This window comes from Snodgrassella sp. (assembly GCF_024103505.1).
GTDB classification, from domain to species: Bacteria; Pseudomonadota; Gammaproteobacteria; order Burkholderiales; family Neisseriaceae; genus Snodgrassella; species Snodgrassella communis.
In genome coordinates, this window is the sequence record NZ_JAGGIJ010000003.1 from 1 (window position 1) to 57,671 (window position 57,671).

The 57,671-nt window shown below is 42.8% G+C and carries 50 protein-coding genes and 2 tRNA genes; 18 read left to right on the forward strand and 34 right to left on the reverse strand.

Annotated features, from left to right (window positions below):
• From J6578_RS04195 to J6578_RS04210, 4 genes are all read left to right on the forward strand, one after another.
• Positions 1 to 585, forward strand: a 585-nt coding sequence (locus J6578_RS04195) for a cytidine deaminase-like fold-containing protein (RefSeq protein ID WP_502957987.1), incomplete at its 5' end; no start/stop codon positions are given.
• A complete protein-coding gene (locus tag J6578_RS04200) occupies positions 582 to 1,001 on the forward strand; it encodes a DUF6911 family protein (protein ID WP_287953969.1) in 420 nt (139 codons plus the stop codon). The genes J6578_RS04195 and J6578_RS04200, both read left to right, overlap by 4 nt.
• A gap of 124 nt (positions 1,002 to 1,125) precedes the next feature.
• Positions 1,126 to 1,977 (forward strand): VENN motif pre-toxin domain-containing protein, encoded by an 852-nt coding sequence (locus J6578_RS04205; protein ID WP_287954044.1) that lies wholly within the window; start codon positions 1,126 to 1,128, stop codon positions 1,975 to 1,977.
• Between the two features lie 39 nt (positions 1,978 to 2,016).
• Positions 2,017 to 2,598: a hypothetical protein gene (locus J6578_RS04210; protein WP_287953970.1), complete on the forward strand. Its 582-nt coding sequence runs from the start codon at positions 2,017 to 2,019 to the stop codon at positions 2,596 to 2,598.
• Between the two features lie 948 nt (positions 2,599 to 3,546).
• On the opposite strand, the gene J6578_RS04215 is transcribed toward J6578_RS04210, so the two are convergent.
• The 7 genes from J6578_RS04215 to J6578_RS04245 all read right to left on the reverse strand — a co-directional run bounded on the left by J6578_RS04215 (position 3,547) and on the right by J6578_RS04245 (position 11,309).
• Positions 3,547 to 4,908 (reverse strand): sodium-dependent transporter, encoded by a 1,362-nt coding sequence (locus J6578_RS04215; RefSeq protein WP_287953971.1) that lies wholly within the window; start codon positions 4,906 to 4,908, stop codon positions 3,547 to 3,549.
• A gap of 227 nt (positions 4,909 to 5,135) precedes the next feature.
• On the reverse strand, positions 5,136 to 5,939 hold the full coding sequence (locus J6578_RS04220; RefSeq protein ID WP_287953972.1) for a carbon-nitrogen hydrolase family protein: 804 nt from the start codon (positions 5,937 to 5,939) through the stop codon (positions 5,136 to 5,138).
• Between the two features lie 714 nt (positions 5,940 to 6,653).
• On the reverse strand, positions 6,654 to 7,514 hold the full coding sequence (locus tag J6578_RS04225; protein WP_287953973.1) for an FRG domain-containing protein: 861 nt from the start codon (positions 7,512 to 7,514) through the stop codon (positions 6,654 to 6,656).
• Positions 7,515 to 7,523: 9 nt separating this feature from the next.
• A complete protein-coding gene (locus tag J6578_RS04230) occupies positions 7,524 to 8,402 on the reverse strand; it encodes a helix-turn-helix transcriptional regulator (RefSeq protein WP_093090984.1) in 879 nt (292 codons plus the stop codon).
• Between the two features lie 529 nt (positions 8,403 to 8,931).
• Positions 8,932 to 9,432 carry a Fur family transcriptional regulator gene (locus J6578_RS04235; RefSeq protein ID WP_051608119.1) on the reverse strand — a complete coding sequence of 167 codons (501 nt, stop codon included), beginning with the start codon at positions 9,430 to 9,432 and terminating at the stop codon, positions 8,932 to 8,934.
• Positions 9,433 to 9,443: 11 nt separating this feature from the next.
• A complete protein-coding gene (locus J6578_RS04240) occupies positions 9,444 to 10,196 on the reverse strand; it encodes an SDR family oxidoreductase (RefSeq protein ID WP_239324901.1) in 753 nt (250 codons plus the stop codon).
• A 162-nt stretch (positions 10,197 to 10,358) separates the two neighbouring features.
• Positions 10,359 to 11,309 carry a serine hydrolase gene (locus tag J6578_RS04245; protein ID WP_093090990.1) on the reverse strand — a complete coding sequence of 317 codons (951 nt, stop codon included), beginning with the start codon at positions 11,307 to 11,309 and terminating at the stop codon, positions 10,359 to 10,361.
• 415 nt (positions 11,310 to 11,724) lie between these two features.
• Between J6578_RS04245 and clpX the strand changes: the two genes are divergently transcribed.
• On the forward strand, positions 11,725 to 13,008 hold the full coding sequence (clpX, locus tag J6578_RS04250; RefSeq protein WP_093090992.1) for an ATP-dependent Clp protease ATP-binding subunit ClpX: 1,284 nt from the start codon (positions 11,725 to 11,727) through the stop codon (positions 13,006 to 13,008).
• Positions 13,009 to 13,209: 201 nt separating this feature from the next.
• Here the strand turns inward: clpX and J6578_RS04255 are convergent, their stop codons facing one another.
• Positions 13,210 to 13,887 carry a S24 family peptidase gene (locus tag J6578_RS04255; protein WP_037406331.1) on the reverse strand — a complete coding sequence of 226 codons (678 nt, stop codon included), beginning with the start codon at positions 13,885 to 13,887 and terminating at the stop codon, positions 13,210 to 13,212.
• 182 nt (positions 13,888 to 14,069) lie between these two features.
• Between J6578_RS04255 and J6578_RS04260 the strand changes: the two genes are divergently transcribed.
• The gene (locus tag J6578_RS04260) at positions 14,070 to 14,345 is read left to right on the forward strand and encodes a hypothetical protein (protein WP_287953974.1); all 276 of its coding nucleotides are present in this window, start codon (positions 14,070 to 14,072) and stop codon (positions 14,343 to 14,345) included.
• Between the two features lie 199 nt (positions 14,346 to 14,544).
• Here J6578_RS04260 and mpl read toward each other — a convergent pair whose 3' ends face one another.
• From mpl to pnp, 3 genes are all read right to left on the reverse strand, one after another.
• The gene (mpl, locus tag J6578_RS04265; protein ID WP_239427881.1) at positions 14,545 to 15,948 is read right to left on the reverse strand and encodes a UDP-N-acetylmuramate:L-alanyl-gamma-D-glutamyl-meso-diaminopimelate ligase; all 1,404 of its coding nucleotides are present in this window, start codon (positions 15,946 to 15,948) and stop codon (positions 14,545 to 14,547) included.
• A gap of 238 nt (positions 15,949 to 16,186) precedes the next feature.
• Positions 16,187 to 16,603, reverse strand: coding sequence for a PH domain-containing protein (locus J6578_RS04270; protein ID WP_093091001.1), 417 nt, complete (start codon positions 16,601 to 16,603; stop codon positions 16,187 to 16,189).
• Positions 16,604 to 17,330: 727 nt separating this feature from the next.
• Positions 17,331 to 19,454 carry a polyribonucleotide nucleotidyltransferase gene (pnp, locus tag J6578_RS04275; protein WP_093091003.1) on the reverse strand — a complete coding sequence of 708 codons (2,124 nt, stop codon included), beginning with the start codon at positions 19,452 to 19,454 and terminating at the stop codon, positions 17,331 to 17,333.
• 448 nt (positions 19,455 to 19,902) lie between these two features.
• On the opposite strand from pnp, the gene J6578_RS04280 reads away from it, so the two are divergent.
• Positions 19,903 to 20,478, forward strand: a complete 576-nt coding sequence (locus J6578_RS04280) for an acyl-CoA thioesterase (RefSeq protein WP_093091005.1) — start codon at positions 19,903 to 19,905, stop codon at positions 20,476 to 20,478.
• Between the two features lie 545 nt (positions 20,479 to 21,023).
• On the opposite strand, the gene J6578_RS04285 is transcribed toward J6578_RS04280, so the two are convergent.
• The 3 genes from J6578_RS04285 to truB form a co-directional block, all read right to left on the reverse strand.
• Entirely contained in the window at positions 21,024 to 21,350 is a 327-nt protein-coding gene (locus J6578_RS04285) for a hypothetical protein (RefSeq protein WP_141683399.1), read from the reverse strand.
• 677 nt (positions 21,351 to 22,027) lie between these two features.
• On the reverse strand, positions 22,028 to 22,294 hold the full coding sequence (gene rpsO / locus J6578_RS04290) for a 30S ribosomal protein S15 (RefSeq protein ID WP_037406313.1): 267 nt from the start codon (positions 22,292 to 22,294) through the stop codon (positions 22,028 to 22,030).
• Positions 22,295 to 22,383: 89 nt separating this feature from the next.
• Positions 22,384 to 23,307 (reverse strand): tRNA pseudouridine(55) synthase TruB, encoded by a 924-nt coding sequence (gene truB, locus J6578_RS04295; protein WP_093091009.1) that lies wholly within the window; start codon positions 23,305 to 23,307, stop codon positions 22,384 to 22,386.
• Between the two features lie 662 nt (positions 23,308 to 23,969).
• Here truB and adhP point away from each other — a divergent pair.
• Complete coding sequence (gene adhP, locus J6578_RS04300; protein ID WP_037406309.1) at positions 23,970 to 24,983, forward strand: alcohol dehydrogenase AdhP; 1,014 nt, start codon at positions 23,970 to 23,972, stop codon at positions 24,981 to 24,983.
• Between the two features lie 66 nt (positions 24,984 to 25,049).
• On the opposite strand, the gene nagZ is transcribed toward adhP, so the two are convergent.
• The 11 genes from nagZ to J6578_RS04355 form a co-directional block, all read right to left on the reverse strand.
• Positions 25,050 to 26,147 (reverse strand): beta-N-acetylhexosaminidase, encoded by a 1,098-nt coding sequence (gene nagZ / locus J6578_RS04305; protein WP_239392825.1) that lies wholly within the window; start codon positions 26,145 to 26,147, stop codon positions 25,050 to 25,052.
• A gap of 185 nt (positions 26,148 to 26,332) precedes the next feature.
• Positions 26,333 to 27,805, reverse strand: a complete 1,473-nt coding sequence (locus J6578_RS04310) for a DegQ family serine endoprotease (protein WP_502957988.1) — start codon at positions 27,803 to 27,805, stop codon at positions 26,333 to 26,335.
• 86 nt (positions 27,806 to 27,891) lie between these two features.
• Entirely contained in the window at positions 27,892 to 28,533 is a 642-nt protein-coding gene (gene nth, locus J6578_RS04315) for an endonuclease III (RefSeq protein ID WP_093091011.1), read from the reverse strand.
• Positions 28,534 to 28,545: 12 nt separating this feature from the next.
• A complete protein-coding gene (locus J6578_RS04320; protein WP_100149946.1) occupies positions 28,546 to 29,178 on the reverse strand; it encodes a thermonuclease family protein in 633 nt (210 codons plus the stop codon).
• A gap of 197 nt (positions 29,179 to 29,375) precedes the next feature.
• Complete coding sequence (rpiA, locus tag J6578_RS04325; RefSeq protein ID WP_239362828.1) at positions 29,376 to 30,044, reverse strand: ribose-5-phosphate isomerase RpiA; 669 nt, start codon at positions 30,042 to 30,044, stop codon at positions 29,376 to 29,378.
• Between the two features lie 83 nt (positions 30,045 to 30,127).
• Positions 30,128 to 30,610: a 2-C-methyl-D-erythritol 2,4-cyclodiphosphate synthase gene (gene ispF / locus J6578_RS04330; RefSeq protein WP_239362838.1), complete on the reverse strand. Its 483-nt coding sequence runs from the start codon at positions 30,608 to 30,610 to the stop codon at positions 30,128 to 30,130.
• A complete protein-coding gene (ispD, locus tag J6578_RS04335; protein WP_093091019.1) occupies positions 30,607 to 31,314 on the reverse strand; it encodes a 2-C-methyl-D-erythritol 4-phosphate cytidylyltransferase in 708 nt (235 codons plus the stop codon). Before ispD ends, ispF begins: the two co-directional genes overlap by 4 nt.
• A complete protein-coding gene (gene dnaQ / locus J6578_RS04340; RefSeq protein ID WP_287954045.1) occupies positions 31,311 to 32,057 on the reverse strand; it encodes a DNA polymerase III subunit epsilon in 747 nt (248 codons plus the stop codon). Before dnaQ ends, ispD begins: the two co-directional genes overlap by 4 nt.
• 521 nt (positions 32,058 to 32,578) lie before the next feature.
• Positions 32,579 to 33,967 (reverse strand): TolC family protein, encoded by a 1,389-nt coding sequence (locus J6578_RS04345; RefSeq protein WP_037406293.1) that lies wholly within the window; start codon positions 33,965 to 33,967, stop codon positions 32,579 to 32,581.
• Positions 33,968 to 34,064: 97 nt separating this feature from the next.
• The gene (locus J6578_RS04350; protein ID WP_093091025.1) at positions 34,065 to 36,002 is read right to left on the reverse strand and encodes a MacB family efflux pump subunit; all 1,938 of its coding nucleotides are present in this window, start codon (positions 36,000 to 36,002) and stop codon (positions 34,065 to 34,067) included.
• 3 nt (positions 36,003 to 36,005) lie between these two features.
• Positions 36,006 to 37,202 carry an efflux RND transporter periplasmic adaptor subunit gene (locus tag J6578_RS04355; protein ID WP_369796817.1) on the reverse strand — a complete coding sequence of 399 codons (1,197 nt, stop codon included), beginning with the start codon at positions 37,200 to 37,202 and terminating at the stop codon, positions 36,006 to 36,008.
• Positions 37,203 to 37,587: 385 nt separating this feature from the next.
• Here J6578_RS04355 and coaD point away from each other — a divergent pair, with 385 nt between their 5' ends.
• Together coaD and J6578_RS04365 are read left to right on the forward strand one after the other, a co-directional pair.
• Positions 37,588 to 38,103, forward strand: a complete 516-nt coding sequence (gene coaD, locus J6578_RS04360) for a pantetheine-phosphate adenylyltransferase (protein WP_037406287.1) — start codon at positions 37,588 to 37,590, stop codon at positions 38,101 to 38,103.
• A 1,294-nt stretch (positions 38,104 to 39,397) separates the two neighbouring features.
• Positions 39,398 to 40,768, forward strand: a complete 1,371-nt coding sequence (locus tag J6578_RS04365) for an NAD-dependent succinate-semialdehyde dehydrogenase (RefSeq protein ID WP_287953976.1) — start codon at positions 39,398 to 39,400, stop codon at positions 40,766 to 40,768.
• Between the two features lie 111 nt (positions 40,769 to 40,879).
• Here the strand turns inward: J6578_RS04365 and J6578_RS04370 are convergent, their stop codons facing one another.
• The 9 genes from J6578_RS04370 to gluQRS form a co-directional block, all read right to left on the reverse strand.
• Complete coding sequence (locus J6578_RS04370) at positions 40,880 to 41,290, reverse strand: hypothetical protein (RefSeq protein WP_287953977.1); 411 nt, start codon at positions 41,288 to 41,290, stop codon at positions 40,880 to 40,882.
• A gap of 110 nt (positions 41,291 to 41,400) precedes the next feature.
• Positions 41,401 to 41,850: a DUF423 domain-containing protein gene (locus J6578_RS04375; protein WP_239362887.1), complete on the reverse strand. Its 450-nt coding sequence runs from the start codon at positions 41,848 to 41,850 to the stop codon at positions 41,401 to 41,403.
• Between the two features lie 181 nt (positions 41,851 to 42,031).
• Entirely contained in the window at positions 42,032 to 42,313 is a 282-nt protein-coding gene (locus J6578_RS04380; protein ID WP_093091034.1) for a hypothetical protein, read from the reverse strand.
• A gap of 265 nt (positions 42,314 to 42,578) precedes the next feature.
• Positions 42,579 to 42,695, reverse strand: coding sequence for a cytochrome bd-I oxidase subunit CydX (cydX, locus tag J6578_RS04385; RefSeq protein ID WP_093091324.1), 117 nt, complete (start codon positions 42,693 to 42,695; stop codon positions 42,579 to 42,581).
• 62 nt (positions 42,696 to 42,757) lie between these two features.
• Positions 42,758 to 43,906, reverse strand: coding sequence for a cytochrome d ubiquinol oxidase subunit II (gene cydB, locus J6578_RS04390; RefSeq protein WP_100101785.1), 1,149 nt, complete (start codon positions 43,904 to 43,906; stop codon positions 42,758 to 42,760).
• 9 nt (positions 43,907 to 43,915) lie between these two features.
• On the reverse strand, positions 43,916 to 45,460 hold the full coding sequence (locus tag J6578_RS04395) for a cytochrome ubiquinol oxidase subunit I (protein ID WP_287950182.1): 1,545 nt from the start codon (positions 45,458 to 45,460) through the stop codon (positions 43,916 to 43,918).
• Between the two features lie 383 nt (positions 45,461 to 45,843).
• Positions 45,844 to 47,505, reverse strand: a complete 1,662-nt coding sequence (locus J6578_RS04400; RefSeq protein WP_287953978.1) for an amino acid ABC transporter ATP-binding/permease protein — start codon at positions 47,503 to 47,505, stop codon at positions 45,844 to 45,846.
• Complete coding sequence (gene cydD / locus J6578_RS04405) at positions 47,502 to 49,202, reverse strand: thiol reductant ABC exporter subunit CydD (protein ID WP_176715038.1); 1,701 nt, start codon at positions 49,200 to 49,202, stop codon at positions 47,502 to 47,504. Before cydD ends, J6578_RS04400 begins: the two co-directional genes overlap by 4 nt.
• A gap of 48 nt (positions 49,203 to 49,250) precedes the next feature.
• Entirely contained in the window at positions 49,251 to 50,147 is an 897-nt protein-coding gene (gene gluQRS, locus J6578_RS04410; protein WP_239363563.1) for a tRNA glutamyl-Q(34) synthetase GluQRS, read from the reverse strand.
• A 245-nt stretch (positions 50,148 to 50,392) separates the two neighbouring features.
• On the opposite strand from gluQRS, the gene tsaB reads away from it, so the two are divergent.
• From tsaB to J6578_RS04450, 8 genes are all read left to right on the forward strand, one after another.
• Positions 50,393 to 51,076 carry a tRNA (adenosine(37)-N6)-threonylcarbamoyltransferase complex dimerization subunit type 1 TsaB gene (tsaB, locus tag J6578_RS04415; protein WP_100149927.1) on the forward strand — a complete coding sequence of 228 codons (684 nt, stop codon included), beginning with the start codon at positions 50,393 to 50,395 and terminating at the stop codon, positions 51,074 to 51,076.
• A complete protein-coding gene (rimI, locus tag J6578_RS04420; protein WP_037490622.1) occupies positions 51,073 to 51,504 on the forward strand; it encodes a ribosomal protein S18-alanine N-acetyltransferase in 432 nt (143 codons plus the stop codon). Before tsaB ends, rimI begins: the two co-directional genes overlap by 4 nt.
• Positions 51,498 to 52,346 (forward strand): uracil-DNA glycosylase, encoded by an 849-nt coding sequence (locus J6578_RS04425; protein WP_287953979.1) that lies wholly within the window; start codon positions 51,498 to 51,500, stop codon positions 52,344 to 52,346. Before rimI ends, J6578_RS04425 begins: the two co-directional genes overlap by 7 nt.
• Before the next feature lie 102 nt (positions 52,347 to 52,448).
• Positions 52,449 to 54,422: a monovalent cation:proton antiporter family protein gene (locus J6578_RS04430; RefSeq protein WP_180296230.1), complete on the forward strand. Its 1,974-nt coding sequence runs from the start codon at positions 52,449 to 52,451 to the stop codon at positions 54,420 to 54,422.
• Between the two features lie 65 nt (positions 54,423 to 54,487).
• Positions 54,488 to 54,563: transfer RNA gene (locus J6578_RS04435), tRNA-Val, on the forward strand.
• Positions 54,564 to 54,595: 32 nt separating this feature from the next.
• Positions 54,596 to 54,672, forward strand: a tRNA-Asp gene (locus tag J6578_RS04440).
• 1,075 nt (positions 54,673 to 55,747) lie between these two features.
• The gene (locus J6578_RS04445; protein ID WP_239427890.1) at positions 55,748 to 56,692 is read left to right on the forward strand and encodes an ABC transporter ATP-binding protein; all 945 of its coding nucleotides are present in this window, start codon (positions 55,748 to 55,750) and stop codon (positions 56,690 to 56,692) included.
• Positions 56,689 to 57,489 (forward strand): ABC transporter permease, encoded by an 801-nt coding sequence (locus J6578_RS04450; RefSeq protein WP_287953980.1) that lies wholly within the window; start codon positions 56,689 to 56,691, stop codon positions 57,487 to 57,489. Before J6578_RS04445 ends, J6578_RS04450 begins: the two co-directional genes overlap by 4 nt.
• Positions 57,490 to 57,671 lie beyond the last annotated feature (182 nt).

The window sequence follows — 57,671 nt, forward strand, 5'->3', positions numbered from 1 at the left end:
GCAAATGGACAGGTAATAAAAAATAATGGGCACCAGAGTACAGCCAGCGAATCGCGTGGAGCGCAACAAAGCGGTGGAAAAGGTAAGGTAGATGGTGCGCATAAGACTGAACAGGTAGCCGGAAAAGGCACGACGAATACAACAAAACCGACAGTAACAGCTGAACTGGAGGTTAATGGTCATAAGTTTGTAGATACCAATCAAACAGCTAGACCTATAGATAAAGCAAATGCAAATGAATCAACTTTAATTTCTGATAAAATAAAATCAAAAGAGCAAAAATTGATGGATAAAGGGAAAACAGATAATCTGCCATTGCCAAATAGTAATATGTCTAATGCTCATGCCGAAATAGGTGCAATTCATCAAGCGCATAAAGCAGGAGTTGCTAAAGGAGCAGATTTAAACATCACTGTAAAAGGAAAAGATGTATGTAATTATTGTCGCTCTGATATTGTTTCAGCGGCAAAGGCTGCCAATGCAAAATCAGTAACGATTCACGCGGTTGATGAAGTAACAAAGTTACCTAAAACTTACTATTGGGAGTCAGGTATGAAAAAACTAAGAGAGGTTAAAAAGAAATGATTAATTTTGAAATAGGCGGATACTATTTTAAAAATGGTGAAAGAGTTCAACTTATTCCAATAGAGATGCCAACAATAACTGATCTAAATAATTATTTAGATATATTAAAAATTAATAATGGAAAATTAATATTAAGAAATGATTTAGAAGATGAATTTATGCCTTATGAAATGGTTCTTTATTCAGATAATCATGAAACTTTGATCCATATTTATATGATTTTATTTGCTACAGATATGGAAGATGGTGATATCGAAGTTAGAACGTTTAATGATGAATCAGGATCTAAAGAATTTATTCCCATGTTAGGTGAACCGTTTGCTATTGCATCTACCACCAAAAATTTTTCTTTGGTAATCCAAGCATTTAAAGAGTTTTTAGAAACAGGAGATGTTAGCCGAGATTTATTGAGTTAATTTAATTCTCCCCACTTAAATAGTGGGGTTTTTATTTTGCTATTTGTAATTTTGTTATGATAGAGTTACAAAACAACTGCCCAAAGATCAGTATCCCGAAGCGATAGACCCGAAAACCGGCGAGATAGACCCGAACCGCTTACCGGAAAGCGTCAAAGCAAATATCAGAGACCTATCGTCAGCAGTAGCCACCGTATCAGGTGGGCTAACGGGTGGTTCACTGGTTAATGCACAGATTGCGGGGGTGGTTGGGCAGAATGCGGTGGAGAATAACAGATTAATTGTAACCGGCAATGCTGGTAGTAAAAAACGTTATTTAGACTTACTTAATAAAACACAATCACAATATGTTTACAAACTTGACCACAAAGACAGAATTATAATAGAAGGTTATCATTATGACGACTCTCAAAATCCGCCTATATTGGTTGCAGATAGTTCAGTTGGAAGTATTTTGAATCCAAATGGGATTCAAAATAAAACCATAATTGATGCAATAAATAAAAATGAAGATATATATTTAAGATTGATTTCTGATCCAAATATAATTATGAAAGATACAGTTCTCATAGATGACTTTTTAACTGGAAATATTGATACTACTAAGGATTTGTTTCAAAATTCTGATCCTAATGCATTGATGTTAGGGGTGATTCATTATATTAAAGAAAGGGAACAAACTAATAACTATGAAGCTGTTAAGTCGACGCTTAATAAATATAACGAACATTTAGTATTTAATCCAGGGCATCAAGCCGGAATAGGAGCTGAACTAAGCTATTTACAAGAATTATATCCAAACCAAAATATTATTTATGCACAAAATCCAAAACCTATCATGACAAATTGGAATGGAAGAAATGTTATAGCTAAGATATATGATTATAATGGAGTAAAATATAAAATTTACTTTGATTATAAAATAAACTCTATGGGAGTAACAATTCCAACAAGACCAATAGGGATAACATTTTAGATTGTGTAAATTATTGCATATTTGATAAGGTATTAGATTATGAAGAGATTAATATTGAATTTAGAAAAAAAAATATTAGTTATGATAACTTGCTTCTTTATAAGCATGGTTCAAGCAACTGAAATAGAAAATGTAGAATCAATAAATAGATCGAATATCTGCAAAGGAAATAAAAAAATCACAAAAATTTTTACAAGTCAAAATTTGAAATATTTAAATGGAAACTATTATGGAGTTTTTCTTAAAAATAAATATGATTATTCTATTAAATTAAATTTTGATAATAACTTTTTAAATTATGTTGAAATACAAGATAATGCATTACATGTTGGTATTAGAAATAATAGTAGAAAAATAATTCTACATATATCATGTCAAGATATTTACAACGATATATCTTTTTGTCACAGCAACAAAATATTATTTGATAACGCTAATCAATTAAAAAACCTTAAGAAGATTTGCTCTTCTAATGTAATATCTAAAAATATTCCTAAGACATCATACTTACCTGACATAGTAGTTGAATATTTATATATTAATGGTATAAATATTCAATTTTTAAAAGATTTATTTGAATATCAAAAAATTATTACAAATGGAATTGTAGATACTTTTTAATCTTTTAATTTTTAGAATAAGTATTTAAAAATTAGAAATTTTAGAAAAGTAAGTAGACGAACAAGCCCAATCATGGGGTATCGGCGGCGGCAAGAGCCGAGCCCTGAACGCCGTCACCAGTGCCGTCACCGGCATCCTTGGTGGCCAGACCAACCTGCAAGCCGCCACCAACGCCCTCGCTCCTTATGCCGCAGAACTAATCGGCAAACAATTCGGTCATGGCGACAACAAAAATTAGGCCGCCCAACTGGTAGCCCATGCCCTACTGGGTGCCATCAGTGCCAGCATAAACGGTGGTCTGGAGTAAGTTCAAATACTGTAATCAATACAATTGCATTAAAACGAGGAAAGCCGTTATCAATTAATGAAATAAAGGCAATTACAACCAGATACAACATTAAAGCCGGAAGTCTTATAACCGCAAATGGACAGGTACTAAAAAATAATGGGCGTTCGAGTACAACCAGTGAATCGCTTGAGGCAAAGCAGAGTGGTGGAAAAGGAGCAAATGAAACCAAAACAAGGTCTAACCAATGTAAATTCACATGATGATCCAGCATTAAAAAATGGTTATTAGTGAAAACCGGAACATGATTTTAATTTAAGAGGTACTGGTTAAACTTTTCAGAATGCTTTAAATGAAGCATTTAAACGAACTGAATATGATAAATCTAAGTTTGGGGTATTTACAATCTAAGCTTTATTTTTATTTAAAAATTTTTGATTGATATTTTAACAACATTATTCATTTGGCTACCAAAATGGTTTGATGTAACTGATATGAACCAGCAATTGAGTATTAATTATCAGCGCAGATCATTTTCGCAATATGACAAAAGACCTATTTTTAAAACTAATCAAGCCATTTAACCCGCAGGTTGGCGGAGGAAACGCCAACCTGCGGGTTAAATGGCATAAAGCTTGATTTTAATATTGATTATTGCAAGCTTACATAAAGCCGTATATCAAGATAGCTATTACTGCCACAGGAATAACAATCCGGCATAGGAATTTCCAGCCCGCAAATATTACCGGACTCAAATTCAGCTCCTGCCGAATGGTTTCCTGCTTCATCATCCAGCCAGCAAAAATAATGGTACCCAAACCAGTTAACGGCAGCATAAGCTTACTGGTGACATAATCCAGAAAATCAAAAATATTTTTTCCAAATATGGTGACATCCTGCCATGCATTAAAGGACAACAGACAGGCAATACCCAAAGCCCAGATAATTACACTGCTAACCAATGTAGCTGATTTACGGCCTAAGTGAGTTTTTTCTTCCAGCAGTTCTACAGTTGGTTCCAGTAACGAAATAGAGGAAGTTAGTGCAGCAAAAGTAAGGAAGATAAAGAACAGTACACCGATAATGGTACCACCGGCCATATTACCAAAAGCAATCGGCAAGGTAACGAAAATCAGGCCGGGCCCTTCTGCTGGTTGCAGACCATTGGCAAATACCAGTGGGAAAATGGCCATACCGGATAACATAGCTACGATTACATCCAGAATTACCACCGTACGGGCAGTGGAAATCAGATTAACATCTTTGCCCAGATACGAGCCATAGGCCATCATAATCCCCATACCCAGAGACAAACTGAAAAACGCATGTCCCAATGCCGCCAATACAGCCTTACCCGTGATGGCAGACCAGTTGGGAGTAAACAGGAAAGCAAATGCTTTGCCAAATGAAGGGCCGCTGACAACGCCGGCATAAATCACCAGTCCAATCAGCAAAATACCCAGTCCCGGCATCATGATTTTACATGAACGCTCCAGACCGGCACCTACTCCCATCGCTACAATCAAGCCAGTAGCCAACATAAACACAGTATGCCATGTAAGCAAATGATTTACACTGCCAAGAAATTGCTGAAACACCTCACTGGTGCCATCACCATGCAGCCCTGTGAAAGTACCATTGCCGGCAAGGAAAATGTAATCAGTGGCCCAGCCACCAATCACGCTGTAAAAAGACAGTATCAGGAATGAGCCAAGTACACCGATAATACCTACCCAGCGCCATGATTTGGATCGTCCTTCAGCAACAGCCACATCTTCCATAGTGTGAATCGGATTTTTCTGTCCGCGACGGCCAATCAGCCACTCGGCTACCAGAATCGGTAAACCAATCACAAACATACAAATCAGATAGGTAAGCACAAAAGCAGAACCACCCATCTGGCCGGCCATATAGGGGAATTTCCAGATATTGCCCAAACCTACTGCTGAACCTGCTGCGGCGAGCATAAATCCCATCCGCGAGCTCCATTGTGAATGCGATTTTTTCTTTGTTCCGCCACTCATAACTGCCCCTTACATCCTGATTCAAAATTCAATAGAAAACTCAACATTTAACTCTATAATGTAAAATTAATTGGTAATCATGCCATGAATCGCATTTTTGGACAAGAAATGATTGCTTATGTGCTGTTTTCTGGCTAATAACGGCACAAATTAGACATTATGTCCAAATTATTGAATTAATGTATTCAATTAATTCAATATCTGTTAAGGCAGATAATCATTCATGATTACAGTAAGCGATGTTGTAGCGCCGGTAATTTGGTGCGTACTGATTGCAGGAAATCTGCATCCAGCTCAGCACAAATAACGCCCTCTCCCTCTGGAAGTGAAGCGATTATTTCACCCCACGGATTAATAATCAGGCTGTGGCCATAGGTACGGCGGCCATTCTGGTGCTGTCCGCCTTGTGCTGAAGCCAGTACATAACACTGATTTTCAATTGCTCTGGCCGTTAACAGGGTATGCCAGTGCGCTTTACCGGTAGTATAGGTAAAGGCTGCCGGTAAAACCAGCACATCAAATGGGAGCTGGGCACGGAAGAATTCAGGAAAACGTAAGTCGTAACAAATACCTTGCGCCACAGCGATATGATCAACCTTTAACTCCGGCACATCCATGCCGCGCAATATGGTATCGGCTTCGGCATAATATTCATTGGCACCGCTGTAACCAAACAAATGCATTTTGTGATAGAAACCAAGCAGCTCACCGGCACGCCCATACACCAGCATGGTATTAAGCACCTTGGTTTTATCGGTACTTTGTAAGGGTATGGTGCCACCAAACAGGACAATATCCAATTCAGCCGCCAGTGTTTTTAAGACAGATTGCAGTACCCCATCGCCGAATGTCTCTGCTACAGCTACTTTATCGGTATCGTTTTTACCCATAATTGGCCAGTATTCAGGTAATACCACCCATTGCGCCCCTGCTGCGGCAGCCTGCCGCACTAAGCGCTGCATAGACTGGATATTTTCGGCAACATCTGTACCTGAAACCATTTGTACAATGCCAACATTGATATTGTTCATGTATTGCTCCTTAAATACTCAAAAAACTTATGCCATAACTGTAGCCGTAAGATTATTTATAGCCTTAACTGGATTGATACGCAAATAAATCAATATTTATTGTGATAATGCAGGTAGTTGCTGTGATGGTAAAGCAATTGTTGTAGAAATGTTATTTTAATTTCTACTAACATATTAATATTAATTAATAAATTCATACCTATATAAATATATTTTGACTTTAATGTAAGGCTATTACTAGAATAATCATGAAATTGAACAGAGGTTAATACTTAACTGCTTTAACAGCATAACAGGAGGAATAGGCAGTAATACAAACCAAACCACTACTTTTAAATAATATGACCTGAATAGCTGATGATTCAGCTATATAAATAATTACAGCAGAAGTCCAAATCATTTATCACAATAATTATTTGTATGTATTAATGAATTTATCTAATTGACAAAGAAACTGTTATAGTTTCAGTTAACATAAAACAACAGACTTAGTAATATCGGTATTAAGCTAGATTAAGCAACCTCTATCATCACTAAATTTATTTCATTCCGATAGATAAAAGAAGTTTGATAATTAGTTTTCAGATGAGTGTTTCAATGCATTTAACATTCAACGTTTCCTGAGCAAAAAAGACTATTCGTATGATAATGCAGTGATGGAGGCTGCATTAAAAAATATTAGTAGTTTAGTAGTCTAGTAGTTTAAATTAAAATTTATCTAACTTTAATTTTATAAGAAATATATCTAGCAGAACTTTCGATATCAGGAAAAACTGTACTTTCATTAATATTGAGTAAATCAAGTTCATCTAATATTTTTTTTCGATTATTAATTTTTATTCTTTTAATCTGAATATAGTCATTTCCAATTTCATCTAAAGTAGCATTTAAACCAAATAAAAGAAATACACCTGATTGAGAAGATATTCTGACATTATTTTTAATCCCTTTAATACAAATAATATCTTCCAAGTCTTTTTTATTGATTTTCGGTTCAAAAAATGGCTTTTCTTCTCTAATAAAATGAAGAAGTTTTTTTATGCTAGGTTGTTGGTTAAAGCGCTCACGTTCTTTGTTAAAATTAATTGCATCTTTCTCATGATGAGATAATCTAGCTAAATTTGCAATACAGCTTGCAGTATCTGAATCATAATATTTTACATATTCATCATCTATAAAAAATATAATTACTTCTCCAACACTCTCGTCCATATGCGTACTGGATCTGCAAGCAAAATAAAGAGCAATAAGAGGATTAGTTGTTAGATCAAGTAAACGAGTTGGCATTGAATAATGTTGCATTCGTACCAATTTATCTAAAGTATACTTATCATTGATAAATTCTTTATATTCAGACATGTAAAGCTCTCGATATAGAATATGTTCTTGCATACTGTATATTGACTGACCTTCACTATTTTTTCTAAATAATGAAGGCACTAAACGATACCGTTCACTTGAGTGTCCACGATAAAATATATGTCGCTTGTGGTCATTTTTTATGGCGACTATTTGTTGAATAAATTCGACCACTTCCCCAATATAAATATCATTTTCTTCATGTTTGCTATACATATTATTTACCTATTCATTATCACTTAATTCATGAGATCCTGTTTTATACAAATAAAGAGGCATATCAATTAATCCAATACTTTCTATAGGAATAAAATGTATTTCACCATTAAGGTCTTCAAAATGAATGAATCTACTCATTTCAAATTCAATATCCATGATACTATTTAACAATGCAGAAGCATCTCCTATACTTATAGTTTCAGTTGTATTGTCATGAAAATAAATATAGACATCATTAATAAGCTCAAGAACATTATCATCTGTAATTCTATTTTTTTTGATTAATTCATCAATAATAATTTGTAACTTTTCCGAGGTATTCTCACAAAAGTGCTCATAATTAAAGAAATATTCTTCTATAAGATTATAATACTCTTCTGCTCCTAATCCTTGATATCCATCCCAAGGCAGCTCCCAATCTTTTGGCATATCTGAATAATCACCAAGGAGTGAAATTTTTTTTATTTTACTTTTATTGATAAAAAGTAATCGGTTATTTAAAGTTTTCACAGCAAGTATTTTGCTTTGTGTATCTGGTTGGTCATCATGTAAGACACGTTCAACTCTATTAGCTGTTGCAGAAGTAACTGGATACCACTTAATAACATTCGAGTTGTATAAAAGAATGCCTATATGCCCCCAAAAAGAATCAATCCTTTTGTCAGTATTCCACGGCTGCCAAGATGTTATAGTAACTACGTCATTATTTAAAAGATCATAAACACTTGTACCAAAAATTACAGCAATATCTCTTAATATTTTCAATTCTGGTTGAGATTTATTCAACTCCCAGTCACTTATATCTTTTGATTTGACACCTAACCTAGCAGCTAAATCTTTTTGCTTATAATTATATAATTTTCTTAAATTTTTTAATTTTTCCATAATAGTACTAATGTTTTTTTAAATTATTTCAGTTATATGAGTTAATAATTCACGAAAGAAGAGAAAATAATCCGTTTAAACTACTGACATAAGTTAATCTGTAACTAACCCATACCTAGTACACAACCTCTGTAGAAAATTACACAACGTGTTTTTAATATTGTGTATCCGATAAGCTTACGGTTTCAGCTTTCTGTTTCTTTAGGAATTGGATATCGGATATTTACATATCACGGTATTTATTCCGCCACTTAATAAAGCTGAATCGTTTATCCATATCATCGAAAACGCTTCTTAACTGGAGTCAGCGTCTGTTTTCTTAAGAATAAATAGGCTTAGATGCTCAGTTATTTTTTACATTTAAATCCTCTTTCAGTTAATAAAAGAATTTTCTATGTAGCAATTACCGTAATGGTTAACTCAGTAAAATAGCTTATTGGTACCAAATATCAGTTGCAGAAAATTTCTGGATATTGTGCTTAATTGAAAAGCTGATATCCAGAATCATTCTTTAAACTAATCAAATACTTTACGACAGGCGTTGCTGGCATTGCTGGCAGATGCCGGTAAGTACGATATGTTCATCATTGAGCATAAAGCCGTTATCGGCCGCGCGCCGGCGCAATGCTGCCCATTCGGAGCTCAGGCTTTGTTCATCTACAGCGCCACACTGGTTGCACACCAGTACAAAATCGCTGTGATGTATATTGTCTTGCTGACAATGGCTGTCACATTCATGCTGAACATGACGGCAAAGAATATAGCCGTTAACAGCCGGTATTTTATGTAATACGCCCTGCTCCGCCCAGAAATCCAGTGCCCGATAGGCAGTGGGCGGGGCAACGGTGTTGCTGCTGTGCTGTTGCATATGTGCCAGAACCTGATAGGCTTTAATTACGCCGTCCATGTTTAATACAATATCCAATACCTGAGCACGTAGCTGGGTAACGGTAACGCCCTGTTCTGCGCACTGTGCCATGATACGTGCTTTATCTTCGGCTTTGGATTGCCATGCTGTATTGCTACTCATGCCTGCCAGCCTTATGCCAGATCACGGGTGACACTCAGGCCGGCAAAGGTTTGTGATACTGGCATGATTTCGATGTTGTTGACATTCATATGAGCAGGAGTTTGATAGAGCCATAACACGGTGTTGGCGATATCTGCCGGTTGCAGATAGCTGATATTTTCATATACGGCTGCGGCTTGCTTGTCGTCCCCGCGAAAACGCACATTGGAAAATTCGGTATCTCCGCACAGGCCGGGAGCAATATTGGTGACGCGAATACGGGTGCCGGCCAGATCGGTACGTAAATTCAGGCTGAACTGGCGTACAAAGGCTTTGGTGGCGCCGTATACATTGCCACCTTTATACGGCCATGCGCCGGCAGTGGAGCCAAGATTGATGATATAGCCGGCATTTTTAGCTATCATGCGCGGGAGTATCTGCCGTGTTACATAGGTTAAGCCAAGGATATTGGTGTGTATCATGGTTTCCCAGTCGGCATAGTTTGCCTCCTGAGCTGGCTCCATGCCCAGTGCCAGCCCGGCATTATTCACCAGTAAGTCAATATCAGCCCAAGTGCCTTGCAGGGAAGCCAATGCGCTATCGACGCTGCTTTTGTCGGCCACATCCATTTGTAACGGTAAAAAGGCTGTGCCCAGCTCAGCCTGTAAATGGTGCAGCTTATCCAGCCGCCGTGCTGCGCCGATCACTTTATAGCCGGCATGAACCAGTACCCGACACATTTCTGCACCAAAACCGGCAGAAGCGCCTGTAATCAATATTGCCATATCAGCATCCTTCCCTATTGTTTGTTCCAGACTATGGTAGTCTTTCAACAGCTAATGTTAGCACGTTCCGGTATTTTTGCTAGCAAAGTAAATTGCTGGTTTAACCGGCTTGATAATAAAAACCCCGTTAATGCTAACGGGGTGTTTCATTACAGGTTAGTTTTACAAAGACTGCTGCATCGCCCATGAGCGCAGTGCACGGGCATCACTAACCCGGGTGGTGGAACTGGGGGAATTCAGTAGAACAATGGTAACCGGCTGATTCTGTACGCTGGTCAGCAAAACCATGGAGCGGCCTGCTTCACGGATATAACCGGTTTTTTGCAAGGCAATTGGCCATGCGCCTTCGCGTACCAGTGCATTGGAATTGCGATACTGCTCTATACGGCCATTACTGGTATATACCGAACCAGAATTATCGGTGGAATACTGTCTGATAAGCGGATACTGGCTGGCACCGCGTACCAGTAAGGCCAGATCACGTGCTGTAGCCTGATTACGCGGATCCAGTCCGGTTGGCTCATAAAAGCGCGCATTGGTCATCCCCAACTCAGCCACCTTGCGATTCATGGCGTCTACAAATGCCGGCATACCACCCGGATAAGTACGCGCCAATGCGTGGATTGCGCGGTTTTCACTACTCATTAAACCGATATGCAACAGTTCACGCCGGGTCATCACGGTGCCTACTGACAGGCGGCTGGTTGAGTTTTTGAGCCGGTCAATCTCTGCATCGGTGATGGTAATGTGCTCATTCATATTCTGGTTGGCATCCAGCACTACCATTGCTGAAACCAGCTTGGAAATGGATGCAATAGAGCGTACCTGATTGATGTTTTTCTGGTACAGGATTTCGCCAGTCTCATTATTCATAATCAGTGCCGATTGTGAGCTTAATAAGGGACCGGCAATCTGGGCACGTGTTTCCAGATTGGCATCAGGGTGATTGGTGATAAATGAACTGAGGGTATCACTCTGGTCACCCACTTGCTTTTGTTCGATAAATTTACCGAGGACATCGAGGTCTCCGGCAAAAGCAGGCACTGCAAAAAACAGACTGCTACTTAACAGGCTTACCCACTGCCAGCGACGCAGACAAGATAAACGTGACATGGTAACTTCCTTTTTGACTCTGATTCGGGGTAATTTAATTCTCAATTAAGATGCTCATGCTGAACGTGAGGGCGGAACAGATACGTCTCTGTTGGCTATGATTAATAGAAATTTCAGCGTCCAAATAATCAATACAAAATCTGTTTCTGTGGCTAATTATAAGACAATTTTAATCATTGCCGGAACTTTCATCAGTTGCTAGCGCAAATAAAAGCTGTTTATAAACGATATTTTAACCAGTTTTTCATTGCTAAACCGGTTGCTGCAATAGTTAAAACCACATTAGCATTCAGTTTGATATCAGGCTAATAACACTATATACTCATTTTTTGGCTGAGTTTGGGTACGGTGTGGTTAAGGCTGTAGCCAGTCAGGCTTTCAATATAAGCTCTATTTTCTTGATGAAATCCTGTTTATGAGTAAAGAAATTCGTTATTGTTCGTTTTGCGGAAAAACTGAAAACGAAGTTAAAAATTTAATTGAAGGTGAAAACGCATTAATCTGTAATGAGTGCGTAGATACATGCAATGAAATGCTACATAATCCGGGTGGTTCTTCTACAGAAAAAGGCACGCCGGCTGCAACTGCTTCCGCAGGTTCAGATGTCAGCTCCGGTCAGGATAAATTGCCTACGCCGGCAGAAATTGTTGCCAATCTTGATCAATATGTGATTGGGCAGGAAACGGCAAAAAAATCGCTGGCGGTAGCGGTATACAATCATTACAAACGTTTACGTATGGGCAAGGAAGAGGGTCAGGTAGAACTGTCCAAATCAAATATTTTGCTGATTGGACCTACTGGTTCCGGCAAAACACTGTTAGCTCAGACTTTGGCACGCAAACTGGATGTGCCGTTTGTAATGGCCGATGCGACTACTCTTACTGAAGCTGGTTATGTAGGTGAGGATGTTGAACAGATTATCACTAAATTGCTGGGCAAATGCGATTTTGATGTACAGAAAGCACAAAGAGGTATTGTGTATATTGATGAAATCGATAAAATTTCCCGTAAAAGTGATAATCCTTCAATTACGCGCGATGTTTCGGGTGAAGGTGTGCAACAGGCTTTGCTTAAGCTGGTAGAAGGTACGGTTGCTTCTGTTCCGCCTCAGGGTGGCCGTAAACACCCTAATCAGGAATTTATTAATGTAGACACTACTAATATTCTGTTTATCTGTGGCGGTGCTTTTGCCGGTTTGGAAAAAGTTATCCGCCAGCGTACTGAAAAAGGCGGTATTGGTTTTGGTGCGGCAGTGCACAGTAAAGACGAAAACACTAATGTTAGTGAGCTGTTTCAAACGGTGGAGCCGGAAGATCTGATTAAATTCGGTTTGATTCCTGAGCTGATTGGCCGTCTACCAGTTATTGCCACGCTGACAGAACTGGATGAAGACGCGCTTATTAATATTCTTACTGAGCCCAAAAATGCATTAATCAAACAGTTTCAGGCTTTGTTTGCGATGGAGGGTGTGGAGCTACAGGTTCAGCCTTCAGCCTTGCGAGCTATTGCCAAGCTGGCTATGGCACGCAAAACCGGAGCCCGTGGTTTGCGCTCAATTGTAGAAAAAGCTTTGCTGAACACCATGTATGCCCTGCCCGATTTAGCTGATGTGAAAAAAGTTGTGGTCAATCAGGATGTGATTGATAAAGGTGCAGAACCGGAGTGGTTACTTGCTGATGGCAGTGTTTATAAGAATTGAAGCGATAAGCTGAAATATTAATGTATATATAAAAACCGCCTTAAATTTTTTAAATTCAGGCGGTTTTTTTATTTGTTCAGGTATATCAGATTACCAGCAGGCGCATAAATGGCTAAATAGCCAATCTATAAATTTATTATGCTCAATTGTGTATTGCTTTATCTGGCAGTGTACTCAGGCTAAAATAAATTATTAACGGTGTTAGAGGTATCGGCCAAACCACAAGACTTTGCCAATAATCTGCACATCATCGCTTTCGCTATCCAGCCGGATTTCAAAACTCGGGTAAGCATCGTTGGCAGAAATGACATTGACTACATTACCCGGCATTAGCTGTAAACGCTTTACCAGCAGATTATCGTTGATACGTAGTACATATAATCCATCACGCCGTATGTAATTCATTTTCTGCACCAGAATGGTATCCCCATCATTGAGCACACCTTCCATGGAGTCACCTTTAACCGAAATAACGGATAGACCACTGACTTCCTGACTAATTATTGAGTTAATCCAGTCTTTGCGAAACGCCATGGTAAACATAGGTGTCTCATTGGTAACCAGACTGCCATGTCCGGCCGCAGCTTCAATCGCGTACCGTGGTACGTATACAAAATCATCTGCATTAACTGGATTACCCAGTGTATCGCGTGCCGCCTGAGCAGACTGTTCAGGAAAAGGTTCCCCTTCTCCGGTTAACAGCCAGTCGATGCTGCATCCTTTTAATTCTTTGATGCGCTTCAGGGTTTCTGCTTTGGGTAAACCGCCTTCATGCCAGATACGGCTGAATCCGGCCATAGTCATGTCAATGTCTGTGGCAATTTTGGATTGACGCTCACCCGGCCATAGTGAAGCCAGACGGTCCTTGAATGTTTGCATACACAAACTCCAGCAATTTATTAGAAATTTCGTCAGTAAATTTGTTTTATTATACTTCATTTTTAAAAAAATGAATAGTAATTATATTTTTAAGAAATCTACCTCTTGAATATTTATTTTTTTCTAATTATTATAGTAAAAATTAACTAATTTATTAGATTTTTCTAAATTCGGGGTAGATTATGAAATTATTGAAGATATCTGGATTGATGGTTTTACTATTGCTGCTGGGAAATTTTCATTCTGCTCCTGCCCGAGCCACAGTGGCTGCAACCTCAATCGCACAGGCTGTAGACTGTCATCATCTGGCGCAATTAACTTATACGGAGATGAATCCAGCTCAGATACAGATAGCCAAGAGCTGTGACCAGCGTGAAGCTGCACAGGGCTGGCTTAAAATATATGGAAAAATGAACCATACTGAGCTGGTAAAGGCAATGGTATATGAAACTTCCTGAACTGAGCCACTCTTGTGCTGTGGCAGTAATATTTGCACTAATTTGGTTGTTCTTTTGTACGCATAGGCATACAGGTCTAGTTTCAAACTGAGTTTGTAATATCAGTTGATTAGTCAAGATAGCAGATAAATCTGGCTTTTGTGGAGCCTGAATCGGCATCTGGATATTATTTCTGTGCTACAATTCAGGCTTATTGCAATTAATCCGCTGCTTGGTGTGCTAACTGTGTAAGTATTTGTTGATGAATACCTCCAAAGCCGCCATTACTCATTACGAGTATATGATCACTTTGCTGTGCTTCTTCTGCAATGGCATTAATCAGTGACTGCATATCCTGAAAAACTTCTACTTTATCCTGTAGCGGACTTAGCGCGGCGGCTACATCCCATTCTACACCGCCTGCATAACAATATACTTTATCGGCTTCTGCCAGACTGGCTGGCAGTGCTGCTTTCATGGTACCCAGTTTCATGGTGTTGGAACGTGGTTCGAGTACGGCCAAAATACGTGCATTAGCTACTTTCTGACGTAAGCCGGCTATGGTTGTGGCAATGGCGGTGGGATGATGGGCAAAATCATCATAAACAGTTATATTATTGACGATGCCCTTGATTTCCATACGCCGTTTCACGTTTTCAAAGCGTGCCAGTGCAGCACATGACTGCTGTACGGAAATGCCAACATGGCGGGCAGCTGCAATTACGGCCAGCGCATTCATGCGGTTGTGCTGCCCAAGCAATTTCCATTCAATATGGCCTACTTTTTGTTGCTGATACAGCACATCGAAGCCACCGGTTGCAGAGATTTCGCCTATCTGCCAATCTTTGCCGGAGCCAAAGCCCTCTACCTCACTCCAGCATCCTTGTTGTAAAACTTCAGCCAGAGCTGCTGACTCTTCATTGACAACAATTAGACCATCGCTCGGGATGGTGCGAATCAGATGATGAAACTGGGTCTGAATTGCAGCTAGGTTGGGAAAAATATCTGCGTGGTCATATTCAAGATTATTCAAAATTGCCGTACGGGGGCGATAGTGTACAAATTTACTGCGTTTATCAAAAAAGGCTGTATCGTATTCATCGGCCTCAATAACGAAAAACGGGCTGCGTTCTGGTGTAGTTGTGGATTGTGTTGCCGGAGGTATTTGTGGCAGTCGTGCTGATACAGCAAAATTCTGTGGCACGCCGCCAATCAGAAATCCGGGTGCCAGACCGGCATCTTCCAGCACCCATGCCAGCATGCTTGCTGTAGTGGTTTTACCATGAGTACCGGCTACAGCCAGCACCCAATGGTGTTGCAGTATATTTTCTGCCAGCCATTGCGGCCCGGAAGTATACGGCAGATTGCGATTGAGAATGGCCTCAACAATAGGCATTCCGCGACGGGCAACATTACCAATTACATAGATATCAGCAGGATAGTTATCCAGCTGTGTTGCCTCAAATCCTTCCACCACATCAATGCCCAAATCAGCCAGCTGTGTACTCATCGGCGGATACATTTTGGCATCACAACCTGTGACGCGGTAGCCGGCCTGTTTGGCTATAGCGGCAATGCCTCCCATAAATGTTCCGCCTATACCAATGATGTGGATATGCTGCATTTTTTTGTCTCTACGCGGTAAAAACCTGCATTATAGACTGTCCTTATGGTTACTACATGTATGTTTTTTATTTTCTGTGATTGCACTCTGGTTGGAATGGATATCACTATGGACAGTAGCTCTTGAATATAGCTCAGTTGATTACTTTCACTATTCGATGATGATGCATTGAATAATTAAAATTGATCTATACTATGAATAATCAGGTGCATAAATTTGCTTACTTCAGATATAGTTATTATGAATATCTGATGATGTAGCGCTCCAAGATATTTTTCAGATTACCTTTGTGCCATTTTGCTGCAACAATAAAATTGGGTACTTTAATTTGATATTTCTTTTGCTCAAAGGTAAATGTTATTTCTCCTCTGAAGATGCCTTTCTTGAAACTTAAATCGGAAACTTTTGTCATTGGGATAACGGTTATAGACTGCGTCAAATTGGCAGTTAGCGACAACCCAATCAAAATTATTTTTTCTGCATTGAAGTAGATAAGCAGATGTTTAATACCTAAGGTTGCTAAGCCTGAAAATAGTGCATATTGCCATGCTTTGGCATTAATCATGCCATAGATTATTGATGAGCTGTCAAAAGCTGGTAATTGATGCTGCTCAAAATAAGCTTTGATTTGTTCCAGTTTTAAGCCACTACTCATAGAGAAATTTCCTCTATTACAAAGATTATACTTAGAATGAATATTCTATTCATGTAAATATGATTTGTATAGCTGATAAACGCTGAATCAAAAAAATATATTTATCATATTGGTTGATATGATTCAGTACTGTATTACGGTTTTGAGTAATGTGTTATTTATGCTGTATACATCTGGCTTTGTAGTTTGATGATCATCTGTGAACCATGTTTAAATAAAACAGGTTTGGTATAAATTTTAATAGGATGAAAAGCTGCTCGTTGTAGGTGTTGTGTATCAATAAGTATTGGAGATTGAGTTTATCCACAAAAAAAGATGATTTATGCCGCATTTGCCTAGTCTTTTGCCAGTTGGGTTATGAACAGGTGTGATGTATTGGGATAAATACACATTATTCCTGTCATTACTGGGATGTTATTGCATATAAACTGTGGATAAGTAATTTAGACCATTGTTACTTATAAATTAAATTTAATTGATTAAATTTTAGGCAGCAGTATGAAATAAGATTAGATTTCTTGTTTCCTGTCTGTTAATGACTTGTACATGGGAGGATAATCGGGACATAGCATACCTGTAATTAAGATTTGAATTTTCTGATCATACAACCGCCCGATCAATTTTCAGGTGTGTAATTCTGACTTTATTGCAGGAAAATAACTAATAGCAGCCCAAAAGAAAAAGCTGCCTTACATGCAAGGCAGCCTGAAAGATTGAATACTGATAATCAGTTTTCAGCTGGTTTGAATTCCTGTGGTGCTTTTTCCAGCAGTGCTTTGATAGATAAACGCACGCGGCCGCGATCGTCGATTTCCAGTGCTTTTACTTTTACTTGCTGGCCTATCTGTAGATAATCGCTGACATTTTTTACCCGCTCATGTGAAATCTGGCTAATGTGTACTAGGCCATCTTTACCCGGCATTACGGATACGATTGCACCAACATTATTATCAAGAATCTTGATTACGGTACCTTCGTACACTTTACCTACTTCTACTTCTGCGGTGATGGCTTCAATACGGCGTTTGGCTGCTTCTCCCGCTTCACTGGTGCTGGCAGCTATGGTGATGGTGCCATCTTCGGCAATGTTGATTTCGGTGCCGGTTTCAGCCGTTAATGCACGAATGGTTTCGCCGCCTTTTCCAATGACATCGCGGATTTTGTCCTGATGGATTTTCATGGTAAATAAACGAGGTGCATGGGCAGATAATTCCTGCGGGCCTTCTACGGCTTGCTGCATCTGGCTGAGAATTTTCAGACGGGCTTCTTTGGCCTGAGCCAAGGCAATCTGCATGATTTCTTTGGTAATACCCTGAATTTTAATATCCATTTGTAAGGCAGTTACACCGGCAGTGGTACCGGCTACTTTGAAGTCCATATCACCAAGGTGGTCTTCATCACCTAGAATATCAGTCAGTACAGCAAATTTATTGCCGTCCAGTATCAAGCCCATAGCGATACCGGCAACATGGCTTTTCAGGGGTACGCCGGCATTGAGCAGACTCAGACAACCGGCACACACGCTGGCCATGGAAGAAGAACCGTTGGATTCGGTAATTTCTGATACCACTCGCATGGTATAGCTGAAATCTTCAACATCAGGCAAAACGGCCAGTAATGCGCGTTTTGCCAATCGGCCATGACCGATTTCGCGTCGTTTTGGCGCACCCATACGGCCTACTTCACCTGTGGAATAAGGTGGGAAGTTGTAGTGCAGCATAAAGCGATCGGTATATTCACCACTCAGGGCATCAATAATCTGCTCGTCGCGCTGGGTTCCTAAGGTAGCAGTAGCCAGTGACTGTGTTTCACCACGGGTAAACAGAGCGGAACCGTGGGTACGTGGCAATACGCCAGTTTGGATATTAATCGGGCGTACGGTACGGGTATCGCGGCCATCAATGCGTGGCTGGCCTTCGAGAATCTGGCCACGAACTACTTCTTTTTCCAGATCTTTGAAAATACCGCGAATCTGGTTAGCCAGTAAGGTATCGGTTTCTTCGGTAATCAGTGCTGCTTCTACGGCTGCCCAAGCTTCATCAAGCTTGGCTGTGCGTGCCTGTTTCTGTTTGATTTTAAATGCAGCATCAATGGTTGCTCCGGCCAGTTCGCGCACTTTGGCCTCCAGTGTTTCATCGGCTGCCGGCGGCTGCCAGTCCCATACTTCTGGATTTACTTCATCAGCAAATTCATTAATGGCGCGGATAGCTGCCTGCATCTGTTCATGTCCGAATACCACGGCACCAAGCATGGTTTCTTCTGACAGAACATCTGCTTCAGATTCCACCATCAGTACAGCTTTTTCTGTACCGGCCACTACCAGATCCAGTTGTGAACGGGTTAGCTGTGCTTTAGTGGGATTTAGGACATATTCACCATTTATATAACCCACGCGTGCAGCACCAATCGGGCCGGCAAAAGGTACGCCTGTTAGCAATAGTGCGGCTGAGGCACCTAGCATGGCCGGAATGTCTGAGTCGATTTCCGGATCAACTGATACGACCATGGCCACAATCTGGATATCGTTAAAGAAGCCCTCTGGAAATAAAGGACGAATCGGGCGGTCAATCAGGCGGCTGGTTAGGATTTCTTTTTCGCTTTGTTTGCCTTCTCGCTTGAAAAAGCCACCCGGAATTTTACCGGCTGCGTAGGTACGTTCGAGATAGTCTACGGTAAGCGGGAAAAAATCCTGTCCGGGTTTGACTTCTTTAGCGGCAGTTACTGCCACCAGTACTACGGTGTCACCCATGGAGATTTTTACGGCACCGGCAGCCTGACGGGCAATTTCACCGGTTTCCAATGTAACAGTCTGGTTTCCGTACTGGAATGTTTTAATATGTTTATTAAACATGCTGGACTTTCTGTTCTGAATTTTACAAAAGCCGCACCCGCTAAAAAACCTACCCATATATACGTAACTACACATTTACATGGGTAGGGTTTCTGGCTGGGCGAAATTTGCAAAATGGTTATTAAATATGGTTTATACAGGTCTGTAATAACCACAAATACATTTTGTGTGTGGTCAAATTCTAACATATATTTTTTACCTTATCGCAAGCACGATGGGCTTGTGCTGGTATATAGCCATTTAATTCAGGTGTTTTTGGTCTTTTTATGCTGTAAATGCCAATATTTATTCAGATGGCAAGGTTGTTTCTTGGTGTTATCTAGCTCATATTGATAAAATTTATTTACATATTAATGTAATTTATTTATATGTTAAAATAAATTTTATGTATGTAAATCATATTGGTTCAACCGGATTTGGCTGTACCTGTATTAATAAGGAACAATATATGTCTGAGCTTTTATATAAGAAACCAACTGATAGTGATGTGTTGTTATCAGTGGTGATGCATCCGGAAGATACCAATGCCAATAATACTATTTTCGGCGGGCGTATTCTGGCTTTGATGGATCAGGCTGCCTATGCCTGTGCCAGCAAGCACGCCCGTGCTGTAACGGTGACTGCGGCTATTAATACAGTTAATTTCCGCACACCGATTTATGTCGGCGATCTAGTATCCATTAAGGCACGGGTAAATTATGTAGGTAAATCATCTATGATGATTGGTATCCGTGTGGAGGCGGAAAATCTGATTACCGGTGAAGTACGCCATAGTAATTCCAGTTATTTCACTATGGTAGCGATTGATTCTTCCACCAGCAAACCGCAAACTGTGCCCGGTCTGATTCTGGAAACGCCCAATGATGTACGCCGCTTTGTGCGCTCATATGCGCGTAAAATGGAACAACAGGAAAGTCTGAAAGAGTTTCAGGTTAAAACCTTTCATTTAAATAAAGATCATCTGGATTGGTGTCAGACGCAGAATGCGCAGCTAAATGCTGATTTGTATAATAAAATAGAATAATACAGTTTTGTTTGCACTTCTCTTCTGCCGATGTGTAGTATTGATCTTTCAGCCGTGATTCAAGGCTATTTGCTCTACTTATCACCATCTCCCTGTCTGGCGTTATTGCACAATCGCCAGTATGGATTTGAAATTAATGACTTTAGAGAATTTTTTAGCTATTGGCGACAGATACAAAAAAATTAGTAGCCTTAAAGGATTCGTAATTGCTCCAGCAGTTGAATAAATCAATGCCAATACTGATTTTAATATTGATATTTCATTTAGAAAATGTAAGCGCGAAATACGCTGGGTACGGCTAAGCTTTAACCAAAAACAGGAAGCCAAAGTATTTAGCGTGCAAGGTATTAGTTATCGTGCTTATGCCGCTGCCTGCTCTTTCTGACAGAAGATAAAACGTGACTTGAAACAGGGACGCTAGAACAATTACAAGCTGTCTGTATCATAAGCGAGCTATTAAATTTTATGGTACATGCTGAAGCGTGATTAAGTCATAGACTGTAAGCTAAATAACAACAAGACCCTGTTTAGGACTTTATTTAATTTCACACAGATTTTGCAGCTTGTTTCTGTTCATATCGCGCTATCTCATTATCAAATTCTTGTTTTTCTTGTTTGATCCTTTCAACAACAACGGAATAATCAGTACCTTGTAAATAAGGTGGTGCTAATTCAGGACACAGATTATAGACAAGCATATTTATGTTAATCATATTACCTAAAGCTGCTCCACATGCATGAACTGTTAGATCAGGGTAAAAATGATATTTATGTCGTAGATCAAGAGCAAATTGATCAAGAGCCTTACCTAATTCATTAGCTCTCTGGTTAATCTCAACTAGTTGCTCATGAGAAAATTCTGATTTGTCCATACCCATTACCAATGATGATTCGCTGCCCCGCCAGGTAAGTCAAAAATACCTCCACTAGCAGAACCAAGACAATACATATAGACCGCATAACACTGATGAAACCCTATATTAGCAATAAGGCCTTCAGTACAGCGATTATATTGCTGGCTGCACCGGTTAAGCTGACTTACTGATAAGCGCAGCAATCCTTCATTATCTTGTTTTTGATTCTGTTTCTTACTACTCAATATACTAGCTACACTAGAATGCTTTTAGTCAGCAGCGGTAGCAGTTACTGCTGATATACTTAAAGCTACCAGTATTGATCAAGAAATTAAACGCTTTAACATCAAAATTCCTCCTATTTGCTGGAAAATAGGTAAATTTATAGTAAATCGAATTAAAATAGAAATCAATAAGTTGAAGTTTATTTTGTTTCAATCTTGTCACATACTTGGTTCGTCATCATCCCTATCATTACTCGGCGCAATCGCAACCCTTTTAGTTTTTTTCTGGTCAAATATCCTGTCGCACGTTCAACCTATTCTCTACCGTTGTTTTAAGCTTGTTATAGACATTCCGAAGGCTGTCTATGCCTCGGCCAATTGCCATTGTTAATCGCTCAAAGTAGTAAGGTATGATAAGGTATAAAAAAGCCGTCTTTAAAAAGACGGCTTTTTTGGTCAAACGGGATATGCTTATTTACGCAGACCCAGACGAGCAATCAGTTCGCGATAGGTATCCGGTTTGGTGCGACGGATATACGCCAGCAAACGACGACGGGCACTTACCATTTTCAACAGACCACGACGGCTGTGGTGATCTTTTGGGTTGGCTTTGAAGTGGCCAGTCAGGTCATTAATACGGAAAGTTAATAACGCGATTTGTACTTCAGAAGAACCGGTATCACCTTCAGTACGCTGATAATCTTTAACGATTTGTGCTTTTTGTTCAACAGTTAACATGTAATTTACTCTTTAAAAAAGCCTTGCGGCAGACAAGTTGGCCAAGCTAATCATAATGTGATTAACAACTACCAACTCCAGATACGTATTTAACCGGCAGAAGCGGTATTCATCAGACGCAGTACTTTCAAGCGCCGGCTGGCTTCCTGATATTGCACTAATCCGATAAAACGCCCATTAGCAGCATAAATACGCAAGGGGCACATTGTGCCATAATTTTGCTCGGAATGCACGGCTATGCCATGTTGTAACTGCAAAATATCCTTATCTGTCAGGGTAACAGCAGTAAAATGTTGCACCAGCACATCACAGGGTAAGAGCCAGTTATCACGTGTTACTTCATCTGCGCTGCTGATGGCAGCCAGTGAATATGTGTCTTCAATTGCAAAACCAGCCGTAGCAATACGCCGCAAAGCGGTCAGATGCGCTACTGTGCCCATGTGTCTGGCCATATCTTCGGCCAGAGTACGGATATAGGTTCCTTTGCTGCAACGCACACTTATTACCAGTCTGGGAAAGGCAAATTCCAGAATATCTATCTGGTAAATAGTCACCTGCCGGCTTTTACGTTCGATGGTGATGCCGGCACGGGCATATTCATACAGCGGTTTACCCTGATGTTTGATGGCAGAGTACATGGGCGGGGTTTGGCTAATTTCACCGCTAAAAGCCATGATTGCTGCCTGTATCTGTTCTAGTGTGATGCTGGTATCCGCAGTGGCTACAACTTCACCCTCAGTATCGCCGGTGCTGGTAGCCACGCCTAACTGCAAAGTGGCTATATAAGCTTTGTCGGCATCCAGTAAATACTGGGCAAATTTGGTGGCTTCGCCAAAACATACAGGCAACAGGCCTGTAGCCAGCGGATCGAGTACACCGGTGTGTCCAGCCTTGGCTGCGCCATATAAGAATCGTGCCCGCTGTAAAGCGCTGTTACTACTCATACCGCTGTCTTTATCCAGCAGCAGCACTCCGTTAAGGGCGCGTTTGCGCCGGCTTATCTGGGTATTCATGATGGTTATGATCTGGTTTCTGAGTGATCGAGCGTGCGCATCATACCATGCTTTATATGGCTGTTTGTGCCTTAAAGGTTACAGGTTTGCAACCAGCTCTTTTTCACAGTTTTTCGAAACCGGATCCGGCTATCATTAATACATAGCTGTGCTTGTGCGCAAACGGGTATGACAGATGCTGCTTACATTTAGACTGAATAACTTTGCATATTGCTTTATTTGTTTAATTCTGGTGTAGCTGTGGTTATAATGACGTTGGTGCATATTGGCTGATTTGTATTTTAATGCTAATCAGTTAGAAACGAATAGTTAAAACTTATTACAAATTCTTCTGCATATATTGTATCTGGCTGTAATTAAATCTTACGCAACAGCTTTGTTAGAGTTACAATTATTTAAGTTTTACTGCTGGTAATACATTAATACATCTGTCAGAATAGTTGCCAGAGCACTACTACACTGAGTCCTGATTTAAATGGCAATTTGCTTGTGTGATGGAGCCATTTGTCCCATCAGATAATTTACTAGCCATGTTGATTATGGATGATATCTATACTGGTAGTGATTCTGGCCGGCAATTGATTTTTAGTTGTACCGGTCTGTCTGATAACAGAAATAAACAGGCCAAACACTTCTATCTTTACTGATGAAAAGGGTTCATTATGAAAGCAGCCGTAGTAACAAAAGACAAAAAAGTTGCCATTCAGGACAAAGCTGTACGTCCTCTGAAAGCGAATGAAGCATTACTGAAAATGGAATGTTGCGGGGTTTGTCACACTGATTTGCATGTTAAAAATGCAGATTTTGGTGACGTTACCGGTGTCACTCTGGGACATGAAGGTATCGGGGTGGTTACTGCTGTAGGTGAAGATGTTACTTCTTTAAAAGTAGGTGACCGCGCCAGTGTTGCCTGGTTCTTTGAAGGCTGCGGACATTGTGAATATTGTAATAGCGGTCGCGAAACATTCTGCCGGGAAGTTAAAAATGCCGGTTATACTGTAGACGGTGGTATGGCAGAAGAATGTATTGTGGTTGCTGATTATGCAGTTAAGGTACCAGATGGTCTGAGTTCTGAGGCAGCCAGCAGCATTACCTGTGCTGGTGTCACTACTTACAAAGCAATTAAGGTTTCTCATATTCAGCCTGGCCAGTGGATTGCGATTTATGGTCTGGGCGGTTTGGGTAATCTGGCGCTGCAATATGCGAAGAATGTATTCAATGCTAAAGTGATTGCTATTGATGTAAACGATAAGCAACTTGAACTGGCGCGGGAAATGGGTGCAGATATGACCTTAAATCCGGCCAAGGAAAAGGTAGAAGATATTATTCAGGAAAAAGTGGGCGGTGCTTATGCAGCTGTGGTTACTGCGGTAGCTAAATCAGCCTTTAATTCTGCTGTGGCTGCTGTACGTGCAGGCGGACGCATTGTCGCTGTGGCACTACCAGTAGATACTATGGATTTGAATATTCCACGTCTGGTACTGGATGGCATTGAGGTAGTTGGTTCTCTGGTAGGTACACGTGAAGATTTACGTGAAGCATTCCAATTTGGTGCTGAAGGTAAAGTGGTACCGAAAGTAACTTTGCGCCCTCTTGAAGACATCAATGATATTTTTGATGAAATGACTGCCGGTAAATTCACTGGCCGTATGGTGATTGATTTCAAAAATGCCTGATCCAAGCTGATCACTAAAAAAGCCATAGTTTTACTATGGCTTTTTTTATTAATAGAAATTCGATGATTAACAAGCTTCACCTACCTGTACGCCGTTAAAGGTATCCTGCACGGAAGCGAGACTCGCTACTAGCTGCTGTGCTGCCTGAAATTCGGGGGTTTGCATGCTGGCGCAGTACTGTGCTGCTGTACCGCTGCCGGCAATCATTTGCCAGCGTTGTGCCAGCCGGCTGGTATCCGGCCATACAAAGCCGTCAAGCAAATTATCTACCCAGTCTGGCTTATTACATACCAGCGCTATATCACAACCGGCAGCAAATGCATGTGCTACACGCTGTTTAATATCACCAGCGCTACTGGCACCTTCCATGGTAAGGTCGTCAGAAAAAATCACACCATCAAACTGCATTTTGTCTCGCAGAATTTCTTTTAGCCAGATAGTGGAAAATCCGGCTGGTTCGGTAGGATCAACTCGCGGATAGACAACATGCGCCGGCATCAGTGCCGGCATGTCATGATGAATCAAATCATTGAATGGCTGAATATCATCTACCCATAATTCTTGCCAACTGCGGTTATCTTCAGGCATAGTCAGATGGCTGTCGCCGCTGGCGGCACCATGGCCGGGAAAATGCTTACCACAACAAGCCATACCGCCACGAGCCAGTCCACGCTGTAAAGCAATCGCCAGAGCACTGACTACAGCTGGCTGCTGATGGAAGCTGCGATTACCAATAACAGCACACTCGCCCCAGTCCAGATCCAGTACTGGCGTAAATGACAAATCTATATCACATGCACGTAATTCAGTTGCCAGTACCCAGCCTACTGTTTCGGCCATTTTATCAGCCATTGCTGAACCATGCTGTTCCCAGCACTGTCCAAGTGTACGCATTGCTGGCAGACGGGTAAATTCCGGAATAAAACGTTGCACCCGCCCACCTTCATGATCAATGGCTACAACTAGTTGCGGGTTTCGTAAAGCTTTGATTTCTGCAACCAGTTCGATTAGTTGCGCACGAGACTGATAATTGCGCCGGAAAAGAATTACCCCACCTATTGCCGGGTGGCATAACCGTTCACGTTCTGCGGCACTGAGCTGATAGGCTGCTACATCGGCCATAACTGGGCCACGTGCTAATGCTTTAGGTTGTGCTGACAACATAAATTTGTTCCATTAGATATTAAATGAATTAACCATTCAATCAGGTTAAGTGTGAATTACTCACAATAATTGAATTAATTGAGTACGGAAAACCTGCATATAAGTGGCATCAATTGCCTGCCCGATTAATTTTGCAGCCAGACAGGCAAGAAAAGATTGCAATTTATGAGCTGTTTTACAACATATCAGGGCAGTATCAGGGCGACATACTGTGTGCCACTGCCTCGTCTGATTAATAGTGGCAGACTTTTACCACTGGCCTGTACTGCCTGTTCAAAATCATTTTTATCATGCACCAGTTTTTGCCCAACAGCCACAATGATATCACCATGACGTAAATCTACCTGTGCAGCTATTCCACTGACGTCTTCTATCATCAGCCCCTTTGTTGTTGCCCGTAAAGTTAGACCAAGGAGTTGTTCGGTAAAATTAGTGCCGTCGGTTGGCATAGTGGTACTGGTAATAGCGGGTGGATTAGTAATGGCCGGAGACATATTATCCAGTATGACGCTGATTTCTTCTTTTTTACCTTTACGCCAGATACCCAAAATAATCTTTTTACCCGGCGGTAACAGACCTACTCGAACCGGTAAATCACTGGAAGTTTCTAATTCTTCACCATTAACGCTTTCGACAATGTCGCCTGCTAATAATCCCGCTTTAGCTGCCGGCCCACCAGTAACAACCTGTGTAATCAGTGCGCCATTAGCTTTATTCAGACCAAAAGATTTGGCCAGATTATAGTTAACTTCCTGAATAACAACACCCAGACGGCCACGTTGTACTTTTCCTGTTGCTTTCAGTTGTTCAGCCACATTCATCGCCACATCAATCGGAATGGCAAAGGAAATACCCATAAATCCGCCACTACGACTATAAATCTGTGAGTTGATGCCGACGACCTGTCCTTTCAGGTTAAACAGTGGTCCACCTGAATTTCCCGGATTGATGGCCACATCAGTCTGGATAAATGGGGTGTAATTTTCTTCTGGCAGGCTGCGCCCTTTAGCAGAAACAATTCCGGCTGTCACGCTGTTATCAAAACCAAACGGTGCACCGATTGCAGCCACCCACTCTCCAACTTTCAGATGTTTTGGATTACCTGCCTGTACCACTGGTAATTCATTGGCACTAATTTTTAATAACGCAACATCTGACTGAGTATCAGCACCAATCAGTTTGGCCTGAAATTCACGCTTATCATTTAGTAACACCTTGATGTTGTTCATGCCATTGACGACATGGGTATTGGTAAGGATATAACCATCTTTGCTGATGATGAATCCGGAACCAAAATTATATTCATCATCATTTGACTGCGGTGTTTTGGGAACATTCGGTAACAAATGTTTGAAGTATTCGTAAAACGGGTCGTTATCAGGTAAGGCATCGGTGCTGTCTTCGTTTTCACCATCGATAGTATGGTTATCACGTGTTGCCTGAATATTGACTACCGCTGGGCCCTGCTGTTCAACCAACTGAGTGAAATCAGGCAATAACATGGCTACTTGATTACTATTGTCATCCGCGCCCGCAGGAATCTCCTTCACAAAACCCTGCTCGGAATTTCCTTTGCCAAACCAATGTTGCAGCCTGTCACAGCCGGCTGCTATTAACAACATCGACATAGTTGCCGTCAACATATATTTGCGATTTATCCGCATCAACTACCCTATCTTATTTGTTTTCTTACACAAGCGGTTATCAATAATATTGTAACGAAAAGAGGCGTTAAGTTACACGATCAGAGGGTTAAAATTGTCTTGGCTGGATATTCGCACAAATCGCTAATCACGCAATGCTCGCACAGGGGTTTGCGTGCTTTACATACGTAACGTCCATGTAAAATCAGCCAATGGTGTGCATCTACTTTAAATTGTCTGGGAACTGTCTGCATTAATTTATCCTCAACTTCCCGCACCGTTTTACCCGGTGCAAGGCCAGTACGGTTACTTACGCGAAAAATATGGGTATCTACAGCAATCGTTGGCAGACCAAATGCCGTATTCAGCACCACATTGGCAGTTTTGCGTCCTACTCCGGGTAAAGCCTCCAGTTGTTCCCGTGTTTGCGGTACCTCTCCATTATATTGCTGTACCAGAATTCGGCAGGTTTCCATTACATGTTTGGCTTTGGTCTTGTATAAACCAATCGTGCGGATACAATCCATGATTTTGTCCATGCCTAAAGCCAGCATGGCTTCTGCCGAAGGCGCCAGCTGAAATAAATGGACGGTGCATTTATTCACAGATACATCCGTAGCCTGAGCTGAAAGCATCACCGCAATTAATAATTCAAATGGTGAATGGTATATCAGTTCTGTAGTCGGATGCGGACAGGCAGCCTGCAAACGGGTAAAAATTTCCTTGCGTTTATGTGCATTCATGAGATTCGACTATTATCTGTTTTTTTGTTGCTGACGAAACTGCCAGGGTGCAATTGCTCGCGCATTGTGCCACAAACCTAGCCGTTTTTGGCGTGCCATAAGCTGAGCATTCTGATAACGGCTAAAACCTAAACGATCCTGCTGTTTTTTAGCAATTGTACTGTAATGCCAAGCATGTCCCTGTTGCACCATCCATAAATTAATATCTACATTATTGAGCATGATCTGACCAACTTCACGCTGATACTGATCAATGGCAACTACATTAACATCTACAGGCTGTCCTTCAATACGTGCCTTTAAAGCGTCACGACTGGCAATCCCGTAGGCCTGCTTGATTTCAGGAGCATCTATATTGGCCAGACGTACCTTATGCATATGTCCATCCCTGTCTCTGATATGTACGGTATCCCCGTCATGTACACTATCAATGCTGCCAGTATAATGTCCTTTACCGGCAACTACCCATTTTTTGCCTCTGTTGCCTGCCGGTCTGCCATTGAAAATATCCTGCACAGAACGAACAATGCCATCAGCTTTATAAATCCAGTCTTCCAGTGGTGCAATCATGCTGTCTGGTAACCAGACCTTGGCTATTGTCAGAACAACTGCTACCCACAGCAGAATTTTACGCCATTTAGTCAAAATTTTTACCTTTTATGATTATATCATAACAATATTCTGAATATGATTTGTCAGCTTAACTAGCTGCCTGTAATTGCCGTCAATTATTGCTGCAAAGAATAATTACTTCAAATAACAGCAGCCAGTCACCCTGTTTAAGGCAACTGGCTGACAGATACTAATTCAGATTATTATTACATACTTCTATCCCAGCGATTTCAGACTTTAGCCGTTAATATCTGAACGCCACTGCTGCACCCGAGTATCAGCAAATCAGCCGCATAATGGGTAAACAAACCATTGTCTACCACACCAGGCATATTGTTAATCGCATCTTCCATTTTAATTGGCTCGTTCAGATTCAGATTGGCCACATCCAGAATCTGGTTGCCATTATCAGTCGTAAAGCCTAAGCGTAATTCCGGCTCACCGCCCAGTTTTAATAATCTGCGTGCCACCAGTGAACGCGCATTTGGCATAACTTCTACCGGCAACGGGACATGACCCAAGCGGCTGGTGTACTTGCTTTCATCAGCAATACAAATGAATTTTTCCGCCGCACTGGCCACAATTTTTTCATTGACCAAAGCACCGCCACCACCTTTAATCATCTGCAATAAATGATTAATTTCATCTGCACCATCAATATATAAGGGTAAACCATTGACTTCATTCAGCGTTACTTCAGGAATACCAAAGCTTTTCAAAGCTTCACTTGTCTGGGCGGAAGTAGAAACCGCACCTTTGATTCTTTTTCTACTCTGCGCCAGCGCTTCAATAAAGAAACGCACAGTTGAACCCGTGCCAATGCCCAAATATTCGTTTTCCTGTACGTATTCCAGTGCTTTTTCAGCGGCCTGACGCTTCAGTTCATCTTGTACTGCCATAATTACTGCTCCTTCTTTATTTTGATTGATGCGCAGACGATAATTTATCTACATAAAAAATTATAGCCCAAGCTTATGCCGGATTAAACCGCTGTCAATAATACAATGGCCTGGGCTTCAATAGCTTCTTCCCGTCCAAGGTAACCTAATTTCTCATTGGTTTTACCCTTAATATTCACCGCTTCAAAGGACAGATTCAGATCTGAAGCAATATGCATCCGCATCTGATCTATATAAGGACGCAACTTTGGCCGCTGAGCAATCACCGTACTGTCAACATTCACCACCCGCCAGCCAGCAGCCTGCACTGCTGCATAAGCACCACGTAACAACACACGACTATCTGCGTCTTTATTCACAGCTGCGTCATCCGGATAAAGTTTACCAATATCGCCTAAAGCCGCAGCACCTAACAGCGCATCAGTAATGGCATGTAAGAGAACGTCGGCATCTGAGTGGCCAAGCAAACCTTTATCAAAAGGAATATTTACCCCGCCCAGTAACAGTGGTCTGTCTGCCACCAGCTGATGCACATCATAGCCCTGTCCGATTCTTATCAAATTCATTCACCGGTTTCCTGTTGTAAAAAATAAGTGGCTAACATAGCATCTTGTGCGCTAGTCAATTTAAAATTGCATACATCGCCACTCACCAGCAGCGGTGCCAGACCAAGCATTTCCACAGCAGAAGATTCATCTGTTATTGCCTCTAAATCTGCCTGTGCCAGTGCTCTGGCAAGAATACCAGCACGGAACATCTGTGGTGTTTGTGCCTGCCACAAGCCTGCCCGATTGACTGTACAGCATACATGCTGCGCTGCATCAGCTTGCTTTAAAGTATCTGCTACCGGCAGCGCCAGCAACCCGCCTACGGCATGATTGTGTGTAGCTGCAAGCAGACGCTGCACTGAATCTGCACTCACACAGCAACGGGCTGCATCATGTACCAGTAGCCAGTCATTATCCTGTAAGCCAAATTGCTGCTGTGCCTGCGCAATGCCATTACGCACAGTCTGCGCACGTGTGGCACCACCACAGCGCAGAATATGAACATGCGCCGGTAACGCCGCTGCCGGATAGATGCTATCAATATAATCATCCTGTTCAGCAACCACAATCAGCAATAAATCAATGACACTGATTTGTGTCAGCCGCGACACGGTATGCTCTAAAACAGTTTTACCCGCCAGCTTAACGTATTGTTTCGGACACGCTGCGCCAAAGCGGGCACCGATGCCGGCAGCCGGAATCAGCCCTACATAGCGGGTCATACAGATTTATCCTCAGTATCCTGCTGCCACTGCCGCCAGACACAGGGCGCGCCAACAATTTTATCCAGTGCCTGCAAATAGGCCTCATGTTCCTCAAGCTCTTCACTGCTGGGCGTGACTATTGGCAGTGCCGAGTGTTTAATCTGATACTGGCTGCCACCAGCCGGATTATTGCTGGTATTGGCTGTATCCATCAGTTCATCAACCAGACTAAACTGGCTACGGGTCATGGCCAGATATACTTCGCCCAGTAGCTCACAGTCAATCAGTGCACCATGCAGCACACGTTTGCTGCGGTCAACTTCCAGCCGTGTACACAAAGCATCCAGTGAATTCTTCTGCCCCGGATATCTGTCCCGTGCCATTTTGAGGGTATCAGTGATATCGCTAGTAATACTTTCAACCTCAGGCATTCCCAGACGGCTAAACTCCATATTCAGAAAACCGACGTCAAACGCGGCATTATGAATAATCAGCTCGGCACCACGTAGATAATCGGCAATCTGCTGTGCCACCTCAGCAAATACCGGCGCATTCATTTCTTTCAGCTTGTCCAACGTAATCCCATGCACCGCTATTGCTTCTTCAGGAATATCACGCTCAGGATTAACGTACAAATGCAGATTATTACCAGTAAGACGCCGGTCTATCATTTCCACACCGGCAAATTCAATCAGACGGTCACCGTTGTTTGCCGACAGACCTGTGGTTTCAGTATCGAGAATAATTTGACGCATATTGATGCTTTAAGCGGTTGAACACCGCAGATTTAAAACAATAATCATACTAAAAATCTATTACTGCGCATACCTGCCCGTACAACCCGTTACAGATTAATTTTCAGACCTAAGTAGCAAAGTAAGATTTTTCACAGTATATACAAGCAAAACCACCATAGTTTTCAAATTATTGTCATATAAGCGACTAAACAGCACACATAACATTATATTTATTCTATTTAAAATCAATAATATAAAAATTAAATCTAAATATCGACGCAAATAATAATAACTATCATTTGCAATTAGAATCCAATTTGTTTATGATGTCCTTATCGTCATGCAACAACACAGTTATTCACTAATAACTTGTTGGCGTAATTGAAAAATCTATTTAAATAAATTGTTGTCTGCGCAACAGTTTATTCTGCAAGTTAACTATTGGTAGTGGTTTGTGTTCCTTTTAGCGCCCCTTTTTTTTAGGGGCGATTTTTTTTGTTTGGTTATTTAATGCAATATACAAACTTGCTCAATCAGTATCACCATCAGCGCGGCTGATAACGTCCAGCCATAGCCTGATAAATCAGATTTTCATTCTGCAAGACATTATAACGGTTATTCAATACACTTTGTGCTGAAGAATATTGCGTATTTAATGCATCCAGCCAGTCACTGAGCGGATTGGTACCATACTGATAGCGCGCATGATAATAACGGCTGTTTTTTAAATCAAACTGATATTTCTGCTCAGTATTGGCCAGAGTAACGCGGCTAAGCGAATATTGCTGATAATAGCGCGCCACCTCATTAAGCGCCGTAGTCAACGACTGTTCAAAAGTTAATTTCGCACTATCAAAATCAGCCTTGGCCTGCTTATTCTGCCAGTACAGAGTTTGCCAGTCGAGAAACGGCAGATTAACATTAACACTCGCTGTCCCAACTGGAAAATGCAAGGCAGAAGCAGACGTATCAGAACGCGAATTGACCACGGTACTCAGACTAATACTCGGGTACCAATTTCTCCGCGCAGCCTGCTGACTGGCATAGGCAGACTGTAAGCGATATTCTGCCGCGCGTAAATCAGGACGATTGGCCAGTACAGATAACGGCACATCCAGATTTACCCCGCCAAAATGAATCTGATTTAATGGTGTCGGCCGGATATCTGCTTGTTCGTTAGGGCGCTGATTCAGTAAATTATGCAAATTCTGCACCACTTCTATCCGGTTTTGTTGCAGCAAAATCAGGCTGTTTTCTGCATTCAATAACGATTGCTTGGCATTGGTGGCATTAATACTGCTCACCTTACCCACCTGATATTGTGCCTGCGCAATACGTGCAATCTGCTGGTACTGCCTGATACTGTCTGTAGTCAGATTAATGGCACCATCAATATAAGCCAGATGGAAATAGTTATCCACCACACTGTTAATCAGCGACAGCCGGCTGGCGGCCATATCCTGCTCACTGGCATGATAACGCCAGAAGGCTGCATCGGTATTGGCACGTATTTTCTGCCACACATCCAGTTCATAGCTCAAACCTAGCTGTCCACTAAAATTGCGGCTGGATACCCCACCATGTTTCAGATCTTTAGTACTACTGGCACCAAGCGAACCATTAGCCTTGGGAAATAAATCCACACCATTCAATCGGGCGCTATAGCGCGCTTTTTCTGCGGTTAACGCCGCCTGACGTAAATCAGCATTATTGGCAAGTGCCGTGCTGATTAACTGATTCAGAGTGGCATCCTGATAAATTTCCCACCAGTTTGCATTAACCTGATATTGCGCAGCAATTTCTGCACTGCTTAACATTCCGGCCTTACGCAGACTTTGCTGCGGATATGAAGTATGCGTAGCACAGCCAGCCAGCAGTACGCTTAAACTGAGCACCAATACAGCAGTGCTTCTTTTCATAGAAATATTTTTCATCATGGTTACTTTAAACTTTAGCGGCAACCGAACCCTGCCGGATCAATACACCAGCGCAAACACTCACCCTCAACTACAGCTTTCAGGAAAAACAAACCTAATCACGTGACAATGCATCAATCGGATTCAATTGCGAAGCCCGTTTTGCCGGCATAAAGCCAAACAGCACCCCAATCACACTGGAACACAGTACAGCCATCACAATAGACAACGGTGAAAACGACATAGCAAAATCATTAGCCACAAGATTAAACAGCATACTGATAGCAAAAGAGAACAAGACACCAACCACCCCGCCGATCAGACAAATCAGCACCGCTTCAATCAGAAACTGCTCAAGAATATTGTGCTGCCGCGCACCGATGGCCATACGGATACCAATTTCCTTTACCCGCTCAGTTACCGACACCAGCATAATATTCATCACCCCGATACCGCCCACTACCAGAGAAATCAGAGCAATACTGGAAATCAGTAATGTCATGGTACCGGTGGTGCTTTCAATAGTCTGCTTGATAGTATCGCTGTTACGAGTAAAAAAGTCTTCCGCACCATGCCGGGCTTTCAGTAACTCAATAATGCCTATTTCAGCCGTTTGCGAATTGACATTATCTTTCACCTTAACCGTTACCGAAGTAATATACTTTGAACCCGAAATCCGATTCATCAGCGTGGTATAGGGCGTGTAAAGTTGTAAACTGTCACTATCCATAAAACCATTATTATTTGGTGCTGTCACCCCTATAACCCGCAATGGCCGTTTATTAAACAAAATCACCTGCCCCAGCGGATTAGTACCATCAGCAAACAACTTATTCTTAGTATTATCATCAATCACCACCACCTGACTGTTCTGGGTAACATCGTCCTCATTAAACAGGCGACCAACAGCTATCTTAATACCGCGTACATCAAAATATTGATCACCCACCCCATACATCTGAGCAGAAAGAGACTGATTAGCATAGGTTAATGTACCACTGGAACTGACTCCCGGCGTGACACTGTCCACATAATCCTGCTGTCTCAATACTTCAGCATCACCCACAGTCAGCGTTTTAATACGCGATGAACGGCGATCGCCAAACCCATATCCCGGATAGACCGAAACCGTGTTTGTGCCCATAGCATTAATGTTTTCCAGAATTTTTGCCTGCGAACCTCGTCCCAATGCCACCACCGATACCACCGAAGCAATACCAATGATAATCCCGAGCATAGTGAGAAAGGAGCGCATTTTATGCGCCATGATTGCCTGAATCGACATCCGAAACGATTCAAACAACTGATCACGGTAAAAATGCCAGGAATTATGCTCTGCAATACTTTCAATCTTGCTGGGGCGCATACTTGTATTCTTACTATGATCGGCAATAATGCGCCCGTCGCGAATTTCAATCACCCGATTGGCATTGGCAGCAATAGTCGGATCATGGGTGACCATTACAATAGTATGTCCTGCATCATGCAGCTTATGCAGAATTTCCATCACATTTTGCCCGCTACCGGTATCCAGTGCGCCGGTTGGTTCATCCGCAAGAATGATTTCACCACCATTCATCAGCGCCCGAGCAATACTCACTCGCTGCTGCTGGCCACCAGAGAGTTCACTGGGTCGATTTGCTTCCTTACCTGCTAACCCGAGCTGCGCCAGTAACTCATCTGCCCGTTTCAGCCGTTCGCCGTGTTCCATACCGGCATACACCGCCGGCAAGGCCACATTTTCGCGCGCAGTTAACGAACTGAGCAGGTTATAACGCTGAAAAATAAAACCAAAACTTCGGCGCCGCAAAGCAGCCTGCTCGTCTGCTGTCATAGCCGCAGTTTCCACACCGTCTATTCTGTATGAACCACTAGAAGGCACATCCAAACAGCCAATAATATTCATCAGCGTAGACTTACCAGAACCAGACTGGCCAATAATAGCCACAAAATCGCCTTTTTCGATGCTCAGATTGATATCCTTAAGCACCTGTACCCGGTTTTCACCATGGCCGAACCAGCGATTAATATTCTTAATTTCCAATAAACTCATGGCTTACATTCTCGAGCCGCGCATTTTCGGGTCTTTACCGACACCATTTCTGGCATCAGCTTTACTTAATGACGACAGCACTACCTGATCACCAGCTTTCAAACCTGATTTCACTTCCGTACGCATACCATCCGTAATACCAGTCTGAATCTGTCTGTCCTCTATCTGCTGGTTATTACCCAGTATCTGCACCACTTTTTTACCGCGACGATGCTTAATGGCCTGATTGGATACAGTAAGTACATTTTTGGCAGATTTTACAAATATATTATTCTGCGTTGTCATACCAATATGCAACGCACCGTCATCATTCGGAACCAAAGCACGGGCATAGTAATATATAGCCGTATCAGTGGTATCAGTACTGGTATTGTAACCGCCCTGCGACATCTTGGTTAAACCCGGATCTACTGCCTCCAGCGTAGCATTGCGAACTTTACTGTTATCTGCCAGCGTAGTGAAAGTCAAAGGCATACCCGCCTTAACCTTACTCATATCGCCCTCGGCAATCTGCATTTTATTCAGCATCTTACTTAAGTCTGCCAGCTGAACAATAGTCGGCGTATTCTGGCTGGAATTTACCGTTTGCCCTTCTTCTATCGGAATAGAAACCACAGTACCATTCATCGGAGCAGTAATACGGGTATAACCCAAATCAGCTTCGGAAGTATTAATCGCAATCTGAGTCTGCCGAATCTGAGATTTTAATTCAGCCACATTGGCACGTGCCGCCGCCAGATTATCCTGCGCATTATCAAAATCAGCTTTAGATGTCGCATCCTGAGCCATTAATGCCTGTTCACGCTTAAATGCCCGCTGCTTCATTTTCAAAGCGATTTCAGCCGACACCAGCTGTGCACGATAAGTATCCAGCCTGGCTTTATTCGTATTGAGCGTGTTTAACTGAGTAGTGGAATCAATATCAGCAATCAGATCCCCCTTTTTCACCTGCTGCCCCAGCTTGACATACAATTTCTTAATCTGACCAGATGCCTGTGCACCCACATCAACCAGCTGAGCTGCGGCAATTTCACCGGTAGCATTCACTGTCTGTGTTATATCACCACGGCGTACTTCATCAGTGACAAAATTCATCTGATCTTCAGGTTTGAAAAACAGGCTCCACAATACCGCTGCCAACAGCAGCAAAACCAGTAGCCATACTACCCTTTTAACCCATTTTTTTTTCATCTGCTTCATTACCCGTTTAACATTCAAGCATTTTTGCCCTAGATTAAAACATACAACTCATCAATAGCGGCAAAAGATTAAAATTGTAAAGGATGAAAACCATTCTCATCAACCTATCTTCCAGATAATCCTGTAAGTCTGCTATGAAACAGACAGAATACAGCTTTTATTAACCATTATTTACCTTGAAAAAACTTTTTCACACCAATCCGAATGAAAACACATTATACTTTGACAACAACAGCATAAATGATTAAGCTGCGCAGCATTGCATTCATAGCATTGAACAAACATAATCGGATTACAACCACACCATTAATGTGCGGCCAACAACATCAGCATACTGATAAATTATTCAGGCGCACTTAAACAAAGCAGTTTGGAACATATCATAATGACCAGTTCAACCATTCGCCGTGCCGTGTATGCCGGCAGTTTTGACCCACCCACCAACGGCCATTTATGGATGATTCGTGAAGCCCAGCCACTGTTTGACGAACTTACCGTCGCCATCGGAATTAATCCGGAAAAAACCACCACATATTCAATAGAAGAACGCAAGCAAATGCTGCGTGCCATTACCGCCAACTTTCCCAACGTAAAAATCTCCTGCTTTGAGAATCAATATCTAGTTAACTATGCTCGCAGCATAGGCGCAGATTTCATCGTACGTGGTATTCGTACCGCCTCAGACTATGAATATGAGCGCTCTATGCGCCACATCAATCATGATTTACAGCCGGATATATCCACTATTTTTCTGATGCCGCCACGCGAATTTGCCGAAGTTTCCTCAACCATGGTTAAAGGAATGGTAGGGCCACAAAACTGGCAAGCGATGATACGCCGCTATGTACCTGATGCAGTATATGAAAAAATCATGCAGGATCATATGTATCATGAGGGCTGAACTGGCTGACTTTTAAAATCCATAACCTAAACCAGTATTACAACTAATTGCAATACTGGTTTAATCTTAAATTTCCGTTTTCTAATAAAAATAATTTGGGAAACAGAAACGAGAATTTAAAACAATAATTCCAGTTTTAAAATATCTACTTTTATAAGCAGCTTTATTTGCACAAGTATCCTACATATAAAAGATTGATTGTAATCAAATTTTAACCGTACTTAATTTGACTGTGTTAAAACAGATGCAGCAAAGACATTGATTTTCTAACTATATTTACTATTAGCTAAAACATTTGATATAAGAGTTTGCATTTCCTTCCCAGTTTGTTTTCTTGTTCCAGACTGAGCAAGTGCCGAACCAGCTCAACCTCCTTGGATAGCAGAAGCATTTGGATCAATAAGCGTTTTAGCAGCCTTGATTACTACACTCGGAGATGTTTTTATTTCCAGCCATTTTGTCTCCTTCAAGTAATCAAACACAATATATATCAATTACAACGAATAAAAATATCTTAGTATTAACCGCATCTCTTTATTCAAGCTGAACAATATCAGCTTGAGTAATAATAAAAAAATTCAAAAACCCATATGTACTGGAAAAATACCGCAGCACCCAATCTACTTAATTGTTACCAGTTATTACCTTGCACATATTAATACAACCCCAATGCAGTGGCATAACATCAGCTATACAGAATACAACGCTATGTCCATTTTGTTCAGCCCCACCGCAGCCGCCATTATCCTACCGGTATCGCAGTATCAGGAAATCATGCATTAACTGTTACCCACACTTATCAGCACCAGCGTGTCAACGCAGACAGAACCCACCCGATAGCACATCTATTACATTTAATCATAAAGTTAGCTACAGCCTGTCTCCCTGCCATCAGTATTTACCATCAAAACCAAGCTGGTAGGCATACAGATTGGTGAGCTTACTATAGCATCCGCTTATAGTCGCCAGCATCTGGCTAACCATACATTAACTGACAATGCTGCCCATGAATTTGGTATTATTCAATGCCATGTAGATACAGATATTATGACCAACCAGACCAACATTCTGGCCAATTTATTCATACTATTAGCCAAACCCACACCGTCTGTTATACGGCTCGTACGCCACTTTGCAAAATCTTTATCACTGCCGTACAATCATTTTTAATATCTGATTCTATTCCTTATTTCGCTAAAGTCGTATACCCCTGAACCAGATGACAGGTTTTCCCTGCCTCACCTATTAACAGACAAAATATTCTTACCATCACATCTATAAGGAGTAGCAGCATATGGCTTACCAAACTATCAATCCGTTTACCAACGAAGTGGTTAAAACGTTCAGCAATCACACCGATACTGAAATAGAAAATACACTGAATCAGGCTTATGCCTTGTACCAATCAGCATGGGCGCAACCAGAAAACATAAGCGACAGACAGGCATTACTGCGCCGTCTGGCAGATGTTATGATTCTGCATCAGGAAAAAATTGCCCGTACCATCACACTGGATATGGGTAAACTTCTGATTGAAAGTCGCAACGAAATTGCCAACTGCATCGAAATAGTACAATTCTATGCCGAACAGGCTGCCGACCTACTCAAACCAGTAGCGTATCCTAGCAAACTAGGAGATGGCTGGGTAGAACATCATCCTATTGGCATTATTCTGGCTATCGAGCCGTGGAACTTTCCGATTTATCAACTAATTCGCGTCATTGCTCCAGCAATAGCAGTAGGAAATCCGGTAGTAGCCAAACATGCCAGCAATGTACCACAGTGTGCGCAACTGGTAGAAGATTTACTGCGCGAAGCCAATGCACCGGCTGGTACCTATACCAACCTGTTCGTCAGCCCAGACCAGATTGCCGCCATTATCAGCGACAGACGGGTGCAGGGTGTTGCCCTAACCGGTTCCGAAAGTGCTGGCAGCATTGTGGCCGCACAGGCCGGCAGCAAACTGAAAAAAACCACTATGGAACTGGGCGGCAATGATGTATTCATAGTGACAGATGATGCAGATGTAATAGCTGCGGCACATACCGCTGTGGGTGGCCGGCTATATAACGCCGGACAGGTATGCACCGCGGCAAAACGTTATATCGTGCACGAAAAAGTAGCACCGCAATTTATTCAAATTGTACAGGACAGCTTTGCCAAAGTCATAATGGGCGATCCGCTGGATGAAAACACTACACTGGCGCCACTTTCCTCACGTAAAAGCAAAGAAAATTTGCAGAAACAGCTTGATGCAGCCATCGCCCATGGTGCTAAAGTATTGTGTGGCAATCAGCCAGCCGAAGGTAACTTCTTCACCCCTACCCTGATTACCGATATCAGTCGTGACAATCCGGCCTATTTTGAAGAGTTTTTTGGCCCGGTAGCCCAACTGTATGTGGTTAAAAATGATGATCAAGCCATTGCTCTGGCCAATGATTCCCATTTTGGTCTGGGTGGCACCGTGTTCTCTAAAGATATTGAGCGAGCAAAAAAACTGGCCTCCCGAATCGAAACCGGAATGGTATTTATCAACCGCTTTGGTGATTCAGTAGCCGAATTACCCTTTGGCGGAGTAAAACGCTCTGGTTTTGGACGTGAGCTGAGTGATTTAGGTATTAAAGAGTTTGTAAATCACAAACTGGTGGTTGTAAGTCAGAAATAAATCTTTCTAATTGCCAGTTAAAAAGCAGTCTGTCATAACAGACTGCTTTTTAACGGCTGAAAGAATAAAATTTTGCGAATTTATCATAACAAACAGCAACAGCCATTGCGCCTAATCACTTTGTACATTGAATTCAACCCGATCAGGTAAGCCTTTAGGCACAATCAATAATACAAACGCTCGCATCTGATAACCCAGCTCAGCACCAGATCGGATACGTAGATTTAATACCAGCCTGTCTTGAACAAGTTTTAGAATCAATGGCCTGATATCCAATTGTTGCTGTACTATTCCGACATCAAATACCAGTACGTCCTGAGTGGTAAAATCAATCGGCGTAGGTTTCCCTGCTTCGCCCATGGTTGCAGCCACCGAAAAATAACGGGCAAACACTTCTGCCGAAGTAATATGCCGTGGTACTGATTCAGTTACCGTATTTTTAATAAAATAATTACTCGCCTGCTGGTAAGATACCGGCACTGCATTTTGGCTACCTAGCCGAGCCGAAGCCTTGGCTGCCATGATCGAGGGATGATTACAACCACCCAGTAAGCCAGCCAGGACCAGACAAAAACATATAGAGCGAATATAACCACACATCGCATACCTCCTGCCAGAATCAATGAAAATGACTACTGCTTAAAAGCCAGCCATGCCAACATTAGCCAGCCAATAATCATTAATATCCCGCCCACCGGAGTAATCGCACCCAACCAGCGTGGTAACCCTAAAGCCATCAGATACAGCGAACCACAAAAAATAATCAGCCCCAGCTGTAGCAGGCAAAACGGCATTTTTACCGCAAATGACGGCATAACTCTTGCCAGTACACCCAATGCCAGTAAGCCCAGTGCATGCCAGAAAAAATACTGTGTAGCCGTAAACCACCATTGCAGTTGCTGCGCACTAGCCGTATGCTTTAATCCATGCGCACCGAATGCCCCTAGCATAACAGCCACAGCCAGATTAACCGCTGCCGTACCTAACCACATAAAATACTCCTCATCATTAACATAGCCTGTAAATCCGTACCGCTTAAAGCTGATTAGCTGTACAGCCACACCATTCAGCCAGAAAGCCACAGTATAAGACCACAGAATCGACTAGCAAATCACTTTAATGGCGTGTATTAAAATACTCAGCCACAACAGATCCATATTTATCATAGCGACTGCCAGATTGTCTTAACCACAAATAAAAACTGACTAATCTACCGGATTAGTCAGTTTTTAGCATTCAGGCCACAATTAGCCTTTTATCATATTATTTACAGCTAATACCAGCTATTTGTGGCGTATTTGCTGTACCTACCTTAATAACACAACTGGTACTGCTGCTACCAGATACAGTCAGACTTCCGGCAGCCAGATTCATGTTCAGGGGTTGTTTCACACCCATTTTCACTGCGGTGCTGGCCAGTTTCTGTACTTCTTCTGGTGCATAGGCAGTATTATTAGTTGCAATCTTAATATCCTTAGCGCCAGCGCTTACCGCTACCAACAGCCCTAAAGAAAGCATCAAGCCATTTCGTATCAATTTATTCATCGGGCTCCTTTCCTAAAAGAAAAACCACAAAATATACTAAAGCAAACGCGCAAGATTTTCCAGAAAAATTATTGTAACTTACCTCACCTCAGCAGAAATTAGCATACCAAAAGCATAATATTGTTATTAATACACTCATTATAACTATAATTACACATAAAAAGCTGTATACCAACTCATGGTATACAGCCAGCTAAAGTAACATTAAATTGAGCAAATATTCAGGATATATACAGCTGAAACTAAACCTGCAAACTATTTTCAGTTATTGCGATTGCTGGTCTGATGCTTCCCTGTCCTGCTGATATTCACCCCACAAAGCATTTACTACTCCCAAAAGTATGGCAAAGCCAATTCCCAAACACCAGGCGAAATACCACATAAAAAACTCCTTGATTTGTGTTCTGCCTGTCAGCCACTGCGCACTGGCAGGCAAAGCCATTTTTAATATGCACTGTGATCGTTTTTGCGAATATGCTCGCCAGTTACCTTGCCGCGCATTACCCGATAACACCAGCCGGTATAAAACAACACAATCGGCACAAAAATAATTGCAGCCACCAGCATCACAGTTAAAGTAAATTCACTGGAACTGGCATCCCACACTGTCAGGCTGGAACGCAGGTCTGTACTGGAGGGCATAATAAAAGGGAACATCGCCACACCGGCTGTACCGATTACCCCGGCCAGACCAAGTGCAGAAGACCAGAATGCCACAAAATTCTTACCATTCTTCGCCAGTAACCATGCCAGAATAAAGCCTACATATGCCAGTACTGGAATCAACAGTAACAGCGGATATTGCTGAAAATTCTTCATCCATGAACCAACCGCAGTAACCACCTGCTTATTCAGAGGATCCGGAGCAGCAGCTGGTAAATAGCTTCCGGCTACCATCGTGTATCCATTAATCCCCATATCAATCCAGATACCGGCCAGCGAAAACGTTACTACCACCACAATTAATGCAATTGTACTGGCACGCAGCGCCCGTTCTCTCACCACATCTTCGGTACGTAAAGCCAGATAAATTGCACCATGGAAAATAATCATTGCAGCAGATACCACACCACACAACAGACTGAATGGATTGAGCAGCCCCCAGAATGTGCCGGTATAGAAAGAACGCAAATCATCATCAAAATGAAACGGTACGCCAAGCAACAGATTACCAAATGCCACACCAAAAATCAGCGGTGGCACAAAACTGCCGACAAACAGCAGCCAGTCCCAAGAGGAGCGCCACTGCGGATTATTAATTTTACTGCGATAATCAAAACCTACCGGACGGAAGAACAAAGCCCACAACACAGCCATCATTGCCCAGTAGAAACCGGAAAATGCGGTGGCATAAGCATATGGCCAAGCGGCAAAAATAGCACCACCACCGGTAATAAACCATACCTGATTTCCATCCCAGTGCGGGCCTACCGTATTAATAATCACACGGCGCTCATTATCGCTTCTGCCTACAAATGGAAGTAGAGCACCTACACCCATATCCTGCCCGTCCATAATGGCAAAACCAATCAGCAGAACCCCCAGCAACAACCACCAAATGAACTTCAATACTGGATAATCCAAGAATTCCATAGTCTACTCCTAATGCTCAGCTTCATTGGCATAACGTCCCGTGCCCAATGAGCCCGGCCCCTGACGCGAAAACCGTACCATAAGATACATTTCCACAATCAGTAATATCGTGTACAGCGTTACAAACCCGAAAATTGATCCCCAGATATTGGCGGCAGTTAACGAAGAAACAGACAAATTGGTTGGTAATACACCATATACTGTCCATGGCTGGCGGCCATATTCTGCTACAAACCATCCAGCTTCACAGGCCAGCCATGGCAATGGCAAACTCCAGAAAGTCCACTTGAGCAACCAGCGTTTTTCAGCAAAATTATTTTTAACCGAAGCATAAAAGGCCACAGCCATCAATAAAAGCATCAAAAAGCCACTCAATACCATGATACGGAAACTCCAGAACATCGGAGTCACACGTGGAATGGTTTCTCGTGCAGCATGAGCAATATCAGCTTCAGTAGCCTGACGTACATCCGGTACATAAGATTTCAACAACAGACCAAAGCCCAGATCATTACCATATTTTTTTAGAGTGGCCTGTGCCTGTTCATCAGTACGATTTTTCCGTAACACTTCCAGAGCAATTACCGCCTCACGACCATTGCGGATACGCTCAATATTTTCAACAATAATTTCCTTAATCCCCGGAATCTGCTTATCCAGCGACCGAGTGCCAATCAGCCCCATTGCCCACGGAATTTCAACTGCAAAATCATTTTTCATTGCCTGTTCATTTGGTATAGCAATCAAATTAAATGAAGCCGGAGCTGGTTCAGTTTCCCACATTGCCTCCAGCGTAGCCATTTTAGTTTGCTGCGACTTACCAACTGTATAGCCAGACTCATCACCAAGCACAATCACCGACAGAATTGACGCCATACCAAAAGCAACAGCGATACGGAAGCTTTTCTTAGCAAATTCCACATCCTGACGTTTTAACAGATACCAGGCAGAAATAGACATCACAAAAATCGCACCGGTTACATAACCAGCGGATACCGTATGCACAAACTTATTCTGCGCCACCTCATTAAGGAAAATATCCGCAAAACTAGTCATTTCCATACGCATGGATTCAAAGTTGAAATGCGCGCCTACCGGGTCTTGCATCCAGCCATTGGCCACCAGAATCCATAATGCAGACAGATTGGTGCCCAAAGCCATCAATACAGTAACCATCAGATGACCGGGGCGACTTAACCGATCCCAGGCAAAAAAGAACAAACCTACAAAGGTAGATTCCAGAAAAAAAGCCATCAGCCCTTCAATAGCCAGTGGCGCACCGAATATATCCCCGACATAGTGCGAGTAATACGACCAGTTAGTACCAAACTGGAATTCCATTGTAATCCCAGTGGTTACCCCCAGAGCAAAATTAATACCAAATAATTTACCCCAAAAGCGCGTCATATCCTTGTAAATCTGCTTGCCGGTTAACACATAGACTGACTCCATTATTACCAGAATCCATGTCATCCCTAGTGTCAGCGGTACAAACAAAAAGTGATAAAGCGCGACCAGTGCAAACTGCAACCTAGACAGTTCTACCAAATCCATAGCTTTGTTCCCTATATTTATATTAATAAATTTTTATTCAGTTCTTAATAGCACCAGTTAAAATATTATCCTGATTACATAGAACAAAATGTACTATAACAAATCAGAAATTTTAAACTTAAAATAAAAATTTCCTGATACGAATATATTTAAACTTACATCAAAAAAAGCAAAAATTAAGATAAATGAAACTTACATTACAGATAAACAACTAAACTTTTGCATTAACAACATAAATTCTACATACATAGAAGTATTAATTATAAAACAATGAATTTTATCTGCACAACATAAACTTGATTTACATCAAATAATATTTCCTTATCAAAAATAAACATGCCATCACCATAATAAAAATTACATCAGCTAACAATTTATCAAAGTCAGTTTCCACCTATATGCAGTACTTGCGCATCCGGCCATGGATTAAGCTGATGACTGGCCACAATCAGAATCCCATGCTGCTGATGCCGCCTGAGCATCGATGCCAGTGCCATTTGAGTGTGCTCATCGATACCAGCAAAAGGCTCATCCAGAATCATTAGCGCATAAGGGCGCAGCAATAAACGCGCCAGAGCAATCCTCCGCGCCTGCCCACCCGACACCGCTGCACCATATTCACCCAAGGGCGTATCCAGTTTTTCAGGCTGATTCTCAGCCCATACAGCCAGCCCGACATCAGTTAATACCGCCCATAACTCATCATCCGTAGCCTCTGCTTTACCCAAACGCAGATTTTCGGCCAAAGTCAAATCAAATATATCCAGCTGCTGTGCCAGATAGGCTATCTGTCCCTGCCATTGCCATGCTGAAAATGTCTGCTGATTACAATACAGCTTGCCACTTACAGGTTGCAGCTCATCCGCCAACACAGACAATAGTGTTGACTTCCCTGCGCCCGATGCGCCCTGTAACAGCAGAATATCACCATTAATTACATCAAAATTAACATTTTCAGCACCATTCAACGCATCCGGCCAGCGCGCAGATATTCCCCGCGCCTGCAAATGCAATCGTACCGGTAAGACCTGTTTGGCGCATTCCTCCAATGTCTGTTCCGGCACAATAGCATTCAGTCGCACACACGCAGCCCGGCACAAACCATATGTCATCATATTCATACCCAGTACCAGCACCAATTCCGCAAAGCCAAACACAGCCAGCAATAAGGCCAGTAACATCGCAACAGATAAAGTGCCATTGCCTGACAGCGTGCTCCCCAGCCACAGCAGCATTGCTGCTGCTACAGCCAGACATACCTGCTGTAATAGCACTACCTTACCCGCCAGTTGCTGCTGGCGTAACTGTTCATGAACATAAATCCGGTCTTCAGCAAGAAAAGCAGTAGCAAAACGCGGCCATTGCTGCCACTGTAATAGCGCAGTTAACGCTTCCAGCGGTTGCAGCAAAGCTGAACGTCGTTGCTCAGCTTGCGCAGCCTGCTGCCTACCCCAGCTTTGCCCGTACCAGACGGCCATAGCAGGAATAAGCACTGTTGCCAGCAATAAAGGAATACCCAGATACAACGCCAGCAACCCATTGGCCACAATTGAAGTTAAACCAAGAATGCACAGCAGCATAATGAGTGCCCATAACCATGGCAAAACCACACTCAGCGGCCAGTTATTAAGAAGTTCAATATCACTGAGCAAACGGTGCATCTGGCGTAAAGATGCCGATTGCTGCTGTTTACCTGTAGCCAGACGCGCAAACAGACTACTGCGCAAATCTGCCAGCAAACCCAGCACCGCATCATGCGATCCCAGACGCTCACCATAGCGACCGGCCGTTCGCACAATGGCCAGCAAACGGATTACCCCAGCGGGCGTAAAATAATTAAACGTATAGGCTGTTGCCAGATTCACCACCCCCGCCAGCCCGGCAGCTGTAATAAACCAGCCTGATAAAGCCAGCAAAGCAATACTGGCAATAGCCGTTGCCTGCCCCAGAAGCCACGCCAGCATCCAGACACCTTTGCGGCTCAATAAAAGATTCGATAATTTTAATTGCTGTCCCGACCACAACAAATGGTAATGTTTCATCATAATTGCTCCTGATGGCCAGACAACACAATCTCTCGATCTACCCACCCCGCATAACTGACATCATGACTCACCAGCAGCACCGTTTTACCAACACTCAAACGCGCCAGCAGCTGCATAATGTCCGCCGCAGTCTGCGCATCCAGATGAGCCGTTGGTTCATCCAGCAGCCACAGTGGCGCATTGCGCAACAGCATCTGCGCCAGAGCCAGCCGCTGCAACTGACCACCAGACAATCCACGGCCACGTTCCCCCAGTAAAGTAGCCATCTGTTTAGGTAAACCCTGCACCAGTGTCCATAGTCCTACCTGCTGCAAGACCTGCTGCAACTGCTTATCAGTGGCATCAGCATTAGCCAGACGTAAATTTTCAGCAATTGATAATGGCAAAATCGGCGGCATCTGCGCCAGATAAGCTACCGACTGCCGCAACAGCGGCAGATTCAGATCAGCATAATTATGCTGATTAATCCACACAGTACCAGAATAAGGCGCAAACCCCAGCAAAGCCTGCAACAGACTCGATTTACCACAGCCACTTGCCCCACTGAGCAAAACACGTTCGCCGGTTTGCACATTAAAACTGAATTGTGGCAAACGAATACGCTTATCTCGTCCGTACACCACCAGATTTTCTGCCCGCAAACACGGTGGAGTCTGTAACACAAAATCCATTTTAGCAGGCACAGCAGCCACACTATTTACCACCTCATATAAAGGAATCAACGCCTCTGCTGCCGCCTCAGCTTTCGCCTTATCATGATAATCAGCTCCGAGCTGGCGCAGCGGTGCATAAAATTCTGGTGCAAGCAACAAAATAAACAGCGCACCCTGATAAGGTACCGGAATCTGACCATTGGCCCACGGCAACACCCCCAACAGACCTAATCCCAGATAAACCGCTACCAGCGCAATTGCCAGCGATGCAAACAATTCCAGTACCGCTGTAGACAGAAAAGCCAGACGCAGTACGGCCATCGTACGCATACGATAAGACTCGGCAGCCGAATCAATGGCCTGCTGAGCCTGTAGCTGTGCGCCTAAACGGCGTAAAGTTGGCAAACCGCGTAACAAATCCAGAAAACGCCCGCTTAAAGCCGCCAAAGCAGATAACTGAGCCCGGTTTTTGCGTGCAGCAGCCTGCCCCAGCAAAATCATGAAAACCGGCACCAGTGGTGCAGTCAGCAATAACAGAACAGCAGCAAACGGACTATAAAAACAAGTTGCCGCAGCAATCAGTAACGGCATCAATGCAGCCAGTTGCTGTTGCAGCACATATCGGCTGAAATAGCCATCCAGAGCATCCACCTGTTCCAGCACCAGCGTTGACAACGCACCATCACTACCGTACTGGCTGCGTTCCGGCCCCAGAAAAGCAAGTGCTTTTAATAACCGGCTGCGCAAATGCAGCCGAATCGACATACTGGCACGCAACAACAACCGTTCCTTAACATAACTCAACAACGGCCGTAACAACCAGCAAAACAGCAAAACCGGTAAAAACTGACGTAATGCCGCAGTCACACCCTCACCATTGAGCCACCGAGCAAACAGATTGGCCAATAGTGCACTTTGTACAATAATCAGTATCGCCACCGTAATCATCAGCATCCATGCCAACAGGAATGAACGGCGTTGCTGCTTTTGCCATAAACGCAGATAAGACCGCGGCACAGAGGCTTGTACATTCTGTCTAGCCAACCTGCTTCTCCCTTTGCATAAAATCATCAAAAAACATTCTGCTCATAACTACTGAACAGCCACAATTGCCTGTGGTAAAACCCGCTCAAGCTGCCAGTGCTGCACTGCCCAGCCAAGCAAATCAGCCAGACTATCCACCTGTGGCGCCTGTGGCAGCCCCAGATAAGCCAGAACCTGCCGCAACAAAGCCTCACGTCTGTGCAGATCCAATGCGGGTGCCTGCGTCTGTTTCGACCACTTCTGCCCCAACGCATTAGTCAACAGTGGCAAATGAGCATATGTGGGTTGAGGCAAACCCAGTAACTGCTGTAAATAAATCTGGCGCGGTGTCGACACCAGCAAATCCTGCCCGCGCACAACATGATTAATACCCTGCGCAGCATCATCCACCACCACCGCCAGCTGATATGCCCAGAAACCATCAGCACGTAACAAAACAAAATCACCCACATCACTGGCCAGACACTGCTGCTGCCAGCCCTGTACCGCATCCAGAAAACTGATTAACTCAGACCCTACCCGCAAACGCCACGCCGGCATTTTATCAGCACACAAGCATGTATCCGTACTCAGCGATGCACAACGCCCACCATAAACAACCCCATCCACACCCATACCACGCGCTTCGGCCTGCACAGTTTTACGGCTGCAATAACACGGATAAACCAACTCATGTGCACGTAACTGCGCCAGCGCCGCCGCATACAAATGATAGCGCCTGCTCTGATAGACCACCTCTCCATCCCAATGCAGCGCAAAAGCCTCCAGTGTAGACAGAATAGCCGCGGCTGCACCGGGCATTTCCCGCGGCGGATCCAAATCCTCCATACGTACCAGCCAGCGGCCATGCCGGCTACGCGCATCCAGATAAGATGCCACCGCAGTTAATAGCGAACCAATATGCAATAAACCAGTAGGACTGGGAGCAAAGCGCCCCACATACAAATCAGTCACAGACAACATCCATCCCTATACAGCCAACATAACAACTAACTTAACATTACCCCTGCAAAAGTACAAACCAATATGCACCATCAGCAGCAGCCACAACAACATAAACAATTACTTATTAAAGAATCACCCCGAATCAGCAAATATAATTTTCACCTTTACCATCAAAGCAGCAACAGAACTAAAAACAAGAACCATAAAAAGGTATAATCCAACCTAACTGAACATATTGGCACACCATGATTAGCTCCGACTCGCGCCTGCTTATAATCGATACAAGCACCAACTACCTGTCACTGGGACTTCATCAGAACGGGCACACCCACAGCATTTACGAAGCAGTGGGTGCAAAACAATCCGAACTGATACTACCGCGTATTCAGCAATTATTAGACACAGCCAACCTCAAACTGGCGCAACTGAATGCCATAGTATACGCTCAAGGGCCGGGAGCATTTACCGGATTACGTATCGGACTGGGCGTAGCTACCGGTCTGGCACTGCCAAATAACCTACCCCTAATTGGCATTCCCTGTCTGGACGCCGTAGCTGCACTGGCTCCAGACCAACCCTGCGTACTAGCCGCAACAGATGCACGCATGAACGAACTATTCTTTGCCTGGTATGACACCCGGAATCATAAACGCTTAAGTGATTATCAAGTCGATTCTGCCGACAACATCAGACTGCCAGCTGGCCAACATACCGCTAGCGGCGTTGGCAACGCCTATGCACTGGATATCACCTTACCAGTTTCAGGGCAGAATCTTATGCCGGGCGCACAGCAATATGCCCAACTGGCCTTATCCGGCCGTTACGCCCCTACCGATGCTGCCCATGCCAGCCTGCTTTACGTACGCAACAAAATTGCGCTAACCGCCACCGAACAGGCAGCCAGACGCGCTGCGAATCAGACCGCATGAATATCCGCAACGCCATTCTTACCGACATTCCCGCTTTACAAGAACTGGAACAACAGTGCAACCCCTCACCATGGTCGGCAGCACAACTTAGCAGCAGCATTAATACGCTACAGCCCGTGTGGGTAATCGACCAGCCTGAACACGGAATTATCGCCATGCTGGTCTGGCAAAAATTACCAGATGAAGCAGAAATCCATCTACTCAATACCCATCCGGCACACAGACGACAAGGGTATGCTCAGCAATTACTAGAACATTTATTTCAGTGGGCACAGCAGCACCACATTAACCGCATCCTGCTCGAAGTTCGCGCCAGCAATTACGGCGCATTACAATTATACAAACACAACGGTTTTCAACGTTGTGGCCTGCGCAAAAACTATTATCACAATGGCGAAGATGCCGTGCTAATGGAAAAACCATGCTAGACAGCCGCTATCTCTACCTACACGAAGCCATGGGACTCGGGCCCATGTGGTTATCACAGAGTGCTCATCTGATCATTCCAGCAACAGCCGGAAAAAATACCGAAACAGACAGCGAAGCAACACCCGCACACCAAACCGTACCCGTCAGCACGGGCAAATCGCCGTCTACAACTGATGCCCACATAACCCAACCAGTCAACCGTCACCGTGCCGCCTTACAACAAATCATCAGCCAGCGCGCGCCTGCTGCCCTACCTGTAGCACAAAAAAACACAGACGAAAGCAGCGACAGCAGCAGCCTAAACCCCATCGCAGACGAACTGAACATCAGTTTTGACACCATACCCAGCACACTGCCAACCTGTACCCGCTGCAATCTGCATCAGGAACGCTGCACTCCCCTGCCCGGTTACGGCGCAATCAACGCACGTCTGCTGGTGGTCAGCTCCAATCCGGCACCACCAGACGACAGCAGCCAGCAACTTTTCAGCGGAGAAGTAGGCAAGCTACTCAACAACATGCTGGCTGCCATCAATATCACAGCCGAAGAAGTTTTCTATACCAGCCAAGTCAAGTGTGCGCCCAACGTCAGCCTGCGCATCTCAGCCGAGCACATGCGCGCATGTCTGCCCTACCTGAATGCACAAATCCAGCACATCAGACCACAAGCTATCCTCCTACTAGGGCAGATATTCAGCCAGCTCGACCAGAACACCCTAGCACAGAACCTGCATAACATCCCATACGTCATATCCCCTCATCCGGCACGCTTACTGCGCCAGAGCCACCTAAAAGCCACAGCATGGGCAGCACTGAAACAATTGCGTAACTATTTACAATAATCTGCATCAAAAAAAAACAGTCTTACCAAAGATAAGTCCGCACAAGCTAAAGTATCTATGTTAAAATATGATAATAAAATTTTAATTAAATAAAATCAACATATTATGCATATTTCTCTTGGTCCTGTCGTGATGATCCTATTGGTAGCTGTTTTAGCTGCCATCATCTGTCGCCGTCTGCACATCCCTGCCATGCTCGGCTACCTCGTAGTTGGCTTCATTGCCGGCCCGGGTTGGCTGCATTTAATCAACCAGAACCATGCCACCGAATTCATCGGCGAAATCGGCATCACCTTCCTCATGTTCAGCATCGGACTGGAATTTTCCATTGGCAAACTTAAAGCCATGCGCCGGCTGGTACTCGGATTAGGCGGGTTACAGGTTGCACTCACCCTAACAGCTCTTTTCATCATCTTGGGCATCATGGGTATCCAGCTCACATGGGCATTTACCCTCGCCGCCGCCATGACCATGTCCTCTACCGCCATCGTCAGCCGTATCATGGTAGAAAAAAATGAACTGGGGCAACACTACGGCCACATGATCATGGGCGTATTACTGATGCAGGACATTGCCGTCGTACCACTAATGATTCTGTTTCCCGCACTGGCACACAGCAGTGACGGCCTGATATTACAAATGGGCAAAGCCCTGCTAACCATGATACTGGCACTTGGCCTATTACTGGTGGTTGGTGGCAAAATCATGCCGACATGGTTCCGCCTGATTGCGCGCACCAAATCCAGCGAACTGTTCATGATTAACGTATTACTGGTCACACTGGGCGTTGCCTACCTCACCCAGCTAGCTGGCCTGTCACTGGCACTGGGCGCCTTCGTTGCCGGCATGTTGATTTCCGAAACAGAATATCGCTATCAGGTAGAAGACGACATCCGACCTTTCCGCGACATCCTGCTTGGCTTTTTCTTCATTACCATCGGCATGAAACTCAACATACAAGTATTGCAGTCCAGCTGGTTAACCATACTGTCACTGTGCGCATTACTGATCATCCTCAAAGCACTGGTACTCTATGGTATTTGTCGCTACATGAAAGAAAACATCAGCGACAACATCAAAACTGCACTGTATCTGGCACAAGGTGGTGAATTCGGCTTTGTCATGCTGGCAATCAGCGGTGCGCTCAAACTAGTTTCACTTGAGCTGCAACAGGCAACCATTGCCGCCATCCTGCTTTCCATGGTACTGGCACCCTTCATCATGAAAAGTGCCGATAAAATTGCCAAACTACTGGTTAAACGCAGCTGGGACGAACAAGCAGTCGACTTACAGAGCATACTGGTGGATACCATGAGCAAATCCGACCATATCCTCATTATCGGCTTCGGTCGCTGTGGCCAGAGCATAGCCCGCATCCTGCAACAGGAAGAAACACCATACTACGCCATCGATCTAGATGCAGAACGCGTGGCTACCGCCAAAGCAGCCGGAGAACCAGTTACATTCGGAGACGCCAAAAGACAGGAAGTATTACAGGCAGCCGGATTAAAACGCGCCAATACCGTACTCATCACCATCAACGACATGACCGAGGCCAAACACATCCTCAGCAACATCATGCTGATTGCCCCCACCATGCCAGTAATCGTACGCGTCACCAGCGATGACAACATCTCCACCCTCACCGAAATAGGTGCAGACGACATCGTTTCCGACGAAAAAGAATCCAGCCTCACACTGGCCAGCGAAGCACTGCTAAGCTCAGGCAGACCATTTGATGAAGTCTATCAGATCATGCAGCGTATCCGCCAAAACCGCTATCAAGAACTTGAAGGCTTGTTTGCTGGCAGTGATGACGAAATTTCTGATGAAAATGTACATTACTACCGTCAGGCTTTCACCCTGCCACCAGATGCCTTCCTAGTGGGCAAAAGCATCAACGAACTGCCGCTGGACAAACTGAACATCAAACTACTCTCCGTACGCCGCAACGCACACCAGCTACGCGAATTTGCACCGGATTTCCGCTTCAAATCCTCCGATACACTAGTAGTATTGGGTCTCAGAGACAAAGTAATTCTCTTTGAAAACTGGTCACTACAAGGAACAAGCTAATTTTTTCACAATCAGCACTTGCCAGCAGACAGCATATCTGGTTTAATACCGACTTTCCAAAGCACGGGTGATTAGCTCAGTTGGTAGAGCGTCTGCCTTACAAGCAGAATGTCGGCGGTTCGACTCCGTCATCACCCACCAGTTTACTGTTTTATGCCTAGCATGAAACTTGCGCGGTGGTAGCTCAGTTGGTTAGAGTACCGGCCTGTCACGCCGGGGGTCGCGGGTTCGAGCCCCGTCCGCCGCGCCAAAATAATATAAAAAAGCACAGCTTCTGCTGTGCTTTTTTATTAACAACCAAAACCAATAACCTCAACTTAGCCATAGCTGCTACAGCAGCCAGACCAGCAAACAACAGAATCATCAGCCTTAAACAAATAGCTCCCCCATTCAGCAATAGTACTGATAAAGACAATAGCCACTATCTTTTAGAAAACCAGCCAGCACCAATAAAAACAACCGAAAACCCCATACACATCGAATCAACTTTTATATATAAAAATAATACAAACCTGCCCAACCCAAATAATTAACAATGCACTCAACACGAATAAAAAACATATCAATACTTTTAACAACTAAAAAGACAAATAAACACTCCAGAACAAGCAGCAAATTATAAAAACTTCTGCGCAGCAATAATAAACAGAAACAAATGAGCAGGATTAAAAACTCAAAATCCAGAACATAATTACAGAAAAGAGCAAAACCAAAAATCGCCACCATTTATCAAAAATAAATAACAAAAAAGAAAGCATAGAATACAGATTCCATTATCCACCGTATTTTCATCAATCTTATTTCCAGACTGTCAAATTATTAGCGACCAATTAAGCCATAAAACCCAAAATAACCATCAAAATCCACCAAGAATACAATAGCGGATTAAAGAACAACACATATATATATTAAATACTAAAATAATGAATAGCGCATAGACAGAAAAATAAAGTTCTACCCTTAGCATCACCAAAGAGATAAAAAATAATTTCCAGATAATAAAACAACTGCTAGATTTCAGGCTCTATAAAAACTTTAAAAAAGCATACCCCGATAAATAACAACACAACCTACTGGAAGATAACATAAAATACCAATCAAAACAGCAATATATATACAAAAGATACAACTTTAACTACCCAATAACATCCACCCATAGACAATTGCCCAGCATGATTGTTAAAATATGTTTACTTAAATCTTATTGATTATATTATTGGTAAAACAACATAAATTTTTATTTTTATATATAGAGGTATACAATGCATTTAATCACACAGCAACAAAACGATTTACATCAAACCAGAAAATAAGAAAGGTTTATCGTGGGAAATACCGATTATCTGATTGAAGTAACAAATGTTTCCAAAAAAATCAAAAGCCGGCAAATTTTGGATAACATCTCATTTAAAATTGCACCCGGCAGAATAATGGGCTTCATTGGCCCCAATGGTGCCGGCAAAACCACCATGCTGAAAATGCTCACAGGTTTAATGTTTCCCTCTTCAGGAGAAATTAAAATTTGTGGCCATAATATCCAACAAGACCACGAACAGGCAGCATTCAATCTGGGTACCATAATTGAAAACCCTGAGTTTTATAACTATATGTCCGGTTTTAATAATCTACAGGTATTTGCTGATATGAGCCGCCAGCCAATCAGCAAAAACAAAATAATGCATACCCTAGCCACTACCGGCCTAAAAGGTGCTGAGCATCAAAAAGTTAAAGGCTATTCTTTAGGCATGAGGCAAAGATTAGGGGTAGCAAATGCCACCATCCATCAGCCCAAAGTATTAATTCTGGATGAACCCATGAATGGCCTCGACCCAGAGGGAATGAAAGACTTCCGCAACCTGATGAAAAACTTTATCTGCAATGGAAACAGCATCATCATTTCCAGCCATCTTCTCTCCGAGCTACAAGAAATCGTTAACGATATCATTATCGTCAACCACGGCAGGCAAATATACACAGGCACAATGGCAGATTTCCTCAGTAAATCTAATAATCTTATTTCTATAGAAGTAGATGGCGATGTATTACTGGCAGAAAAAATACTACAGCAAAATGGATATCAGGTTACCAACCAGCTCAATAGCCTTGAAATCACAATTAACCAGAATGATCACGACCCACGTGCAAAAATTGCCAAACTGCTGATTGAAAACAATATTCCCTTAATTGGCCTAAAACTTACACATTACTCTCTGGAAGACTCCTTCCTCGATACCATCAATAGCGATAATCAAAAAAGGGTTAACCAATGAAATTACTGATTAATGAATGGCGTAAATACCTATTCAACGTCCGCAGCGTAATTATCATACCACTGATATTACTGATTATATTAATTATTTATTTTAGCACTATAGGTTTTATATTTTCGAAGACAACGCACTCACTTTCCGTTGCAGATTGTAACAAGGCATTTTTTTATGGCATAAGTATTTGCTACTATTTTATCAATTTTATCGCTATTATTTATGCTTCCAATATTCTGAGCTCAGAAATATCCAAGGGTACAATTAAATTTATCCTCACACGTCCTTATCAACGTTACAAAATACTACTGGCAAAAATTGGAGCAATAACAATATTAATGCCAGTGATGCTGATTATATTTGTAATCATCACTTTATTATTACAGTTACTAACACTACACCATTTGCCAGAACTTAGTATAATAATAAAATATACTAAAATATGTAGCCTATACATATTAGGGATTACAGTATTTTTTACTGCATTTGCACTAATGCTTTCTTCTTTGACCAGCAGCCCTGCCTTTGTTACCGGTTGCTGTATTGTGTATTATTTCTTTGCTGCTGGTCTGTGGGCGTTAATCAATTTAATTTATCTTGACCTACCAACAGACGGATGGCTATATAAATTATGCCCTTTAAATATAAATAGCTATTTATTTGATTTAATGAAAGATGCAATTGAAAATCCTATTCATAATGAATTCTATATAGCCTTACTAGCCGATATTGTCTATGGATGTATTTTCTTTCTGATAGCTGTGCTGATATTCAGACGGCGGGATATTTCATTGGCTAATTAATAATTATTTTACGCCAACCAGTAACAGGCCAGATTGTAAGACTAATTGGGAAACATATAACACCCAAGCCACCTTTACCAATCTGGCCTTATCATGCCTAACTAAAAATATTTGTAGCTAAACCTGCAACAAATAGCACTATCAAACAAGCATATTTATTACCCACAAAATAATAATACTTA

Coding starts and splice junctions, on each gene's coding strand:
- J6578_RS04380 (WP_093091034.1), bottom strand. CDS start 42,313: ATGAATAAATTGATACGAAATGGCTTGATGCTTTCTTTAGGGCTGTTG.
- ispD (WP_093091019.1), bottom strand. CDS start 31,314: ATGACCCGCTATGTAGGGCTGATTCCGGCTGCCGGCATCGGTGCCCGC.
- J6578_RS04425 (WP_287953979.1), top strand. CDS start 51,498: ATGCTAGACAGCCGCTATCTCTACCTACACGAAGCCATGGGACTCGGG.
- rimI (WP_037490622.1), top strand. CDS start 51,073: ATGAATATCCGCAACGCCATTCTTACCGACATTCCCGCTTTACAAGAA.
- pnp (WP_093091003.1), bottom strand. CDS start 19,454: ATGTTTAATAAACATATTAAAACATTCCAGTACGGAAACCAGACTGTT.
- J6578_RS04245 (WP_093090990.1), bottom strand. CDS start 11,309: ATGTCACGTTTATCTTGTCTGCGTCGCTGGCAGTGGGTAAGCCTGTTA.
- J6578_RS04280 (WP_093091005.1), top strand. CDS start 19,903: ATGTCTGAGCTTTTATATAAGAAACCAACTGATAGTGATGTGTTGTTA.
- ispF (WP_239362838.1), bottom strand. CDS start 30,610: ATGAATTTGATAAGAATCGGACAGGGCTATGATGTGCATCAGCTGGTG.
- clpX (WP_093090992.1), top strand. CDS start 11,725: ATGAGTAAAGAAATTCGTTATTGTTCGTTTTGCGGAAAAACTGAAAAC.
- J6578_RS04350 (WP_093091025.1), bottom strand. CDS start 36,002: ATGAGTTTATTGGAAATTAAGAATATTAATCGCTGGTTCGGCCATGGT.
- J6578_RS04260 (WP_287953974.1), top strand. CDS start 14,070: ATGAAATTATTGAAGATATCTGGATTGATGGTTTTACTATTGCTGCTG.
- cydX (WP_093091324.1), bottom strand. CDS start 42,695: ATGTGGTATTTCGCCTGGTGTTTGGGAATTGGCTTTGCCATACTTTTG.
- J6578_RS04240 (WP_239324901.1), bottom strand. CDS start 10,196: ATGGCAATATTGATTACAGGCGCTTCTGCCGGTTTTGGTGCAGAAATG.
- truB (WP_093091009.1), bottom strand. CDS start 23,307: ATGAATACCCAGATAAGCCGGCGCAAACGCGCCCTTAACGGAGTGCTG.
- rpiA (WP_239362828.1), bottom strand. CDS start 30,044: ATGGCAGTACAAGATGAACTGAAGCGTCAGGCCGCTGAAAAAGCACTG.
- tsaB (WP_100149927.1), top strand. CDS start 50,393: ATGATTAGCTCCGACTCGCGCCTGCTTATAATCGATACAAGCACCAAC.
- J6578_RS04200 (WP_287953969.1), top strand. CDS start 582: ATGATTAATTTTGAAATAGGCGGATACTATTTTAAAAATGGTGAAAGA.
- J6578_RS04220 (WP_287953972.1), bottom strand. CDS start 5,939: ATGAACAATATCAATGTTGGCATTGTACAAATGGTTTCAGGTACAGAT.
- rpsO (WP_037406313.1), bottom strand. CDS start 22,294: ATGTTAACTGTTGAACAAAAAGCACAAATCGTTAAAGATTATCAGCGT.
- J6578_RS04285 (WP_141683399.1), bottom strand. CDS start 21,350: ATGGACAAATCAGAATTTTCTCATGAGCAACTAGTTGAGATTAACCAG.
- mpl (WP_239427881.1), bottom strand. CDS start 15,948: ATGCAGCATATCCACATCATTGGTATAGGCGGAACATTTATGGGAGGC.
- J6578_RS04395 (WP_287950182.1), bottom strand. CDS start 45,460: ATGGATTTGGTAGAACTGTCTAGGTTGCAGTTTGCACTGGTCGCGCTT.
- J6578_RS04235 (WP_051608119.1), bottom strand. CDS start 9,432: ATGAGTAGCAATACAGCATGGCAATCCAAAGCCGAAGATAAAGCACGT.
- J6578_RS04400 (WP_287953978.1), bottom strand. CDS start 47,505: ATGATGAAACATTACCATTTGTTGTGGTCGGGACAGCAATTAAAATTA.
- coaD (WP_037406287.1), top strand. CDS start 37,588: ATGACCAGTTCAACCATTCGCCGTGCCGTGTATGCCGGCAGTTTTGAC.
- J6578_RS04210 (WP_287953970.1), top strand. CDS start 2,017: ATGAAGAGATTAATATTGAATTTAGAAAAAAAAATATTAGTTATGATA.
- J6578_RS04355 (WP_369796817.1), bottom strand. CDS start 37,202: ATGAAGCAGATGAAAAAAAAATGGGTTAAAAGGGTAGTATGGCTACTG.
- nth (WP_093091011.1), bottom strand. CDS start 28,533: ATGAATGCACATAAACGCAAGGAAATTTTTACCCGTTTGCAGGCTGCC.
- cydB (WP_100101785.1), bottom strand. CDS start 43,906: ATGGAATTCTTGGATTATCCAGTATTGAAGTTCATTTGGTGGTTGTTG.
- J6578_RS04225 (WP_287953973.1), bottom strand. CDS start 7,514: ATGTATAGCAAACATGAAGAAAATGATATTTATATTGGGGAAGTGGTC.
- adhP (WP_037406309.1), top strand. CDS start 23,970: ATGAAAGCAGCCGTAGTAACAAAAGACAAAAAAGTTGCCATTCAGGAC.
- J6578_RS04345 (WP_037406293.1), bottom strand. CDS start 33,967: ATGAAAAATATTTCTATGAAAAGAAGCACTGCTGTATTGGTGCTCAGT.
- J6578_RS04270 (WP_093091001.1), bottom strand. CDS start 16,603: ATGAGTAGTGGCTTAAAACTGGAACAAATCAAAGCTTATTTTGAGCAG.
- J6578_RS04215 (WP_287953971.1), bottom strand. CDS start 4,908: ATGAGTGGCGGAACAAAGAAAAAATCGCATTCACAATGGAGCTCGCGG.
- J6578_RS04255 (WP_037406331.1), bottom strand. CDS start 13,887: ATGCAAACATTCAAGGACCGTCTGGCTTCACTATGGCCGGGTGAGCGT.
- J6578_RS04230 (WP_093090984.1), bottom strand. CDS start 8,402: ATGGAAAAATTAAAAAATTTAAGAAAATTATATAATTATAAGCAAAAA.
- J6578_RS04370 (WP_287953977.1), bottom strand. CDS start 41,290: ATGGCAGCCAAGGCTTCGGCTCGGCTAGGTAGCCAAAATGCAGTGCCG.
- J6578_RS04365 (WP_287953976.1), top strand. CDS start 39,398: ATGGCTTACCAAACTATCAATCCGTTTACCAACGAAGTGGTTAAAACG.
- J6578_RS04450 (WP_287953980.1), top strand. CDS start 56,689: ATGAAATTACTGATTAATGAATGGCGTAAATACCTATTCAACGTCCGC.
- nagZ (WP_239392825.1), bottom strand. CDS start 26,147: ATGTTGTCAGCACAACCTAAAGCATTAGCACGTGGCCCAGTTATGGCC.